Origin of the sequence: Histophilus somni 2336 (assembly GCF_000019405.1) — a bacterium.
Lineage (GTDB): Bacteria > Pseudomonadota > Gammaproteobacteria > Enterobacterales > Pasteurellaceae > Histophilus > Histophilus somni.
Window position 1 is genome coordinate 1,840,587 of record NC_010519.1, and the last position, 57,079, is coordinate 1,897,665.

A 57,079-nucleotide genomic window follows, 5' to 3' on the forward strand; every position below is an offset into this window, starting at 1 on the left:
ACTATGATCTCAGTGCCGAATTTTTAACTTTAATGGGTAATGCGGAATTAAAGCAACTGGATAGCAAAATTAACGGTGAAAAGATCACCTATGATGTCAAGAAACAACAACTCAAAGCAAATGGAGCCGGAACATCCAGAGTAAAAACAGTATTAATTCCGACTCAATTCAATAATCAACACAAGAAATAACCGGGTAAATTAGTATGTCTATACTGCATGCAGAACATCTCGCTAAAAGCTATAAAAACCGTCAAGTGGTTTCTGATGTAAGTTTAACAGTGAACTCTAATGAAATTGTAGGTTTACTGGGACCGAATGGTGCGGGAAAAACCACAACATTTTATATGATCGTCGGTTTAATACGCCATGATCAAGGAAAAATTCACATTGATAACGAAGATATCAGTTTGTTGCCTATGCACAAACGAGCACAGCGAGGAATGGGTTATCTGCCACAAGAAGCCTCTATTTTCCGACGATTGAGTGTTTATGAAAATTTAATGGCAGTCTTGGAAATTCGTAAAGATTTAAATATGCAACAACGCCGTACTCGAGCTGATGAGCTGATTGAAGAATTTAATATCGGTCATATCTGTGATAATTTGGGACAATCTTTATCGGGCGGTGAACGTCGTCGTGTAGAAATTGCACGTGCCTTAGCTGCAAACCCTAAATTTATTTTATTGGATGAACCTTTTGCCGGTGTTGATCCCATTTCCGTAATTGATATAAAGAAAATTATCCAAGATTTACGCAATCGTGGATTGGGTGTGTTAATCACTGATCATAATGTGCGAGAAACACTGGACGTTTGTGAACGAGCTTACATTGTCAGCTCAGGAAAAATGATAGCAACGGGTACGCCTGCTGAAGTCATGAATAACGAACAAGTTAAACAAGTTTATCTTGGTAAAGAATTTAAATTGTAATTATGCTTAAATTTACTGAATTACTCTCTCCTGAAAATATCCGTCAAGGGTTAACTTGTACAAGCAAAAAAAGAGCTTTTGAAATCATATCCAGCTTAATTGCTAAACAACTTTCAGAACAAATTGATGGCTTAGAAGCAGATGAAGTTAGTCTTCAGGAAAAAGAAACTCTTTGTACCGATTCTTTACTCAACCGAGAAAAATTAGGCAACTCCAGTTTGGGAAACGGTATGGCTATGCCTAAAGGAAGATTACCCCTAGGTAATACACCTATCGCAGTTTTCTTACAACTGAGTGCACCTTTAAAATATGATGCACTTGATCATCGTGAAGTCGATCTTATTTTTGCCTTATTATCCCCGACAGAACATTGTTCCAATCTCGTTCAAGAATTGCCCCATTTAGTAGAGCGTTTAAAAGACAAATCTCTAATTAAACAATTAAGAAACGCACAAAGTGCGGAGGAAATTTGGCAAATTTTTCAATTTTCAGATAGACAGGCGGAAACATTACCAACTACTGAACAACACCATACTGAAACAAAATATCCCGAGGAAGAATAAAAATGGAGATTATCATTATTAGTGGACGCTCAGGTGCAGGAAAGTCCGTAGCATTGCGAGCATTGGAAGATATTGGCTATTATTGTGTTGATAATCTCACGATGGATTTAGTTCCTCAACTTGTTGATATGTTGGAAAACAAACAGCATTTAGTAGCAATCAGTTTAGATATTCGTAACTTACCTCAAGAACCTGAAACATTGGATCACATCTTAAATTTGCTGCAAGAAAAATATCCGGTAAAAATTATTTTCTTGGATACGGATAGAAATACCTTAATTCGCCGTTATAGCGACTCTCGTCGTTTACATCCGTTATCGGTCCAAAATCTGTCTCTTGAAGCGGCAATTGCTGCAGAAAAAGAGCATCTTGAACCTTTAGTACAACATGCCAATGTAATTATTGATACCACACCGCTTTCTCCCCATGAACTTGCTGAACGTTTACGTGAATTTTTGCGTGGCAATACGGAAAAAGAATTACAAATTATTGTCGAATCTTTTGGATTTAAATATGGTATTCCTTTAGATGCTGATTATGTTTTTGATGTACGTTTTTTACCAAATCCACATTGGAATCAGGAATTACGCCCAATGACAGGATTAGAAAAACCAGTTATCGAATTTATGCAAAAACATATTGAAGTTGACAACTTTATTTATCAGACACGTAACTATATTGAAAACTGGTTGCCAATGTTAGAAAAAAATAACCGCAGTTATTTAACCATTGCAATTGGTTGTACAGGCGGTAAACATCGTTCTGTTTATATCGCTCAACAAATTGGTGAATATTTCCGAGCGAAGGGAAAGAAAGTGCAAATCCAACATAAATCATTGGAAAAACATACACAAAATAAATAACCCCAAACTTAAATTCGGGGTTATTTTGTCAGTAATTATTTAACTCGTTGTCCCGCTTTTGCACCTGCATCAACATCAAGTAAATATAAATCCGCACCACCGTTGCCTGCGCTTAAAATCATACCTTCAGACATTCCAAACTTCATTTTTCTTGGTGCTAAGTTTGCGACCATAATCACAAAACGCCCCTCCAAATCTTCCGGCTTACCATACGCCGCTTTAATTCCGGAAAATACTTGACGAGTTTCATTGCCTATATCCAGTATAAATTTCAGCAACTTATTACTTTCTGGCACGGCTTCACATTTCAAAACTTTCGCTACCCGTAAATCCACTTTGCAAAAATCATCGATAGTAATGCTTTCTTCAATTGGCTCAAACTCGGAAAATGCTTTATTTTCTACCGCACTTTTCCCTGCGGTTTGGTTAGCTTTCGCATTTTCTATTTTTGAAGCCTCGATCATTTCTTCAATTTTTTTCATATCTAAGCGTGAAAATAGAGGTTTAAACGGTGCAATTTGATGATCTAACAAAGGGCTTGCTACATTTTCCCAAGTCAATTGCGTATTTAAAAATGCTTCTGCACGTGCTGCTAGATTTGGTAGGACAGGTTTCAAGTAACCTATTAATACACGGAATAATTCAATCCCCATTGAACACACTTGTTGTAGTTCATCTGTGCGACTTTCGTCTTTGGCAATAACCCAAGGTGCTTTTTCATCAACATATTTATTGGCTTTATCAGTAAGTGCCATAATTTCACGAATCGCTTTTCCAAACTCACGATTTTCATAGTAGTCGGCAATTAACTCTGACTGTGCAATAAATTCATCGAACAACATTTTATCATCTAATTTATTCGCCAATTTCCCGTCAAAACGTTTTTGAATAAAACTTGCATTTCTTGAAGCTAGATTAACTAATTTATTCACCAAATCCGTATTTACACGCTGTACAAAATCGTCCAAATTTAAATCCAAATCATCGATACGGCTGCCTAATTTAGCAGCATAGTAATAACGTAAGCATTCAGGATCTAAATATTTCAAGTAAGTGGCGGCTTGAATAAACGTCCCTCGAGATTTTGACATTTTCTCACCGTTGACAGTAACGTAGCCATGTACGAAAATATTATTCGGTTTGCGTAAACTGGCTCCATCCAACATCGCCGGCCAAAATAAACTGTGGAAATACATAATGTCTTTACCAATAAAATGATAAAGCTCAGCATGGCTCTCTTTGCTCCAGAAACTATCAAAATCAATACCGCTCTTTTTACCACAGAGATTTTTAAACGATGCCATATAACCAATCGGTGCATCTAACCATACATAAAAATATTTATTGTCAGTATTAGGAATTTTAAAGCCAAAATAAGGTGCATCACGAGAAATATCCCATTGTTGTAATCCAGCCTCAAACCATTCCTGCATTTTATTTGCGACTTCTTGTTGTAAAGACCCTGAACGTATCCATTCTGTTAACATTGCCCCAAAAGCAGGTAAATCAAAGAAAAAATGTTCACTTTCTTTTAATACCGGCGTTGCACCTGATACTGTTGAACGTGGTGAAATAAGTTCTATCGGGCTATAAGTTGCAGAACAAACTTCACAGTTATCGCCATATTGATCTTCCGCCTTACATTTCGGGCAAGTTCCTTTCACAAAACGATCAGGCAAAAACATCGCTTTTTCAGGATCGAAAAGCTGAGAAATAGTACGAGTTTTAATAAAACCATTTTGCGTTAATTTGTGATAAATTGCTTCAACTAACTCTCTATTTTCATCACTGTGAGTGGAATGATAATTATCAAAACTAATGTTAAAACCATTAAAATCAGCCATATGTTTTTGTTGCACATCTGCAATTAATTGCTCAGGTTTTACGCCCATTTGATCTGCTTTAAGCATGATTGGTGTACCATGAGCATCATCTGCACAAACAAAATAAATTTCATTACCACGCATTCGTTGGAAGCGAACCCAAATATCCGCTTGAATATGTTCTAACATATGACCTAAATGAATAGGTCCGTTTGCATAGGGTAAGGCACAAGTAACTAAAATTTGACGTGAATTCGTTGACATTAATTTAACCTTTAAATATGAAAATTTTGTTGTTCATCTTACCTTATTAGTGGTATTTTTTCCAGCTCTCGATACTTTACAATCGTAGTTATGCTATGATGACCGTAGCAATTTAACTTGTTTCTTTAGGAAAAAAGAATATGACAATCCATTTTTCACATAACCTCTCTGAATCACAAAAACAACAGTTACAAGAATGTTTCCGACAATTTAGTCATACTACTTTACAAAAAGATTTAATTAGCTTAGGTGCGGTCAAAAAAATCGAACTTGGCGGCAATATGTTACGCATAGAGTTAGTGATGCCCTTTGCGTGGAACACCGGTTTTGCACAATTAAAGACCGCACTTAGCGATAAATTAGAAGCAATCACACGAGCAACAGAAATCAAATGGTTACTTAGCTATCAAATTGCCACTCTAAAACGAGCAAATAACCTGCCTGCTGTAAAAGGTATTAAAAATATTATTGCGGTAAGTTCCGGCAAAGGCGGGGTAGGAAAATCAACAATCTCCGTCAATCTTGCACTGGCATTACAAACTCAGGGAGCAAAAGTAGGTATCTTAGATGCAGATATTTACGGACCTTCCATACCGCATATGCTAGGCGTTAGTCAGAACCGCCCTACTTCTCCGGATAATCAACATATCGATCCAATTCAGGCACATGGCTTAGCTGCCAGTTCCATCGGTTTTTTAATGGAGCCGGACAGTGCCACAATTTGGCGTGGCCCAATGGCAAGTAGTGCTTTAAGCCAGTTATTACAAGAAACACTTTGGGCAAATCATGGTGAATTGGATTATTTGGTGATTGATATGCCTCCCGGAACCGGTGATATTCAATTAACGTTATCACAAAAAATTCCTGTTACCGGTGCTATCGTCGTAACTACTCCACAAGATATTGCATTACTTGATGCAATCAAAGGAATTTCAATGTTCCAAAGTGTACAAGTTCCCGTTCTTGGTATTGTTGAAAATATGTCTGTTCATATTTGTAGTCAATGTGGTCATCATGAAACGATTTTCGGAACAGGCGGGGCTAAAAAAATGGCACAAAAATATCAAATTAAACTCTTGGCTCAACTACCGTTACATATTCAATTACGTGAAGATATGGATAACGGTATACCAACTGTCATTTCTGCTCCAGAAAGCGAAATATCGCAATCTTTCTTACAATTAGCAGAAAAAGTAGCTTCTGAACTTTATTGGCAAGGTGAAATTATTCCCGGAGAAATTTTATTCAAAGAAGTAAATTAATATCCAAGAAATTTCTAGCGTCGGGTTTGTCCTCTCTTGTTCGGGCTATGATAGCATTTCTCTCTAATTCAGCAAGGACGCTTAATAGTTGAGTTAATGCTATAGAAAGAGGGGTATTCCGTGCTGTTGTATCGAACATTCCGTCTAGTGTTTTAAAGTCGATTTTTCTATCGTGAAATTCAGTTATAACACCTATAACTTGTAATGCACCCTGACCTATCTAGGCTAGCAACAACATCCCCCCTCTCGGATATAATTCAGTAATTCTAGCCTTTCTGCATTATTTTCCCTAGTTCCCTGAATTTTGCAGCCTGCTTTTTTAATTGGTTTATTTGGTCTTTTAAGTCCTGCTTATGAGTTGATACTCCAGCAAATCCAACAAGAGCTATTTTTACCTCTATTCAAAAGTTACATAATAAAAACAAATATATTGATTACTTCTATTTTGAAGCTGTTTGCGAGTAGGTATTTAAACGAGAAAATTTCAACGCATCAAATTCATCGTGTATAACGTATTGGTAAATCAGCACCAAATCCCCTTGAATATGGCAATCTCGATAACCTTTCCATTCTCCAACTAATGTGTGATCTTGATAGCTTTCAGGCAATGGCAAGCGGTTTAACAAGCAGTGCATTGCTGTAATATATTTCGTTCCTACTAGCACATTTGGGTAACGTTTTGCCAAATCAGTCAAATCTCTAGCAAATTGTTTAGAGTAACTGACCTTTAATTGTTTACCAGACATTAGTTACCCGTTAAGAATGCGTTTTGTAAACTCTTCGACAGAATAATTTTCTCCAGCTTCAATAAAAAAGCTCTCTGCATTACCGCTATCTAATTCGTCCATAGCTGCTAAGGTTTCTTTATTTGGGCGAAGATAATTCAAATCAACAGGGATAGAGCGAGTCTTGGCAATTTGAGCCAAAAACATATTAAATACTTGTGATGGTGTAAGACCATATTGTTCAATGACCTGATAGGCTTCGGATTTAGTTTGCTCAACTGTTCTAAAGCTGATAGACGCATTTGTAAGTGCCATAAGTTTTCTCCATAGTATTACATTGAAAGACTATTATAGTAAGAATGAAGTTAAAAATCTACATTTTTAATGAGATTAGGGATTTTCATTTTTAATTGCTATTCAAAAGTTTTCAATGTATATTTTTGAATATAGTCAAAAATAAAAACGGAGCGTTACGCCCCGTTTAATTTATTTTTCACTTTCTTCCAATTCGTCTGCCATCGCTGATAAAATTTCTCTAGAAAGCAAAACTAAAGCACGATAAAAGGGTAAATTTGCATGCTTTTCTACTTGGTTAAAAAACTGACTAGCACAAGGTAACAAAAAAATTTCAAATAGTTCTCGCTGGGCTTGAATGGAATTTAAATTATCTTCAATCCAAGAGGCAGTTAAAAAAACCAACGCAAAATGATCCGCACTTTCTACCACTGGGCATCCTCGCTCTTGTCTAAACGAAGAAAATTCATCCGGATTAATTCCATAATCAGAGATTTTCATTGAAATAAGTGGCGTATCAGTCATAAATAAACGCTGATATTCTATTTCCAGTGCGTTTAAATCCATTGGTATTTGCAAACTATCTAACGCCTCTTTACTTTGTTTATCTGTTTCCAAACACCAAACCTGTTCCAAACCTTTTTGTTGTAACCAAGAAAATACGTCTGTCATTATAGGATCTGTCGGTTGACGATAAAATAAATTACCGAACAATCGGCTTATTAAGGAAAAATTATTCATTTGAGCTACAATCACGCAATACCTTCCTTTTGTAACGCTAAAAGAGCGGTGAGATTTTTCACTGTTTTTTCTCTTACTTCTTGCAAGATATGTTGCTTAGCTTGTTCATCTAAAATGTGAATATCACCGAAAAAACTATGATCAATATCAGTAACTCCACAATAATTAAACAGACCATCAACTAAGCAATTTTGTAATGATTGTGCAAATCCACGTTCTTGATATTTCTGTAAATTATTACCCATAGTAATAAATTGTTGTATTTTTTTACCATGTAAAAGCCCCTCTGAAACACCATTTTCCGTTTTGTAGGCAACCCCATGGCTTAAAATACGATCTAAATAGCCTTTTAAGATTGCAGGAAATCCCATCCACCACAATGGATAAATAAGTGTAATAAGATCAGATTGATCGATTAATTCTTGTTCATAACGAATTTCTGCCGGTGTGATTTTTTGTTGTGCTGCCTGTAATTCTTCCCAAGATAAAATTGGATTGAAATCAAGAGCATACAAATCCCTAACTCGTGTTTCAACCCCCAGTTTTTGACCCGTCTTTACAGTTTGCTCTAATATTGCTTGGTTAAAACTCGTCTGATTATTAGGATGAGTAAAAATAATTAAGTGTTTCATTTCTTTCTCTTATTTTTTTTGAACGATCAACGTAATTCCATTCACAGCTTGAACTTCAATAATATCCCCTTGTTGCAACCCTTTACCTTGAATACGCCAAGTGGTATCGCCAAAAACACCTCGACCAATGCCATTTTCGGCTATCACTTCAACCTTACCTAGACATCCCAACATGGCGTGATCTCGCCGGTTTAAAGAAGAATTTGCCTGATCTTTTTCATCTTTAGTATGTTGATATTTCCACCATGCGACACTCAACACTATTGCTAAGATGCCATAAATAACGCACTGTATAGTCAGAGATAAATCAATAATGATGGTGATCATTGAAACAATAATAGCGGCTAAACCCCACCATAATAAAAAAACGCCTGGAACAATTATCTCTGCAATCAATAATAAAAAACCTAAAATCAGCCAATGCCAAAATGTCCAAGCGTCAAACCATTCCATTTTACATGTTTCCTCTCAATAGAGGACGCCTAAGCGTCCATTGATATTACTGTTTATTGCCTTTTAACAATTCAGCAATGCCTGCAACAGAACCAATTAAATTTCCGGCTTCAAGTGGCATAAGTACAATCTTACTATTATTTGCACTACCAATCTCTTTTAATGCTTCAGTGTATTTTTGAGCAATAAAGTAATTGATTGCTTTAGTATCTCCACTTGAAATTGCGTCTGACACCATTTGTGTTGCTTTCGCCTCGGCTTCAGCAGCCCGTTCACGAGCTTCAGCCTGTAAAAACGCTTCTTGACGTTCACCTTCAGCTTTTAAAATTCGAGACTGTTTTTCACCCTCGGCACGTAAAATTTCAGCTTGACGCACACCTTCAGCCTCTAAAATATCAGCACGTTTATTACGTTCAGCTTTCATTTGTGCATTCATCGCTGCAATCAGCTCTTGCGGTGGACGAACATCACGAATCTCAATACGTGTTACTTTAATTCCCCAAGGATTCGTTGCTTCATCTACAATAGCTAATAAACGGCTGTTGATATTATCACGTTGAGAAAGCATTTCGTCTAATTCCATAGAACCTAATACCGTACGAATATTTGTCATGGTTAAATTAATGATGGCTTGTTCAAGGTGATTGACTTCATAAGCTGCACAACGAGCATCAATAACTTGCACAAAACAAACCGCATCGATAGACACATTAGCATTATCTTTAGAAATAACTTCTTGCGATGGAATATCTAAGACTTGCTCCATCATATTAATACGACGACCGACACGATCCACGAAAGGTACGACAAAATTCAATCCCGGTGTTAAAGTGCGGATATAACGCCCGAAGCGTTCTATTGTCCAATGATAGCCTTGAGGAACGGTTTTTAAAGTTGAATATAAAATAAATACAATTAATAAAATAAAAATAATCGTAGCAATTGGTAACCCATCAAATAGTTCCATTTCATACTCCTTGCAAAATAAAACAAACACAATATAAAAATACTACCAGCATATAGTAGCTTATTTTAGTTTATTTATCTAACTAAAGTGCGGTCTGACCAAGAATATAAGATACTTATTTTTTAGTTAAATTCGTGACAATTTTAGTTAATTATTTCTTTATTTGACTTTTATTACCACTTAATCCGGTCTGTTTCATTGGTTTGACCACAACCATCACTACGTTTTTATAAAAAGCAGTATACGGTATAATAGTTTATCCATCATAAAAAGGTAAATACCATGTCTAGATATGCAAAAATTTTATTGTTAAACGGTCCTAACTTAAATATGTTAGGAAAACGTGAGCCTACACATTATGGCAATCTCTCTTTAGAAGATATTGAACAACGCATGCAAGAATTAGCTCAACAACATCAACTTGAGCTAAGTTGCTTTCAAGCAAATAGTGAAGAAAAATTAATAGATAAAATTCACCAAAGCTTTCATCTAATCGATTTTATTATTATCAATCCTGCGGCTTATACTCATACCAGTGTTGCATTACGTGATGCTTTGCTATCAGTATCTATTCCTTTTGTAGAAGTTCACTTATCCAATATCCATAGACGAGAACCTTTTCGTCACCACTCTTATCTTAGTGATATTGCCGAAGGTGTTATTTGCGGATTAGGTGCTCAAGGTTATGAATTTGCATTACAATATGCCTCGAACTATCTAAAGAAAATAAAATAATTTGCATAAATTTTACCGAATTTCACAGAAATTTATCGCAAAAATTTATTTTTTCAGGTAATCTCTCGGGCGAAATAATTCATTTTAAATTAACCGCACTTTTTTATCCTCAATTTTGTCTAAATTGGGGATTTTAATGGCGATTTATTTATGAACAGTATTAATTTTAGTTATTTTAGGAAATCATTATGGACGTTCGTAAAATTAAAAAACTTATCGAATTAGTTGAAGAATCAGGCATTATGGAGCTTGAAATTTCTGAAGGAGAAGAGACCATTCGCATTAATCGTGGCTCCCCTGTTTCCAATCCTATTCAATATAATGTTCCTGTTACAGCACCTACACCAGTAGTTGCTCCGCCTACAGTGTCGGAAGCAACCGGTACGCCAGTAACACAAGTAAATGAAGAACCGTCAGGTCATATTATTCGCTCACCAATGGTCGGTACTTTCTATCGTAGCCCAAGCCCAGAAGCCAAAGCTTTTATTGAAATAGGACAACATGTCAAAGTTGGTGATACACTTTGTATTGTCGAGGCTATGAAAATGATGAATAAAATTGAAGCTGATAAAGCGGGAATCATCAAAGCAATTTTAGTCAATGATGGCGAACCTGTTGAATTTGATGAATCTCTGATTGTAATCGAATAATTATTTTACTTTTATAGGACTTTTACCGTCCTACAACATTATTCCAAGAGATAGATTCTTATGTTAGAAAAAGTTGTTATTGCCAATCGTGGTGAAATTGCATTACGTATTCTGCGTGCTTGTAAAGAGCTTGGTATAAAAACTGTTGCAGTACATTCAACAGCCGATCGTGAGTTAAAACATGTTTTATTGGCTGATGAAACTGTTTGTATTGGTCCCGCACCTTCCGCCAAAAGCTATTTGAATATTCCTGCTATTATTGCGGCTGCTGAAGTTACTGGTACAGATGCGATTCACCCCGGCTATGGTTTCTTATCCGAAAATGCGGACTTTGCTGAACAAGTTGAACGCTCAGGTTTTATTTTTATCGGTCCAACAGCGGATGTTATTCGTTTAATGGGTGATAAAGTTTCTGCAATTAATGCTATGAAAAAAGCCGGTGTTCCTTGTGTACCCGGATCAGACGGTCCTTTAGGTGCCGATATTAATAAAAATAAAGAAATCGCCAAGCGTATCGGCTATCCAATTATTATTAAAGCCTCCGGTGGAGGTGGTGGTCGTGGAATGCGTGTTGTACGTGATGAAAAATCATTGGAAGAATCTATCGCTATGACTAAAGCTGAAGCGAAAGCGGCTTTTAATAATGATATGGTTTACATGGAAAAATATCTGGAAAATCCACGTCATATTGAAATCCAAGTTTTAGCGGATACACATGGAAATGCCATTTACTTAGCTGAACGTGATTGCTCGATGCAACGTCGCCACCAAAAAGTTGTTGAAGAAGCTCCGGCACCGGGTATTTCAGAAGAAACAAGACGTGATATTGGTACTCGTTGTGCTAATGCCTGTCTTGAAATTGGCTATCGTGGTGCCGGTACATTTGAGTTCTTATACGAAAATGGTGAATTTTACTTCATCGAAATGAATACTCGCATTCAAGTAGAACATCCTGTAACCGAGATGATTACCGGTGTTGACCTAGTTAAAGAGCAACTTCGAATCGCAGCAGGATTTCCGCTTTCAATTAAACAAGAAGACATAAAAGTTAAAGGTCATGCCATCGAATGCCGTATTAATGCAGAAGATCCTAAGACCTTTTTACCATCCCCCGGTAAAGTAACACACTTACATTCTCCGGGTGGTTTCGGTATTCGTTGGGATTCTCATGTTTATGGTGGATATACAGTGCCACCACATTATGATTCGATGATTGCTAAATTAATTACTTATGGTGATACTCGTGAAGTAGCGATTCGTCGTATGCAAAATGCATTATCCGAAACTATTATCAATGGTATAAAAACCAATATACCTTTGCATAATTTAATTCTTTCCGATGAAAATTTCCAAAAAGGTGGAACAAACATTCACTATCTTGAGAAAAAATTGGGTATGAGAGATTAATATCACTCTCATTGAGTTATAAAAATAAAAGCAAAAGTGGATAATAGTATCCACTTTTTTATGGATAAAAAATGAAAGTACATTACAAACAATCAGCTAAAGAATCTCGCTATGCCTTGTGCTTAACAGTGCTATATCTTATCGGCTGGTGCATTTTTGCCTATTTACCTGATGAGGCAAGAGGTCCGCTTGGTTTTCCTCTTTGGTTTGAATTGTCTTGCATATACTTTCCCATAGTGTTTATTATCATCGTGTATTTGTGTATTAAGTTCTTTTTTAAGAATCTATCATTAGGAGAGGAAAAATGAACATTAATATCATTTTACCTTTGGTTCTCTACTTGCTCTTTGTATTCGGCATTGCTTACTATTCCTATCGTCAAAGAAGTCAAGGCAATTTCTTAAGCGAATATTATATTGGTAACCGCTCTATGTCAGGCTTTGTATTAGCGATGACGACAGCCGCCACTTATGTTGGAGCAGGATCTTTTATAGGCGGACCGGGTGCCGCATATAAATTCGGTTTAGGTTGGGTATTGTTAGCCATGATCCAAGTTCCGGTAGTCTTGTTTACTTTAGGGGTACTGGGTAAAAAATTAGCCATGCTGGCACGAAAAAATCAAAGTTTAACTGTTAATGATATTTTATTCTCTCGTTATAAAAATCCCTATATTATCCTACTGGCAAGCCTTTCATTGCTGTTTTCGTTCTTTATAATGATGTCCGTGCAATTTATCGGCATAGGTCGTTTATTAGAAACTACATTACATATCGACTACCACATTTCAGTACTCATTTTTGCTACCACTGTTGGTATTTACACTTTTATAGGAGGCTTTAGAGCGGTAGTACTGACCGATACTATCCAAGGCCTCATCATGGTTTTGGGAACCTTTTTATTACTGGGCGGTGTCATTTATGCAGGAGGCGGGATTAGCCAACTTATTGATCACTTAGCTAAAATTGATCCGCACTTAATCACGCCTTATGGCACTGATGACAGACCGCTTGATTTTACATTTATGGCTTCGTTTTGGGTATTAGTCTGCTTTGGGTTACTAGGTTTACCTCATACAGTTGTGCGTGCTATTGCCTATAAGAATAGTAAGGCATTACATAGCGGTATTATTATCGGTACAATCGTCATCGCTGTACTAATGCTCGGAATACATTTAGCCGGTGCTTTAGGGCGTGCTGTAATTCCAACCTTAGATGTAAGTGATAAAATTATTCCTACTTTGATGATACAAGTATTACCACCTGTAGTTGCTGGTATTTTTCTTGCCGCACCAATGGCGGCAATTATGTCATCTGTTGACTCTACATTAATCCAGATGTCCTCTACTTTGATTAAAGATCTATATTTACGTTTTTACCCCGCTCAAATACACAATGAAACCGGAATAAAACGCCTATCAATATTAACAACTTTATTTCTAACCTTACTCGTTACCATAGCAACCTTAAATCCGCCTGATATGTTGATCTGGTTAAATTTATTTGCTTTAGGTGGACTGGAAACCACATTTCTATGGGTTATGTTATTTGGCCTATATTGGAAAAAAGCTAACGCTTATGGTGCTATTAGTTCAATGTTAGTCGGGCTAATAAGTTACATATTACTTACCGCTCTTGACATAAAATTATTTAATTTCCACGCTATTATTCCCGCTTTATTATTTGGCTTAATTGCATTCTTATTGGGAAATCAAGTAGGAAATAAATTGATTAAAAATGAGGAAAAATAAATGGCTTGGATACAACTTCGTTTAAACAGTACAAATGAAAAAGCAGAAAAAATCAGTGAATATTTAGAAGAAATCGGTGCAGTATCTGTCACTTTTATGGATAGTCAGGATACGCCGATTTTTGAACCGCTACCGGGGGAAACCCGTCTGTGGGGAAATACCGATGTGATTGCCTTGTTTGATGCAAAAACCAATATGCAACAAATTGTCCGCCTATTGCAACAAAAAAATCATCTTGATGAAAATACTGCTTATAAAATCGAACAAATTGAAGATAAAGATTGGGAAAGAGAATGGATGGATAATTTCCATCCAATGAAATTTGGAAAACGCCTATGGATTTGTCCTAGCTGGCGTGAAATACCTGATGAAAATGCGATAAATGTCATGCTTGATCCCGGTTTGGCTTTTGGTACAGGCACACATCCGACGACCGCACTTTGTTTAGAATGGTTAGACAGCTTAGATTTAACAGGAAAAACTGTGATTGATTTCGGTTGTGGTTCAGGTATTTTAGCCATTGCTGCCCTTAAATTAGGTGCAAAAAGTGCGGTCGGAATTGACATTGATCCACAAGCTATTCTCGCCAGTTATAACAATGCTGAACAAAATGGTGTAGCAGAGCGTTTACAATTATTTTTATCAGAAGAAAAACCAACCGATTTACAAGCAGATGTGGTGATTGCCAATATTCTTGCCGGTCCGTTGAAAGAGCTTTACCCGATAATCAGCAATTTAGTCAAACCACAAGGTGATTTGGGCTTATCCGGTATTCTATCTACACAAGCAGACTCCGTTTGTGAAGCCTATCAAGGGAAATTTACTCTTGATCCGATAACTGAACGAGAGGAATGGTGCCGAATTACCGGAAAATTAAACTCATTTGTCTAATTCATTTATATGATTTTATACAAAAAATAAAAGTAAATGATATAAAATTTAACCAATATCAAAAAAATGTAATTTGTATAAAAAATATTCTTTGCAAATGACTTAAAAGTGCGTATCATAACGCACCTTGTCGCCTTGACTAGCGAAAGCAATAAATCTGATATAGCATAATTTGGAGAAGCAGAAGTGCAAATTGGTTCTTATCAATTAAAAAGTAATGTACTTTTAGCTCCTATGGCAGGCATAACAGATCAGCCTTTTAGAAGGCTTTGTTCTTTTTATGGAGCAGGTTTGACTTGCTCTGAAATGATGTCAGCCAATCCACAAGTTTGGCATACAGAAAAATCAAGATTGCGTCTTGCCCATCATCAAGATGCGGGAATTAACGCTGTGCAAATTGCTGGTTCCGATCCGGTTGAGATGGCTCAAGCCGCACAAGTGAATGTAGAATATGGTGCACAGATTATTGACATTAATATGGGGTGCCCAGCTAAAAAAGTGAACCGTAAATTAGCAGGATCTGCTCTTTTACAATATCCTGACTTAGTTAAAAAAATTCTATATTCGGTAGTCAAAGCGGTAAATGTACCGGTAACATTGAAGATTAGAACAGGCTGGAATCAAGAGCATCGTAATTGTATCGACATTGCAAAAATTGCTGAACAAGCAGGAATTCAAGCATTAAGCATACATGGACGTACACGTGAATGTTTATTTAATGGAAATGCTGAATATGACAGCATTAAAAAAGTTAAAGAACAAATTTCGATTCCTGTTATTGCTAATGGTGATATAACAACCGCAAAACAAGCACAAGAAGTTCTCAGTTATACGGGAACAGATGGAATAATGATTGGACGTGGGGCATTAGGTAAACCTTGGCTATTTCAGTCAATAGTAAGCTTAATCGAAACAGGTATCACTATTCCGGAGCCAAGTTTAGATGAAAAGTGCAGCGTGATTTTGCAACATATTCGTGATCTGCATCAGTTTTATGGTGAAGATAAAGGATATCGCATAGCTCGTAAGCACGTATCTTGGTATTTAGAGGGAATTCAACCTAATTCCGATTTTAGACAGACTTTTAATGCAATTACGAATGCTAAAGCACAACTAATTGCACTAGAAGATTTTTTTAATTTTATTTTATTGGATAAAGAAACATGTTAGAACAACGTAATCCGGCTGAAGCATTAACTGTTTCAGTATTAAATTCACAATCTCAAGTAACAAATAAACCACTTCGTGATTCAGTTAAACAAGCATTAAGAAACTATTTATCACAATTAGACGGTCAAGATGTGAACGATCTTTATGAATTAGTTTTAGCAGAGGTTGAACACCCTATGTTAGATATGATCATGCAATATACACGTGGTAACCAAACACGTGCGGCAACAATGCTGGGCATTAACCGTGGCACTTTACGTAAAAAATTAAAAAAATATGGTATGGGTTAATTTCCCTTGCTGAAAAAATAAGGTCGCTAATTTGGCGACCTTTTTTAATTACTCTATTTCAATTTTTTTAATAAATTCCGAACTCAAATCTAACAACGGTAAATCCGAGCCTTGCCAAGAACGTAAAATTTGATAATCCATTAAACTTAATGTATCCAACCCTGGAGTAACATTTGGTGTATATTGTTTTGCGATACGAGCTAATTGGGTCAACCCTAAACTGCTTTCAATAGACGAGCTGATCACTGCTTTTAAGCCCAATTGATGTGCTTTTTCGATTAATTTAACACAATCTTGCAACGAACCAATCAAAGTAGGCTTAATTACAATTGCTGCTAAGTGCGGTTCTTTTTCTAATTTAAATCCTTGTTCTCGAATACTTTCGTCCCAAGCTAACGCTATACCTGTATCCTGTGCAAATTGACGACTATCGTCTTGCGTCTTACAAGGCTCTTCTAAGAACTGAATACGCTTGCGATGTTCAGGCTTTACATATTTGGCAAACAACTGTGCTTTCGACAACGTCCAACTGCGATTAGCATCAAGACGCAAATAAAGATCAGGAATTGCTTCTAACAACATATCAGCAATCATACCATCACGATTTGCTTCATACATGCCAACCTTAATTTTAGCTACCTTCTCCCCTGGAATTTGATTTAATACATCATAAAGCTCATCAGGATCGCCGTAACATAGCGGGGCGACTTGATAGTTTCCTTCTTGCACCAATTCTCCTTCCATTTCAGCCAAAGCACAACTTAAGCCAAAAGCAACAGACGGATATAGCCCTTGCAATGAAAATTTTTGATTTGCAGATCTTGCCTGCTCCCACTTTTTTAACCATTGAACAGTTTGCTCTTTCGCCTGTTCTAGAGTTTCTTGGCTAAATTCAGGCAACGGGGCAATTTCCCCCCAACCTTCATGCTCTCCACATTTTATTTGCACAAACAACCCTTCACGTTTCTTCAAAAAGCGATTACGCAAAATAAGCTGACTATCCACAGGAATAGCATATTGATATAAATGAAAAGTCCGATTTGTCATTATTGTTCACATTGTTGTGTGTTGTCATTATAACGACCACCATAATCTAAGCAGTGATCTTTTGCATCAAAAATAACGAAAGTGGCAAAAATACCTAGCACCACTAAAATCAGTAAAAGAAACAACCATTTTTTCAACATTATTTTTTCCTCAAACAAGATAAAAGTGCGGTCAAATTTTCCACTATTCTTACCGCACTTTTACTGATTAAATTTATGGATTTCGCTTAAATTTACTGAAGTCAGGTGCACGTTTTTCATTAAACGCATTGCGTCCTTCCTGCCCTTCTTCCGTCATATAAAATAACATAGTTGCATTACCTGCCAGCTCCTGTAAACCTGCTTGACCATCACAGTCCGCATTCAAAGCTGCTTTCAAACAACGCAAGGCAATCGGGCTGTTGCGTAACATTTCACGACACCAACGCACCGTTTCTTTTTCTAAATCAGCGTAAGGTACAACTGTATTGACCAATCCCATTTCCAATGCTTCTTGGGCATTATATTGACGACATAAAAACCAAATTTCACGTGCTTTTTTCTGCCCAACGATACGAGCCATATAGCTTGCCCCCCAACCACCATCGAATGAGCCGACTTTGGGACCTGTTTGCCCAAAAATCGCATTTTCCGCTGCAATAGTTAAGTCGCATAACATGTGTAAAACATGTCCACCTCCAATCGCATAACCGGCTACCATTGCCACCACAGGTTTTGGACAACTGCGAATATCACGTTGGAAATCCAACACATTTAAATGATGCACACCGCTTTCATCTTTATAGCCACCGTAATCACCCCGCACTTTTTGGTCTCCTCCGGAACAGAAAGCTTTTTCCCCTTGACCGGTAAGTACAATTACACCAATTTTTTCATCAAAACGTGCATCGGAAAAGGCTCGAATCATCTCTTTAACTGTTTGTGGGCGAAAGGCATTACGAACCTCAGGGCGATTAATAGTAATTTTTGCGATACCGTCAGTAGATTTATGATACAAAATATCTGTATAACCTGAACTGAAATCCTGCCATTCAACAGGCACATAAAGCACATCATCATTTGGATTTTGCATTATTTATTCCTTTTTTATTAAGTCAATTTGTGGTTGGTATTATAGCTTAAATACCAATAAAAAGTGCGGTCGTTTTTGTGGAATTTTTACTTGGAACAGCCCATTACTCCGTAGCATATTGAATAACCTTCGTGTATGCTCATACTGAGTTAATTAATCTATCTGAACAAAAAAATCGCATGAATAATTAGTCATCTAAAACCGAATACACCATCTTATTTATTCTGCATAATTAAAAAAACGCCACAGTTCTATCTGTGGCGTTTCCAAATTTGAGCAAAATAAATTATGCTTGACCTTTAACCGCTTTTAAGCCTAAAAACGGTGCTTTCTCACCTAATGCTTCTTCAATGCGAATTAATTGGTTATATTTTGCAATACGGTCAGAACGGCTCATAGAACCGGTTTTAATTTGACCAGCTGCTGTACCGACTGCCAAATCTGCAATTGTTGCATCTTCCGTTTCACCGGAACGATGTGAAATAACTGCAGTATAACCTGCATCTTTAGCCATTTTAATGGCGGCTAACGTTTCAGTTAATGAACCGATTTGGTTAAATTTGATCAAGATTGAATTTGCAATCCCTTTTTCGATACCTTCTTTTAAGATCTTCGTATTGGTTACAAATAGATCGTCTCCCACTAATTGAACCTTATCGCCTAATACTTTGGTTTGATATGCAAAACCGTCCCAATCAGATTCATCTTGACCATCTTCAATAGACACGATTGGATATTCTTTGCATAACCCTTCTAAGTAGTGAGTAAATTCTTGAGAAGTGAAAGATTTACCTTCGCCTTTCATTTCATACATACCGTTTTCTTTGTTATAGAATTCGGAAGAAGCACAGTCCATTGCCAATGTTACGTCTTTACCTAATACATAACCTGCTTTTTCTACCGCTTCTTTAATGCAAGCAAGTGCGGCGGCGTTAGACTCAAGATTAGGTGCGAAACCGCCCTCATCACCTACTGCGGTGCTTAATCCTTTTCCTTTTAACACTTTCGCAAGATTATGGAACACTTCAGCCCCAATACGTAAAGCTTCTTTTAATGTTTTCGCACCGACCGGTTGAATCATAAATTCCTGAATATCCACATTGTTGTCAGCATGTTCACCACCATTGATGATATTCATCATCGGCAACGGCATAGAATATACACCCGGTGTACCGTTCAACTCTGCAATCCAAGCATAAAGAGGCATACCTTTAGAGGCAGCTGCCGCTTTAGCATTTGCTAAAGAAACCGCTAAAATAGCATTTGCTCCAAATTTTGATTTATTTTCCGTACCGTCCAATTCAATCATGATTTGGTCGATTTCAGCTTGGTTGCTTGCCTCTTTTCCAACTAGTGCGGTAGCAATTTCGTTATTTACTGCTGAAACAGCTTTTAATACACCTTTACCTAAGAAACGAGCTTTGTCCCCATCACGCAATTCTAATGCTTCACGTGAGCCTGTTGACGCTCCTGATGGTGCTGCTGCCAATCCAACGAAACCACCCTCAAGATGAACTTCAGCTTCAACAGTTGGATTGCCACGAGAGTCGATGATTTCACGACCAATTACTTTAACGATTTTTGCCATTTTGTTTTCCTTCTATAGTTAATCTAAAATAAGTATAAAAACTGGCGATATAGTAAAGCTATTTCGTATGTTTGTCTTGTAAAAAAGCACTTTTTTTGATTTTAATCCATATAAATTGAAAGAAAAAATACTCTTATATATTTATTTTTGTAATTTTATAAAATTACAATTATTTATATTGCCAGTATGGAGAATATTTATTAAAATTCTGCTATGTCATTTAAATAAGGTATAGTTTTATGTTGTTAAGTAATATTGTGGAGATCAGTAGCGGACAGGCACAGTTTCGTATTTCCGAAGTCAGTGATCCGATTGCACCTGTTTATACTTATTATAGCCAGGCAAACTTAGAACAAGATCTCTATTTATCTGATGGTTCAGCAGTACTTCCTAAAGAAATAAAAACTTTTGATAAAATAACCAGTTTACTTTCCACTGGTGATGTGATTTTTAGTCTGATTTCAGGTAAGGCAACGATTGTCAGCAAACAACACCAAGGTTTTTTATATACTCAAAATTACGTTAAGTTAATACCTAAAAATCAGATAGATGCCAATTATTTAGTCTATTTATTAAACGAAAATGCGGTGGTTAAAAAGCAGTTAAGTCGTGGTTTGCAAGGATCTCAAGTATTGAAATATACAACTAATCAGCTGAAATCATTGAGATTACCCAAATTACCCCACTTATCGGAACAACGTTTAATGGGAGAGATTTACCTAAAACAACAAAAATTAGCTTATCTCAAACAACGCATAGCGAATTTAGAAAAATTACTTGTGTTACACCAATTGCAAAAGCGAGTACAGCATGACTAAGAATATACCCGAATTAAAATTTGAAAAAACCTTAATTGAATATCTTTGTACAGGAACGATTACGGCAACGGATAATATAATTGGCGAGCCGCCTGCGGATTATGTAGTGCGTACCAAATTGTGGCAATATGAGCCAAGCATTAAAACGACGGAAGATTTATGGGAAAATTTTAAAAGAATTTTAGAAAAGCTCAATCAAAAAACCTTAGATCGTCCTTTAAGTGCGGTGGAATTTGCACAAGTTAAACGTACTATTTCTAATTTATCCACGCCTTATGCCGCTGGGCAGTTTCTTTATGGCACAAACGGTGTATCACAAATTGAAATTGATTTAGATGATGATCGTCATGTGTTTTTAACCGTATTTGACCAAAAACAAATCGGAGCGGGCGATACGGTGTACCAAATTGTGAATCAAATTAAACGACCGGCGATTATTGCAGGAAAAGAAAATCGACAATTTGATACTACGTTGTTGATTAATGGCTTGCCCATTATTCAAATTGAAGAAAAGAAAGAAACGCATGATATTAACGAAGCCTTAAACCAAATGCACCAATATATCGCGGAAAATCAATACAGCGATATTTTTTCTACGTTACAACTTCTGATTGCGATTACGCCAAACAATGTGAAATATATGGCGAATACCACAGCGGATCGCTTTAATAAAGATTTTGCCTTCAACTGGCAACGTCAATCGGACAATAAACCGGTTTATCACTGGAAAGCCTTTGCCGATTCCATGTTGAGTATTCCCATGGCACATCAAATGGCGACTAACTATATGATTTTAGATGGTACGCCGAATAAGCAAACCCTAAAAGTAATGCGACCTTATCAAGTTTATGCTACGCGTTGTGTGATGGATAAACTCAAACGGGCGGATTTCGATCAAGCGTTGAATAAACTCGGTTATATTTGGCATACCACAGGTTCAGGAAAAACTATTACGAGCTTTAAAACCGCTTGGCTGGCAAGTCGTTCGCCGAAAGTGGATAAAGTGGTTTTTTTAGTGGATCGTATTGCACTGACTAACCAAACTACCGAAAACTATCGAGCTTATGATCCTGATGCCACGGAAGATAGTCTAGGTAGTGTACTGGATACCAACAACACCACAGATTTGAACCGCAAATTACACAGCAAAGGCAGTCAAATTATTATTACCTCTGTGCAAAAACTGGATACCTTGGTTAAACGCACTTCTTTCAAAGCACCCGAAAAAAACATTGTGTTTATTGTTGACGAAGCTCATCGTTCTACAGGCAGTGATAATTTTGCTGCGATTCAAAAAAAATTTAAACATTCTGCGTGGATTGGTTACACCGGCACGCCAATGTTTGATGACACTACCAAAGGCTTACGAACTGAAGATATTTTCGGTGAACTCTTGCACGCCTATACCATTCGAGAAGCAATTGCTGATCGTAATGTGTTGGGTTTTAAAGTGGATTTTGAAACCACGATTAGCGAAAAAAGTATGAAAGAAGCACATCTACCGAAATTCTATCGCCTTAAATATCCTCATTGGACGGAAGAACAAATTGCCTTGAAGATTGCCAATCTCACGCAACAAGATATGGACGACAGCATCGAACCGAGTTTTTATGACGAAAATGAAGAACACGTCAGATTAGTGGTGGAAGATATTTTCAAACATTGGAAAAATCGCTCCAATTGGGATAACAAACGTAATCGTGGACAATATAACGCCTTGCTGACTACGCACGTGGGCGGCGGCAAAGCCAGTACACCAATGGCAATGATGTATTTCCGTGAATTCCAACGCATCAATAAAGTGCGGTCAGAAAAGGGGGAGTTTTTGCTAAAAGTTGCTGTGACCTTTAGCCAAAATACCAGCAATAACGACACCATGCTTGAAACCAACCAAGGATTATTCGAGGCAATTCAACATTACAACAGCGAATTTGGCACTAACTTCACTATGTCTGATGTATCGGCTTATACTCAAGATGTCACCAGCCGTTTAAATCGCACCGCTGTGGACAAACAATATTTAGACCTCGTGATTGTCGTAGATCAGTTACTAACAGGATTTGACGCCCCTGAATTAAATACGCTTTATGTTGACCGCACTTTAAAAGGTGCAGGACTCATTCAAGCCTATTCCAGAACCAATCGTGTAGCGGATATGCGTGAAAAACCTTGGGGGCGAATTATCAATTACCGCTGGCCTGCCCATAATGAAAAGTTAATGAATGAGGCGTTGTCCGTTTACGCCAACAAAGATTCCGCCAAATTATCCGATGAAGAGCGAAAAGTGAATAATACCAAGTATAAGATTACTGCACCAAAATACGAAGAATTGCTCGATGACACCAAACAGATTGTGGAAAATCTGCGAGAAATAACGGATAACTTTAGCCAATTGCCACCGTCTGAAGCGAAAAAATGGGAAATGTTGGAACAATTACGCACCTATACCGCCAATATTGCCAAAATCAAGCAATATTCTGCGGAAGATGAAAATGGTGAAATTATCGGTTTTGATTATGAAAATCCGGATAAATTGATTCAAGAACTCGGCATGACCAGTGAAGAAGAAAGTATGCTCACCAACACATTGTCCAACGAACTCAAACTGCATTTAGCAAAAAGCCGAAATGTGCCAGTGATACAAATTGAGCTACAAATGACCCACATTAAAGACGTGGAAATTAATTACGATTACTTAACTGAATTAATTTCCAGCTTGTTGGCACAAGTAGAGGCAGGTGAAACGGAAAAAGCCAAAGAAACGGAAAAAGAATTGGAAAAATTTGCCAACGGCTTGGAAGATCGCAGTTTTGCACAACGCATTAACCGTGCGGCAAAAGCGATTATGAAAGGTGTGTTCAAATTAAAAGATGGGTTTAAAAAAGACGGTATTTCTATTGTGGAACAAGCGAATAACGCCAACCAAGATCAACAATTTTTGGATTTTCGTCTCCAATGGGGATTAACGGAGGTGATTACCAACGCCCAACTTCGACAGCTTTTTTCCAAACATCAATTTCAACAAAAAGATTTAGATGACAATAATCAGCTTACGGATTTAATCAAACAAGCAGGTCTCACTTATCTCGAACTTGCACAAAATGATGAAGTAAAAAAACTGACAAAAATGAAATACCGTAACCAGTTGCGTCATGCTATTTACGAACTTGCAGATGAGTTTGTGGGGGAATAAATAATATGGAAAGAAAAATCAAATCTTGGAAAGATTATGATGACTTACTTAAGTTATTGAGCATTCGAAAAATGGATGTTGAAAATCAACAACGTACATTACATTATTTAAAAAATATAGGATATTACCGATTAAGTGGATACTGGTATCCATTTAAGCAAAAAGATGAGCAAAATTCCCAAAAAGAACAAAAAACTATATTACTAGATGAGTTTAAAACAGGAACTTGCTTTTCAGATATTTTAGCCCTTTATATTTTTGATAAACAGTTACGTTTTTTAGCGTTAGATGCACTAGAACGTATTGAAATGGCAGTTAGAAATGATGTGGTACATTTATTGGGTAAATTACATCCACTGGCACATATTGAGCCTTATCAAATAGATCAGGATACAGGAAAAAAAGTTTGTTATTTACATCCTAATTTTATTGCAAAAGGGGATAAATATTCCAAATGGAAAGATAAGCATAATCAGCTTATTAAACGAGCTAGGAACCGAGATGCTATTAAGCATTACAATGAACAATATGCCGGCGTATTGCCTATTTGGGTTTCTGCGGAAGTTTGGGATTTTGGCTTGTTATCCCAGTTATTTTCAGGGTTACGGTATAACGATAAAAATACGATTGCCGCAAAATATGGCGTTAAAGACGGAAAAACATTTGAACAATGGCTAAAAAGTTTAAACTTTATTCGTAATGTTTGTGCTCACCATAGTCGTTTGTGGAATTTAAATATCATTAATACATCGGCACCACTAGAAGAACTGAGTTCAATAAATCAATATCGTATCTTCATGTACTTGTGTATGATGCAAAAGTTATTGACAATAATTAACCCTAAATCCACTTGGAATGAGCGGTTATATCAATTACTAAACACATTCCCTGAACCTAAAAATAAGGCGGTTTCAGTGCATGACATAGGATTACCAAAAGACTGGGAAGAATTAGAAATTTGGAAAAATATTAAAGACAAGAAATGAGAACTGACGCGTGCAAAAGCAGAGGCGTCAGTCATATTGGTGCTGATAGTATCACATCTTATATTTTTTGAAAAGGATAGAAAAACAAAATGAATAACGAAAAGAAACTTGTACCGAAATTACGATTCCCCGAATTTACTCACGCTTGGGAACAGAGGAAGTTGGGGGATTTGGCAAATTCTATAAAATCATACCCATTATCAAGAAATGTGGAAACTGAAGAGAAAACCAAAACTAAGTATATACATTATGGTGATATTCATCGGGGTATTGCTAATATTTTAAATGATATAAGTGTGTTGCCTAATATTACTGGAGAATATTCAGAACTTTTAAGTTTTGGTGATCTTGTTGTTGCAGATGCTTCTGAAGATTATTACGGTGTTGCAGCTCCGTGTGTAATTAATTGTATTTATGAACAAAATATTGTTGCTGGATTACATACAATAGCAATTCGCCCATATAAGTCCCATCATTTATTTTTATATTATTTATTACATTCTTCAGGCTTTAAAGAGTATTGCAAAAAAGTAGGGACAGGAACAAAAGTTTTTGCGATTACATCAAAAAATTTATTAGGCTTTGAAAGCTTTTTCCCACATTACGAAGAACAACAAAAAATCGGTGCATTTTTCACCGCACTTGATCGCTACATCACCATTCATCAGCGTAAGTTGGAAAATATACAAAAATTGAAAAAATCATTGTTGCAAAAAATGTTTCCGAAAAATGATCAAGAATTTCCGGAGATTCGTTTTCCCGAATTTACTTACGCTTGGGAACAGAGGAAGGCAAAAGAAATCTTTATTAGCGTTTCAGAAAAGGGGTTCCCTCACTTACCCGTATTATCAGCCTCCCAAGAATTTGGAATGATTAGACGTGATGATATTGGTATTGATATTAAATATGATCAAAAAAGTACACAAACTTATAAAAGAGTAAGCCCAGGACAATTTGTTATTCATTTGCGTTCTTTTCAAGGTGGGTTTGCATGGTCAGATATAGAAGGAATCACGTCTCCAGCTTATACCATCATTGATTTTAAGAAAAAAGAAAATCATTCTTCTAACTTCTGGAAACTTATCTTTACCAGTTCAAGTTTTATAAAAAAACTGGAAACAGTTACTTATGGGATTAGAGATGGAAGAAGTATCAGTTTTTCCGACTTTTCAGATTTGAGATTATTTTATTCTCAAATCCAAGAACAACAAAAAATCGGTGCATTTTTCACCGCACTTGATCGCTACATCACCATTCATCAGCGTAAGTTGGAAAATATGCAAAAATTGAAAAAATCGTTGTTGCAACAGATGTTTGTTTAATAAGGGGCAAAGATGAGCTATTCCATTGAATATACACAAGAAATTGATCGGTTAAGCAAAGAAAATGCCTATCGACTTTATGATTCAGGCGATATTCATCGCTTAGAAGTCGGGACGACGAAAGGCTTGCAAGATATTCATCGTTATTTATTTCAAGGGCTTTATGATTTTGCAGGCGAAATTCGTGAATTAAATATTTCTAAAGGACATTTTCGTTTTGCCAACGCACTTTATTTAAAACCGGCGTTAAGTGCGGTGGAAAAAATGCCTGAATCAACCTTTGAGCAAATTATTGAAAAATATATTGAAATGAATATTATCCATCCCTTTTTAGAAGGAAATGGTCGTTCTACACGTATTTGGTTGGATTTGATTTTTAAGAAAAACCTAAAAAAAGTGGTGAATTGGCAGAAAGTGGATAAAAAGTTGTATTTACAAGCGATGGAGCGTAGCCCCGTGAACGATTTGGAAATTCGCTTTTTATTACAAAATGCGTTAACGGATCGCATTGACGATCGTGAGATTTTCTTGAAAGGGATTGAACAATCTTATTATTACGAACAAGCCGAATAAACTAATTTAAAGTGCGGTCATAAATACAGAATTTTTTAATAAAGGAATTAAATATGAGCAATGTACAAACAATTACCGGTAAACTTTGGGCAATGGCAAATGAGCTGCGTGGCACGATGGACGCTTCAGAATATAAAAACTATATTCTTGCCTTTATGTTTTATCGTTATTTATCCAAACACCAAGAACTATATTTGGTCGATAATCATATTTTGGACATAGAGCCTTCGCAAAGTGTGAATGACGCTTATTTAACGCAAGCCACAGGTGAGGAATTACAAGATTATTTGCAAGATATTTCAGCCAGTCTTGGTTATGCCATTAATCCCGAAGATACTTGGGATTCATTAATGCGGAAAATTTACAATGCCGAAGTGATGCCAAGTGATTATCAAGCCTTATTTGATAACTTCAACCAAAACGCCAATTTAAATGAAGATGCGGTGCTAGATTTCCGTGGTGTGTTTAATGATTTGAACTTAGGAGCTTCTCATTTGGGCAATTCTACCAATGAACGTGCGAAATCTTTAGGCAATATTGTGAAATTGGTGGACGAGATTGAATACAAAGATGATGACGGTCGAGATATTCTTGGTGAAATTTATGAATATTTGATCGGGCAATTTGCCGCCAATGCAGGCAAAAAAGGCGGGGAATTTTATACACCGCACCAAGTTTCAAAAATTTTAGCGAAATTAGTAACGCTGGATGTGGCAGATAATCAAGAGACTTTCCTTGTTTACGACCCAACAATGGGATCGGGTTCGTTATTATTGACGGTAGGTAATGAATTGCCACAATCGAAACCCATTAAATATTATGGGCAAGAGCTGAACACCACAACGTATAACTTGGCACGCATGAATTTGATGATGCATGGCGTATCCTATAAAAATATGACGCTATCCAATGCTGATACCTTAGAAAGTGACTGGCCTGAAGGACTTGATGCACAAGGGATTGACCAACCTTTATGTCGTTTTGATGCTGTGGTGGCAAATCCGCCGTATTCCGCCAAGTGGGACAATCACGAGCGTAAATTAAAAGATGCCCGTTTTCAACCTTTTGGTGCTTTGGCACCTGCTTCAAAAGCCGATTATGCCTTTATTTTGCATAGTCTATATCACTTAGGCGAGCATGGCACGATGGCGATTGTATTGCCGCATGGTGTACTTTTCCGTGGTGCGGCAGAAGGTAAAATCCGTAAGGCATTGATTGGCGATAACACCAGCAATGCACAAGGAAACTATTTAGACGCTGTGATTGGTTTGCCGGCGAATTTATTCTACGGCACAAGTATCCCAACCACGATTTTGGTTTTTAAAAAGAATCGTAAAAATAAAGATATTTTGTTTATTGATGCCAGCCAAGATTTTGACAAGGGAAAAAATCAAAACCGCTTAACAGACGAGCATGTCCAAAAAATTATTGACACTTACCAAGCTCGTCAAAATGTGGATAAATACGCTTATGTCGCTTCTCTTGAAGAGATCATTGAGAATGACTATAACCTCAACATTCCTCGCTATGTAGACACTTTTGAAGCAGAGGAGGAAATCAATATTAACGAGGTGTTAAAACAACTTCAGCAAGATAATCAAGAAATTGCACAATTAGAAAAAGAAATCAACGAACAGTTAAAATTATTGGGAGTTGAACTTCCATAACAAGGAAAGAGATAAAAGAGGCAAAAGCCTCTTTTTTTATAAAATTTTGCATAATGTTACCGCACTTTTGAGAAAAAAACTCACGCTTGGGAACAGAGGAAGTTAAAAGAAATATCTAAAAAAGTAACTGAAAAAAATACTAACAATCAATATACCGAAACTTTCACAAACTCAGCAGAGTTCGGCATTATTAATCAACGAGATTTTTTTGATAAAGATATTTCAAATTCAGCTAATTTAGATAGTTATTACATTGTTCAAAATGATGATTTTGTATACAACCCACGTATTTCAAATTTAGCACCTGTGGGACCAATAAAACGTAATAAATTAGGAAGAACAGGCGTAATGTCGCCACTTTATTATATTTTTCGAGTAACAAATGTAGAGCAGAATTTTTTAGAAATTTTCTTTGAAACTTCAATTTGGCATAAGTTTATGAAAGAAAATGGAGATAATGGTGCAAGAGCAGATCGTGTTGCTATCAAAGATTCTCTTTTTGTTGAAATGCCAATTAGTATCCCCCAACCCCAAGAACAACAAAAAATCGGTACATTTTTCACCGCACTTGATCGCTACATCACCATTCATCAGCGTAAGTAATACATACAAAGGAGATATATTATGAACGAAGTAAATTCAAATAAAGAGCTGTTTTATCAATACTATTCACGCTGGATTCATATGTACAAAGAGGGGGCTATTAGAAAAGTCACTATGGCAAAGTATCTAATGACATTAGAGTGGCTAAAAAAACTGATTCCAAATCTCTTGTTGTGTGATCTTAATCGCATAAGTTATCAACAATTACTCAATGATTATGCCTGTTATCACGAAAGGCAGACCACGATGGATTTTCATCATCAACTGAAAGGTGCAATTCTTGATGCGGTAGATGAAGGGTTATTACCAAGAGATCCCACAAGAAAAGCCATTATCAAAGGTCGCCCACCTCGTTTGAAAAAAACAAAATACTTAAATCAATTTGAACTGCATACATTAATTACACAATTAAATTTAACCAAAGAAATTAACTGGGATTGGTTTATTTTATTAATTGCTAAAACAGGGATGCGGTTTTCAGAGGCTTTGGCATTAACACCAAAAGATTTTGATTTTTCACATCAAACACTGACAATTAATAAAACTTGGAATTATAAAGATGGTGGTGGTTTTCAGCCTACGAAAAATCGTTCATCAGTACGAAAAATTCCTTTGGATTGGCAAACTATTATTCAATTTGCTGAGTTAATTAAAAATAAGCCTGAAGAACAGCCTATTTTTGTTCGTAAAAAAATTTTTAATTCCACAGTGAATAATATCCTGATTAGGCGTTGTAAAAAAGCAAATATCCCAATTATTTCACTACATGGTTTGCGACATACTCATGCGTCATTGTTGCTATTCGCTGGGGTATCTATTGCAAGTGTTGCAAGGCGTTTAGGACATTCAAATATGACGACCACGCAAAAAACATATTTGCACATTATTCAAGAATTGGAAAATCGAGATATTGATATTGTAATGCGTTCTTTATCAAATTTAAGTTAATTTAGAGCTACGTCACTTACGCTGATGAATGGTGATGTAGCGATCAAGTGCGGTGAAAAATGCACCGATTTTTTGTTGTTCTTCGTAATGTGGGAAAAAGCTTTCAAAGCCTAATAAATTTTTTGATGTAATCGCAAAAACTTTTGTTCCTGTCCCTACTTTTTTGCAATACTCTTTAAAGCCTGAAGAATGTAATAAATAATATAAAAATAAATGATGGGACTTATATGGGCGAATTGCTATTGTATGTAATCCAGCAACAATATTTTGTTCATAAATACAATTAATTACACACGGAGCTGCAACACCGTAATAATCTTCAGAAGCATCTGCAACAACAAGATCACCAAAACTTAAAAGTTCTGAATATTCTCCAGTAATATTAGGCAACACACTTATATCATTTAAAATATTAGCAATACCCCGATGAATATCACCATAATGTATATACTTAGTTTTGGTTTTCTCTTCAGTTTCCACATTTCTTGATAATGGGTATGATTTTATAGAATTTGCCAAATCCCCCAACTTCCTCTGTTCCCAAGCGTAAGTTTACATAAAACAAAAAGGCTATCAAATGATTGTATGATAGCCTTAATGAGATAACTTAAATTTTTCTATTTTATACTATAATTATTTTCTCTGATTTTCCTTAGTCGCTTTTACACCACGATAGTCAAAGCTACTGGGAATTAAAATACCTATGCCTTTCGTTTCGACATCTTGCGAATCAATGTATTTAATATTAACTTCACCTATTGGATTTGCTTCTTGATAAAACACTTTTTCCCCATTCAGATAAATCCGCTTCTTGACAATCAAGAAAAAATTGCTATAAAGCACTCTATTTTTGTTCATGAAAAAAGGATATTATGTCAAAACTTTATTATCGACCTGAAATTGACGGACTGCGTGCTGTTGCTGTTTTATCCGTCATATTATTTCATCTAAATCCAACTTGGTTACCAGGCGGTTTTTTAGGCGTTGATATTTTCTTTGTTATTTCCGGCTATTTAATTACTTCAATTATTAGCCAAGAGATCCAAAATAATACTTTTTCCTACAAAGATTTTTATAATCGCCGTATTAAAAGAATTTACCCCGTTTTTATTTTAGTACTGGCTATTGCTTCTGTGCTTGCTTCGTTATTTTTTGTTCATTATGAATATTCGCAATTCCGAAGAATTATCAACTCAGCAGCACTATTTGTGTCTAATTTTTATTTAGCTCATCGACAAGGTTATTTTGACTTATCTGCCAATGAAAATCCCATTTTACATATTTGGTCATTAGCAGTTGAAGAGCAATATTATTTATTTTTCCCCCTTTTATTGGTTGTTGCCTATAAAAAATTTAAAACTCATCAAGTATTTAAACCTATAGTATTAGGTTTAACCTTACTTTTTATTTTAACGTCATTTATCCCTCAATCAATTTATATCAAAATCGGTTGGAGTAATACTTATTACATTTCTTTCATACGTTTTCCGGAGCTTTTAATCGGATCTTATCTTGCATTAAGTAAACCAAGAGTAAAGCCTGCTAATCATTTTGTTGGTTTCGGTATTTTTATTGCACTTATCTTAACGCTATTCTTTTACCATAAATCAATGCCGTTAATGCCAGGCATTGTTCTACTCCTACCTTGTATTTTAACCGCACTTCTTATTCATTTCTCCTCCCAAAACTCATGGGGGGGGGGGGTAAAAACTCTCTTATCATTAAAGCCCATCGTATGGGTAGGTAAGTTATCTTATTCTCTCTATCTGTTTCATTGGATTTTTATTGCTTTTACGTATTATATTTCAGGTGAAAAGGAACTTCCTCAAGGTGCAATTTTACCAGACAGTGCCGTAAAGCCCCGTCCTTTAGGTCGGGGATATAAGGCACAAACGGCGTAGCCGTTTCAAACCTAACTAATCAGGTGTTTGTTGTTGCTCAATGTATTGGCGAATAATAGATATAGGTGCACCACCGCAACTACTTGCAAAATAAGACGGAGACCAAAGCTGATTTCCCCATAATTTTTTGCGAATACTCGGATAGTTTTTCTTTCTAATCATTCTGCTTGAAACGCCTTTTAAACTGTTCACAAGATTTGATATAGCTACTTTCGGTGGATATTCAACAAGTAAATGAACGTGATCGTCTTCGCCATCAAATTCTACTAATTTTGCTTCAAAATCCGAACAGACGGATTCAAAAATCGCTTTTAAGTCATCAAGAATAAATTTAGTAAAAACTTCTCTGCGATATTTAGTCACGAAAACTAAATGAACGTGTAAGTTAAAAACAACGTGGCGACCACGTCTAATCTCTGTTTCTTTTTTCATAGACCAAGTGTAGAATAATAACAATCTTTGTATTCTAATTTGTGCAATGTTACTCCGTAAAGCCTTTAAGTTTGAAATTAGACCGAATGGTGAACAAATCCGTAAAATCAAGCAGTTTTGCGGTTGTTCCCGTTTTGTGTTTAATCGAGCGTTAGCTTGGCAGAACGAGCAATATGAACAAGACAATAATCAAAAATTCAGCTATTCAAAATTAACATCTCTACTTCCGCAATGGAAAAAAGAGCTAATTTGGCTCAAAGAATGCCATTCTCAAGTGTTGCAACAGTCGTTAAAAGACCTTGAAAGTGCGTTCAAAAATTTCTTTCAGAAACATTCAAGTTTCCCAACATTCAAGAAAAAAGGCATAAAAGAGAGCTTTCGTTTTCCGCAAGGCTGCAAAATTCAGCCACAAAACGACCGCTTGTATCTGCCGAAAATCGGTTGGGTTCGCTATCGTAATAGTCGTGAAATTGTGGGCGAAGTGAAAAATGTGACCGTCAGCCAAAAGTGCGGTCGCTTTTTTGTGAGCATTCAAACGGAATTTGAACACGAAATCCCGATGCATAAAGGCGGAGAAATCGGCATTGATATGGGCATTGCACGCTTTGCAACCCTTTCCAATGGCGAATTTTTTGAGCCGATAAATGCGTTTAAAACCTACAAAGGTAAGTTAGCCAAACTGCAAAAACAGCTTAAAAATAAAGTGAAGTTCAGTAAAAACTGGCAAAAACTGAAAGAAAAAATCAGCCGGTTGCATCATAAAATCGCCAACTGCCGAAAAGATTTTTTGCATAAAATCTCAACCCAAATCAGCAAAAACCACGCAATGATCTATGTTGAAGATTTGCAAGTTGCGAATATGTCCAAATCGGCAAAAGGCACAGCGGAAGAACACGGTAAAAACGTGAAACAGAAATCAGGTTTAAACCGTGCGATATTAGATCAGTCTTGGTTTGAGTTCAGACGACAACTGGGCTATAAAACGCAATGGCTTGGCGGATTTTTAGTTGCTGTTCCAGCACAGAATACTAGTCGAACTTGCCCTTGTTGTGGGCATATTGCAAAAGAAAACCGTGAAACTCAAGCTCATTTTAAATGTGTAGAATGTGGCTATACAGAAAATGCCGATGTAGTGGGAGCAATGAATGTTCTCACACGTGGGCAAGCAATAGTCCAAGCATAATAAATATCAGGGTAGGACATACCCGAAGCGTCTATGAAGTGAATCTCAATAGAGATCAGCAGTAGAAACCCACCGAGAGTAGCCCACAGCTTGCTGTGGGAGCTAGTAGGAATCCCCTGCCTTTAGGCGGGGGAGGATGTCAATATTTCCACGCACTTGAACAAAGCAAGTGCCAGCCGTGAGAAGCTGAAAAATACAAAGGCGAATAGCACGCCTCAAGCGTGTTTTTTTATTCGTAATTTACGCACACCTAAAATAAATCTAGCAATAGATCTATTCTCAATGGTAGAGCGTAAAGGGCAACCGCTTGCGGTTGGCTATGTTCCTTTGTACGTAGTTTCTCACCCCTTTACGCTTTACCGCCCGACCGTGAGAAGTCTAGCGGAAAGCCTTTTAAACATTACAAAGGACACCGCAAAAATGCTTTATAAATTCATTTTATTAGGAGAAAACCGCCTAAAACTTTCTATACGTGCTAAATCTGAAGCTGAAGCACGCCAACAACTCAACCTTTCTAAAAACCAAGCCTTATTTATTGGTCAAATCAATACAAGGGGGCGTTATGTCTAATCGCAACCTATCAAACGAAATCACCACGCTTAAAGCTACATTAAAAAGTTTACTTTCAACTTTTCAAACTAGCCGAGCAAAGCGACAAGTTAAAATCCAAATATTCAAGCTATAAAGGAGATTTAGATGATGAGTAATACAAATTATCAAGCAAACCAAGAAAACGCATTTAAGCCCGATTTAGAGGGCATTAAGAACACATTAGAAACCTCAAGAGATTTAATTATTCAGTTAAAAGAGAAAAAGCCCGTAATAGCTTTTAATGACGAGGGGCAAGAGGTTCAGTTATCTCAAGAAAAAATACTAGACATAGTACTAACGAAATTATTCTGTTCTATTGACGATATTGACGAAATACAGACCGCACTTTTAAGCCTTGTAGCGATTTGAGCCGATAGCAAAAACGATAGAAGAACCCTAACAAAAAAGCCCTCAACCAAATGGCAAGGGCACAAGTAATTTAACTTAACTCATAGGAAGTAATCAATATGGAGTTCTAAAAAGAACGTCATGGATTATAGCCTAAATGAGTTTGAAAAGGTACAGAAACATGACAAAAATCAAATTTTCAGTATTGCTAAAAAATCAAAGTGCGGTTAGTATTGGCGACACTACTACAATTGAGGGCAGGCACTACCCTTATTCAAGTGCATTTTTTATTTCTCAAAATCCTTTCAATAACATCGCTATTAATTGGCGTTGTCTATCTATCGATTTTGCGAAATGGTCTATATGTCGAGATAAGGCGGAGTTTATCCGCACGAATAAGGCAAGCCGATCAATTGCGGTAGTTGAAGCCATTTCGCACCCTATTAACAGGGGCGATACAAATCACTTACTAACTAAACAATTGAGAACAATCAAAATGCTATTCAAATTTATCCTATTCTTAGGCAAAAACCGTCTAAAACTGGCTATACGTGCTAATTCAGAACAACAGGCACGCAATCTATTAAACCTTAAATCTAACGCTTTATTTATCGCACGCATTAACGACAAAGGGGGTATTTATGCTTAATGAGATAGAACAAAATCACCGTTACGGCGTAATCCTAACCTATGAAGACGGGAGAACGTTTGAATGTGCTGAGGGCGTAACCCATGCTAGAGCCTTAGAGATTAAAGCTAATGCTAAAAAACAAATTCAAGCAAAAGAGTTAGCCTTTTTTGATGTATTGACATCCTCCCCCGCCTAAAGGCAGGGGATTCCTACTAGCTCCCACAGCAAGCTGTGGGCTACTCTCGGTGGGTTTCTACTGCTGATCTCTATTGAGATTCACTTCATAGACGCTTCGGGTATGTCCTACCCTGATATTTATTATGCTTGGACTATTGCTTGCCCACGTGTGAGAACATTCATTGCTCCCACTACATCGGCATTTTCTGTATAGCCACATTCTACACATTTAAAATGAGCTTGAGTTTCACGGTTTTCTTTTGCAATATGCCCACAACAAGGGCAAGTTCGACTAGTATTCTGTGCTGGAACAGCAACTAAAAATCCGCCAAGCCATTGCGTTTTATAGCCCAGTTGTCGTCTGAACTCAAACCAAGACTGATCTAATATCGCACGGTTTAAACCTGATTTCTGTTTCACGTTTTTACCGTGTTCTTCCGCTGTGCCTTTTGCCGATTTGGACATATTCGCAACTTGCAAATCTTCAACATAGATCATTGCGTGGTTTTTGCTGATTTGGGTTGAGATTTTATGCAAAAAATCTTTTCGGCAGTTGGCGATTTTATGATGCAACCGGCTGATTTTTTCTTTCAGTTTTTGCCAGTTTTTACTGAACTTCACTTTATTTTTAAGCTGTTTTTGCAGTTTGGCTAACTTACCTTTGTAGGTTTTAAACGCATTTATCGGCTCAAAAAATTCGCCATTGGAAAGGGTTGCAAAGCGTGCAATGCCCATATCAATGCCGATTTCTCCGCCTTTATGCATCGGGATTTCGTGTTCAAATTCCGTTTGAATGCTCACAAAAAAGCGACCGCACTTTTGGCTGACGGTCACATTTTTCACTTCGCCCACAATTTCACGACTATTACGATAGCGAACCCAACCGATTTTCGGCAGATACAAGCGGTCGTTTTGTGGCTGAATTTTGCAGCCTTGCGGAAAACGAAAGCTCTCTTTTATGCCTTTTTTCTTGAATGTTGGGAAACTTGAATGTTTCTGAAAGAAATTTTTGAACGCACTTTCAAGGTCTTTTAACGACTGTTGCAACACTTGAGAATGGCATTCTTTGAGCCAAATTAGCTCTTTTTTCCATTGCGGAAGTAGAGATGTTAATTTTGAATAGCTGAATTTTTGATTATTGTCTTGTTCATATTGCTCGTTCTGCCAAGCTAACGCTCGATTAAACACAAAACGGGAACAACCGCAAAACTGCTTGATTTTACGGATTTGTTCACCATTCGGTCTAATTTCAAACTTAAAGGCTTTACGGAGTAACATTGCACAAATTAGAATACAAAGATTGTTATTATTCTACACTTGGTCTATGAAAAAAGAAACAGAGATTAGACGTGGTCGCCACGTTGTTTTTAACTTACACGTTCATTTAGTTTTCGTGACTAAATATCGCAGAGAAGTTTTTACTAAATTTATTCTTGATGACTTAAAAGCGATTTTTGAATCCGTCTGTTCGGATTTTGAAGCAAAATTAGTAGAATTTGATGGCGAAGACGATCACGTTCATTTACTTGTTGAATATCCACCGAAAGTAGCTATATCAAATCTTGTGAACAGTTTAAAAGGCGTTTCAAGCAGAATGATTAGAAAGAAAAACTATCCGAGTATTCGCAAAAAATTATGGGGAAATCAGCTTTGGTCTCCGTCTTATTTTGCAAGTAGTTGCGGTGGTGCACCTATATCTATTATTCGCCAATACATTGAGCAACAACAAACACCTGATTAGTTAGGTTTGAAACGGCTACGCCGTTTGTGCCTTATATCCCCGACCTAAAGGACGGGGCTTTACGGCACTGTCTGGTAAAGAAACCTATATTTTCAAGGTTTTCAAAAAGGAAAATTTATAAACAATATACCTTGTAGAATACCTCTGGTATCTAACAAACTATAAAAATAAAACTTTTATAATAGCTAACAATATAGGTATAACAAACCAAATTCTATAATATAAAAAACGGATAAATCTTTTTATTATTGGTTCAGTTTGTTCTTGATATATAAGTTCACTTGCATATATATCAGATAAATTTTTATATATTTCACCATTATCTCCCATGACTATACTTTCATCATTAAATGATTCAGCAATTTCCATTAAGACTTTTAATGAAATTTCATCAGGATTAGAGAGCCATAAACTATTATCATCATAAGATATAAAGAATTCATACTCATCTTTATAAAAAATTCTTTTTTCATAATCTACGGAGAATCCTAAACTCGTCATCTTGTTTATAACCCGCTCAAAATCATATAATATCTTATCAGTACTAAGTTTATCTGACTTATTTACAATAGATACATGATAGCCCATATTATTTTTCCTGCTTATCTGTAACTGTTTTATAAAGTTCTATCTAACAAATCGGGTTATTACCACATTCCTCAAGCATAGCTTTACGGTTAGATTCGCTTATGCCTTTATATTTCTCAAAAATCGCTTTCGGCTCTTTACCTTCTTTCTCAGCTTGAGCCAGTTCTCTAATATCACAATAGTATTATATTTATTTTGCCATTCTTTATTTGTTTCAATTTTTCATTTCTTGCTTTGTATATATTTATTATTTTATAAACATATGATCCGATATTTTTTTCAGACATCAAAAAATCTTTCCATATAATAGTTTTACCATCAAAAATATCTATATAATCCCAAAGGGCATCCAAGTTATTTCCAAAATATTCTCCTAATTCTGGAACTTGCTTGGATAATTGCTTATAAAAATCATCTGGAGAAAAAATTTCCTTTCCTTCAATTATTATTTCCATCTTCCAACCTCTTTAAATGTTTTATAATGATCTGTAGTAATAAATAATAAACCGTCACTTGAATATAATAATCTCGTTCCTAGTTGTTTATTTCTACCTATATTGTTATTAATACCAATATCAGCCTCATACCAAACTCTTCCATCTTTACTAGGTAATAAGTTACTTTCGTTTCTAAAAATATCCCCACCAATTTGCCCTTGTTTTAAAGGTTTGCCACTTGACCAATTATATAATTTTTAGCTATATCCTTAGTTACATACTCATCAGGTAATTTTCCAGTTTTTTTCAAACTATCAATGACTAGAGCAGTATTTTGTTCTGCTTGTAAATCTAATTTTAATTTAGGATACAACGCTACATTCTCAGCCCCGCTTGATACCCTTAGCTTAGCATCCTGCTTCTCGTAACCTTTTGGTGGTGTAACAATAGGCTGTCTAGTCAGATATCCTTTTATTTCCCTTAAAGATAAAGAACCACCACCTACAGCCGCCCCAGCTTCAATAGCCATGCTGGCATAATGAACACTACTTGGCAAGGCTGCATAGCTGTTTGCATTCTCATCTCCTACAAAGGTCGCCATTTTACCTTTAAGGCTATTACTTAATCCATTTACATAAGATATCACTCTCAACGCAGAAAGGTTTTTATAAACTTCATCATTCCCTGTTCCCATTTGATAAATATGGGGAAGATAACAAATCGGGTTATTACCACATTCCTCAAGCATAGCTTTACGGTTAGATTCGCTTATGCTTTTATATTTCTCAAAAATCGCTTTCGGCTCTTTACCTTCTTTCTCAGCTTGAGCCAGCTCTCTAATCAGCTTTTCTACCTCATAGTTATTGAGATAGTTATTCTCCACCGCACTTTTCCCAATCTCTCCACTCAATGCTGCATTTTGTACGGTGTTCACCGTGCTATTTGATTGATTGTTTTATCGGGATTGTAAGAAAAAATATCCAAATCTATATTTTCATCTGTAAATATCTTAGAGATTATATATTTAAATCTCTCATATCTGTCATAGATGTCAGAATTATATTTAGTTAAAAGGGTAAAACTATCCCAATTTGGAATTATCAATAATTCAATTATTCGCATAATCCCAATTAAAATATCTTGTTTTATCAATTTTGTGTTTTTATAGGTTATTGCTATATTTATCAAATCTTTTTCTAGTTTCCAATATTCATCATCATTCCATTCTGAGTAATCCAACCATCTTCCTATAAATGAATTTTCATCATATAACCTTGAATAGGTTACATTTCTATAAAAATCTGCGTATTCTGCCATATTTAATCTCCAATTTTATTTAAGTTAATATCAAAAGTTCCGTTTCTTGTTTCTTTTTTATTTAATTTTTCAGGACTAGCCGCTTCTTTCCAAGCTCCTCCATTATGACCATCCACATCTCTAGTTATATAGCTATTACCTTTTTTAAACACAACTGCACCAGACTTATCATCAAATTTTGTTCACTGACTTTTTAAAGTTTGACGTTTTCCTTGGTTGTCAATTGTTTTCAACTCTAATCCCATCAGCTAATTCTAGGTCTAATTCCATATCTATGATCAAATTTATAATAATTTTTTTTGCATCATTCGTAATTGAAATTTCTCTCTCATATAACTGAGTACAGATCAACTCAAGAGCTATACCATACTCATCATAATTAATTAAATCCATTGCATTCTCACAATCCTCTTCAGGCAAATTTTTATAAAGCAAAGATAGTAGATTTTTCATTTTTTCTTTCATTATATTACTCCTGTTTAATAGGGAATGCGGTAATTACACCATTTCCCATTGGTTCTACAATAACCCTAATTCTAACGCCATCAACAACTCCCTCAACTTTAAATCTACTCGGAACACCCTTTTTAGTATACAAACTTCCTTTTGTTCCTGTTTGTTGTACCCATTCTAAATTAGGATCAGTAGCAATATTAGATATAACGTCGAGAATTTTTTTCTCAGACCAGTGTATTGGGAATTTAGATTTTCCATTCAGAATATTTGTAAAAGAAAATTTATGCCCACCACCTGTTTTATCTCCATATAATATATGTTCAGCTCTCTGAGAACTGACTAGAGATACCATATTTTCTCTAGCAGTTATTAGATTAGAGACATTTTTAGTAACAACTTTTTGAAATACATTTATAGCTTCACCCGTCAATAAAATACTCGGTGCTTCCAACGATTTACCCAGACTAAGCATATAGCCTTGCATTTCTGCGGCTAACATAGAGTCGTTTTCTAAAGCCCAATTTAACTGCTCATTCCATTGTTCCGCTGAAATCACCACTTTATCAAAGGTCTCTTTCGGGTTTTGGATTACATTCGCCAGTGTTGCAACGGTTTTATCAAGATTTACTATCCCATCAACTGTGCCTTGTACACCTTCTACAACCGCTTTAGCTTCCCCAATTTTCATTGCATCATAATAAGCTTCCGCTAATTCCTCCGCATTTTCTTTATCTTTGAAAAGCGTTTTGGCAAACATTTCTATCGATTGCTTACGTTCTTCTGATGGGTGAATGTCATCACCAAGAAAATTAAACTCCACCGCATTCTCAGCCACCCTCATTCCCGTACTCACTGTCGCCAATGTACCGGCTGCGGTATCACTGCCTGCAGCTACACCACCTGCCACACCTGCAATCCCTTTGATAACCTGAATAAGTTCTTGCTTTTCCATTTCCGTCAGTTCTGTTGGGGATTTGCCATAGACGGTTTCGCTTAAGATTTTCGCACCCACTTCACCCACGCCTGTAGCCACTGCACCTGCCGTCGCACTACTGCTTGATAACTGGGCTTCCATTACTCCCCATAAAATATGAGCAGGAATATTTAAGGCTTGTAACTCAGGGCTGTCTGTCACTTTCTTAATCGCTTCATTCACATAAGGCGATACGGCACCTGCTACAACCGCTTCTGTCGGTTTCCCTGCAACAATAAGGCTTAATGCCGCAGCGACTGCGGTTGCCGCCTGTTTCTTGTTACCACCCGTTTGCCATTCTTTTGCAGCTTGTTGGTAAGCGGTAGCTTCTTGGGCTTTTTGGGTTGCAGTAACAAGGTCGCCTTCTTCAGCCGCTTTCGTTGCCTCTTGCTCTGCTTGTTTTGCTTTTTCCTCCAGTTCCGCTGCTTGCCGGCTGGCATAGGTCATCACCGCACCTGCAACATTGCCTGCCTCTTGTGAAAGGATTTGTTGTTCTTTCAACACCTTATTAATGTCTTTCGGTGCTTCAACCTGTTTATTCGCCTTATCAAGTTCGGTATTAATCCCCAACGCTTTTGCTGTGGTTTGGATTGGATTTGTGTCTTTGTTTAAGGTGATTTCCCCCTCGGTGATAGTGGTTTTGGTGATTGAGCTGTCATTACTTTGACTATGCATCGGCAAGCTATGGGTTATGTTCGGAGCGGTTTTTCCTTCAACCAACACCGCATTTTCTGCTCCTTTACCGTAAGTGCCTGAGATTGAAACACTTGTTGCCTTATGACTTGATTTATTTCGAATGTCATTAAAAGTAAGGCGATTGGTTCGCAGTTCACTGTTGTTTGGGGTAGTTGAAGCAATGGTGCCGCCTTTCAAGTGGACGTTGTTTACCTCTATATGATAACCGCCTTTGCCTGCAATTAAACCTGCCTGTTCATTAACTTGTTTATAACTGCTTTTGCCTTTCTCACCTGAAGCAAAACCACTCACACTCCAAGCATTACCAAAACTCACATCTACACTAATCCCTGCCTGACTGCCTTTGCTGTTGTAATTGTTGCTGTCTTGCTTGCTTTCAATCCGAAGGTCGCCTTTAGCATTCACATCAATTCGCTCAGCAGTAGCGGTTGTGCCGTTGAGGGTAATGTTCCCTTGACTGTTAAACTTAATATGTTCTGCATCTAAATGACTGTTATGGTAAGTGGAACTTTCATACCTACTTCCACACCAATGTTCTGTCCTCAGATTTCCATTTACTCCCCTTTGGATTTATTTTTTATCCTTACTCTTTCCTCCCATATGTCTAGAGGAACGAAATATTCATTCTCAGCCTCTTCTTTTGTGAGATCACTTATTCCTTTCATATACAAACCAACCCAATAATCTTCCTTTGGTATAGCTGTGAAGCCATCTTCTGAAAAATCATTTATCACGATTTTTGCTAATATTGATTTTTCTCCCCATTCTGTCATTTGAGGAGAACTTTCAAAAGAAATATCAAATATAATCAATCCTTAATCTACTTAAATTCATTATCAAAAGTTACTTCATAATTAGAATGAAATTGATGAATTCTACTTTCAGAATCTAAAGCGTAATGACTTTTACCCTATTGTATAGAACGTCCTAATAGTAAGGTTGAACCACTATTATAATAATATTCACTATCATCAATTAGAATTGCTTCCATTTTTAAATACTTTCTCTTTAGATGAATAATTTCCACTTCCCCAAAAAAAACCATATATTACTATATGGTAGTCTTTTCTATTTGCAGAATAAAAGCACTCTCCAACCCCATCAATATCAAAGGAAAACATTTTACAATAAGATTCACTATTTGAAATAGGGGTAAAAACACTACTAATCTCATCTAATCTAGATGGGATATATCCATTTTCATATATATATAACTCGATCCTATTAACTATATCATTTAATCTTTTTTCCATAAGAAACCATTCAAACTTTAATAAAAATAAAAAAACAAACAATAATAAAATAAATTTGATAAACTTCACTATTTATCCTCCTTTGTAAAAAATGGTTTTGTTGTTTTATTCTTAATTCCAGAGTGACTGCCATTATCTATATTAGGTAAAGTATTATAATTAGGTGCATTCTTAGGATTAGTCGCACCTAATTTCTTTAAATAGTTAGAAACTTGCTTTCCTAGACTTAAATTTGATTTAGGATCGAAATATTTAGCTCCAAATTCGGCTCCATAACGATCTGATGGTAAATCTTCATATGAATAGGCAGAATGTTTTGCAGGAGGATATAAAGAATCTAATCTTTCTTGCCAATATCCATGCTTAATAGCATTAAGCATCGCTCTATTTTCTAAATTTCCATCTGAGCAATAACTATTTAAAATACAAGGAAAATGTCTATTTATACTCTCTGCTATCTTTATTAAATTAACTTTTTCTGAATAAGCATCACCGGCATAAAAAACAAAATGAACCATATCTATCCAACCTGCATTCTTTGTATAAATATATCTATCAGATATACTATTAAACGGTGCTGTCGTTGCAGGTTTCAGATTCCATGTAAGATCATTTAATCTAAAGAGAGCATCTTCTGCTTACTCATTTTTTAATAATCCCATTTTAGTAGATGTATTATTAAAAAATTCCTCGAATCCTTCTACTGTCCCGGCTTGAGCCTTATTAACCGCATTATTCTCCACCGCACTTTTTCCAATCTCTCCTCCCAATGTCGCATTTTGTATGGTTAGACAGTATGTATATTAATAGTATTTAGTAGTATAAAAATCAATTTTTCCCTTTAGTAAAGCTTCTTTTCTTCCAATCCAGCACAGAAAGCAATATTTTCATTATATAGCCTTTTTCATATTTAAAATTTAATTCATCTCCATCCTTCTCCAAAAATATATAATCGTTATCTTTGCTAAATAAAAAATAAACAAATATAGAATTATCCTCCATTTCAGGACTAGAAATAGATAATAACTTTCTCTGTTTAGATGAAATGTTATCGACAAGATTAATATTATCAGTTTGAGTCATGGAACCTAAAATATCATCAGTAATATTTGCCAATGTAAATCTAAGCTCTGATGTATATAACTCATTAATAACTGAATTACCTTCTATATATATATTGAAAATACCATTAATCCAAAAGTAGTCATCATTCCATTCAGATACAATGTCGCACTGTATTGCAAATTTATAAGGATCTCCAAAAAACATAATTACTCCTATTTAAACTTTAAATCTTTGGGTATAGGTAAAGGATTATCAGGATCTCCCGAACTACTAGACCAATGATATTCCCCATTCGTACCAAAGAATCTATGAATATTTCCCTGAGAGTCTTTCGCATATCTAATAGTTTTATTAGCTTCAATCTTATATTCTACTGAATTTTTAAATAAATCTAGTGAATCTCTCGGTTCTATTCCTGCATTTTTTCTATTTCCCATCATGCCTTTTGTATGTTTAGGATTAGATTTATATTTTACAGATATTCCATCTTCAAAATTTACATTGACAGGAACAGGAACTGGTATAGGGGAAGATGTCCTAGTAGTATTTTTCTTCGCAAAATTATTCTGCGTATTAGAATTACCTAAACTATTTTCTTTTCCAAAAAGACGAGAAGCATTTACTGCTAACTCAATACCTTTTTCTATCCCTGTCTGCTTCTCTTTTATCGCTTGAATAGTCTTCTGGTTTTCACTTTCAACCAACTGATAGAACTTACTCTGTTCTTCAAATGGCAATCCTTGAATCCAATTATTCAATGCTCCTGATAAATCATCGGCAAAACCAACCGCTCCCAATAATTCATTCGGTACTGTTGCTCTGCAATCAATCTCACAATTAGCCACTAATTCAGCACGTTGTTTTTCACTTAACTCTTTAAATCTCTGATGAACTTCCTCAACACTCTCACCATTTTGAATCGCCGCTTTTAATGCTTTTTGATATTGATAAACATCTTTAATAGAAAGGGCGTTAAACTCCACCGCACTTTTTCCAATCTCTCCACCTAATGCTGCATTTTGTACGGTATTTACCGTGTTGTTCGATTGATTGTCTGTCTGCGAAATAACACCGCCTGCAACCGCTCCTGCGATTGAAGCTAAAGCGATAATATGTTGCCGTTCTTCTGCCGTCAGTTGGCTAGCTTCGGTTTTATTGTATAGTAATTTCGCCAAGGTTGGTGCAGCAAGTTCTGCTGTTGCCGCCGAAACCGCACCTGCCGTAGCATTGCCTTTTAACGCTGTCGCTTCAATGGCTCCCCATAAAGCGTGGGCTAACGTGTTGCTCAGAACATCAACATTACCTTGTTCATCCATCGTTGCCTGTTTAATTAACTCATTCACTTTCGGGCTTAAACTTTGTGTCGCTATCGCCCCTGCACTTTGATTTGCTAATATCCCGGTTACTATAGTGGTCAATACGTTGGCTGTTCGGTTATATGTGCCATTGTTATCCCATTGTTTTTGGGATTGTGTCGCTTTAATAAGTGCGGTCAGTTTTGCTTCGATTTCTGATGAGCTTGCATTCGGATTCGCTTGCACTTGTTCTAAGGCTTTTTTCGCCTCTTTCACTTTCTGTGCAGCTTCCGCTTGTTTATTTGCCGTGTAGGTTTGCACTGCCGAACTAATATGCCCCACTGCCCGAGCAATCTCCTTTTGCTCCACAAGCAGTTTTTTCACCTCTTTCGGTTTTGCCACTTGGCTGTTTGCTTGGCTAAGGTCGGTGCTAATAGCCAACGCTTTTGCTGTGGTTTGGATTGGATTTGTGTCTTTGTTTAAGGTGATTTCCCCCTCGGTGATAGTGGTTTTGGTGATTGAGCTGTCATTACTTTGACTATGCATCGGCAAGCTATGGGTTATGTTCGGAGCGGTTTTTCCTTCAACCAACACCGCATTTTCTGCTCCTTTTTTGCTCAGTTTGCCGGTTTCACTATCTTGGTAGTAATCTGCTCCTTTACCGTAAGTGCCTGAGATTGAAACACTTATTGCCTTATGACTTGATTCATTTCGAATGTCATTAAAAGTGAGGCGATTGGTTTGCAGTTCACTGTTGTTTGGGGTAGTTGAAGCAATGGCACTGCCTTTCAAGTGGACGTTGTTTGCCTCTATATGATAACCGCCTTTGCCTGCAATTAAACCTGCCTGTTCATTAACTTGTTTATAACTGTTTTTGCCTTTCTCACCTGAAGCAAAACCGCTCACACTCCAAGCATTACCAAAACTCACATCTACACTAATCCCTGCCTGACTGCCTTTGCTGTTGTAATTGTTGCTGTCTTGCTTACTTTCAATCCGAAGGTCGCCTTTAGCATTCACATCAATTCGCTCAGCAGTAGCGGTTGTGCCGTTGAGGGTAATGTCCCCTGGGCTGTTAAACTTAATATGTTCTGCATCTAAATGACTGTTATGGTAAGTGGAACTTTCATACCTACTTCCACACCAACGTTCTGTCCTCAGATTTCCATTTACTCCCCTTTGGATTTATTTTTTATCCTTACTCTTTCCTCCCATATGTCTAGAGGAACGAAATATTCATTCTCAGCCTCTTCTTTTGTGAGATCACTTATTCCTTTCAAATATAACATTGGCCAACTGTCTGCTTCTTCTATATATGCAAATTTAACATCGAATGTACCATCATTATTTAAAACAAATCTACTTTGAGTCCAATCACTACCATTCACCTTCATTTCCGATTTTAAATTTTCATAAAGCTCTAATATATTTCTTTTTTCATGAGGAATACAACCTACAGAATAATTGCATTCATCCCCGGCATTATTTATCCAATACATTCTAAAGTTTGATATCGTTTCATGAAATTCACATTCAAATATATACTTATCAGCTTCTGTTGGCATTAGCTTCCATATTTCATTAGCTATTTTAAAAAATAAATTGTTACACTTTTTGCAATTCATACTATTCTCCAGTTGGAGTGTTTTTTATCTTAGGAAGTTCAATGACTTTTCCATTTATAGAGTAGTTAATATCAAAAGAATCAGGTCTTTTACTATTCCCTCTATATATTGGTTTAATATCAACCTCCACTTTCTTACCTTGCTCTAAAGCTTGCTTCCATTGCCTTTCCATCTGATACCATTTTCCTTTCGGTCCATTCAATATCTCATCCATTGCTACAAGATTTATTTTCTCTCCTGCACCTCTAAACATTGATGCCAGTAAATGTCCTCCGCAATCGCTTTCTAAACGACATTCCCCTCCGGTTATGGCTTGTTTAGATTTATTCTTTATTTTTAAAAAGTTTATTATTTATAAAAGTTTTTAAAATTAGTGCCAAATACAACCAAAAAGACCCCCAAAATATATCACTAAATGCATCATTAGCCCAATAAAAATCATCATATTTAAGATAAATATAAATCATGAAAAACACATGTTTTAACGAACAAAAAGAGACGATAAAAAAATACCAAATTAGCCAATAAAAAAAACTATTTTTTTTCATTAGGTATCTCCTTTTTCAAAAATAGAAACATCATCTAAGACGTCTTCTATAGTTCCCTTAAGAACATCTTTATGTTTCATAATTTTGATTTTTTCAATTAACTCTCCTTGATTAATATTACGAAAAACTCTAGCTATATGAGCTATAGATAACAATGATACCTTTTCAAGTTCAACATCTCCGGATGATAAAAAAGAAAATAATATTTCTTTTGTTTTAGAAGGTTCATCAGTATACATACCTAACGACAAGATTACTTTATGTTTAATATTATTCTCAACTTCAGAAGAATTTAATATTACCATTCCATCTTTAAAATTAATCTTGTCTAAAGATTCATATATTAATTTACTCATTTTATTTTCCTTTATCATGAGTATAATCAAAAATATTTATATGCATTCCTATTTCTGGATCATAATCTAATCGCTAACTTTTTTCATTTGATGATATGCGACCAATAACCTTTCCATACCCATCACTGATTTCTAAATTTCATATTATCTTCCTTCACTTAAAGATGTTTCACAGCATCATGAATATTTTTAGGTAATAATTGCATATTATTAGGGCTACTTTGAGCATTATGATGCCATGTATAACATTATTAGGATAATATTTGATAGCAAGCCACTTGATACTCAACATTACTAGTCTTATATTTTTCGATAAGATTTCTACCTCCCAAATTCAGAACTTGAGCTTCATTTAACACATATGAACAACAAGCAAATTCATCATCATCATCAGGATTAATATACAAAATCGTTATATTTTCAGGTAATTGAATGAATAGAGAATCCAACAGTTCATCCGTATCATTACTATATACCTCTATATATCTCTCTAATTTCGTCATGGTTCTATCCTTCTAGTAGGATCTGCACTCTTAGTTTGCTTTCCTGTTTTATAATTAAATTCACCAAGGTGTTTTCCTTTATGATTATATTTCTCTAATGTGCCATGCTGAGAATCCCATTCATAAATATATCCTTCTCTATCTTTCCATCTATTTCGTAGTTTTCCTCCACCTTGTATCGAAGTTTTACGCTTTACCTCAGTTAAACCTGTAATTCCTGTAATTTCATCTTTTCTAGGTGCAGGGATATATTTCCAATCATTAGGATTTTTTGCGTTTTTAGCAAAATTTGCTTGTGAACTAGACTGATTTAAAGCCTCTTCTTTAGCAAGCAAATGAGCTACACCAAGGGCTAATTCAGCCCCTTTTTCTAAAGCACTTTGTTGAGCTTTCAAGACTTCAATAGTTTTCGTATTTTCTTCTTCAACTAATTGATAGAATTTACTCTGTTCTTCAAAAGGCAATCCTTGAATCCAGCTATTCAATGCTCCCGATAATTCATCTGCAAGACCAACAGCTTTCAATAATTCATTTGGTACTGTTACTCTACATTCAATCTCACAATTAGCGAACAATTCCGCTCGTTGTTTTTCACTTAACTCCCTGAATTTCTTATGAACTTCATCAACACTTTCACCATTTTGAATAGCTGCTTTTAATGCTTTTTGATATTGATAAACATCTTTAAGAGAAAGGGCGTTAAACTCCACTGCACTTTCCCCAATCTCTCCACCCAATGCTGCATTTTGCAATGTATTTGCTGTAGTGTTCGATTGTTTGTTTGCCTGTGAAGTAACACCACCTGCAACCGCCCCTGCAATTGAACTTAAAGTGATAATATGTTGCCGTTCTTCTGCTGTCAATTGGCTCACTTCGGTTTTGTTGTACAGCAATTTAGCCAATCTTGGAGCTGCCAGCTCTGCTGTTGCTGCTGAAACTGCACCTGCTGCGGCATTGCCATCTGCAACTGTTGCTTCAATTGCTCCCCAAGTGGCGTGAGCCAAGATATTAAGTGGCAGATTAACATCACCATTTTCATCGGTTGTTGCCTGTTTTATCAGGTTATTAACCGTTGGACCGGCAAGTTTTGTCCCTATCGCCCCCGCACTTTGATTCGCTAATACACCGGTTAAAACAGTGGTCAATACCTTGGCTGTTTTGTTGTATGTGCCATTGTTATCCCATTGCTTTTGGGATTGTGTCGCTTTAATAAGTGCGGTCAGTTTTGCTTCAATTTCTGATGAACTTGCATTCGGATTCCCTTGCACTTGTTCTAAGGATTTTTCTGCCAAGTAAGAATAGGCTTTATTTAATATTAAATTTATTTGATATTATTTTTTTTATACATAATCCTATAAATAAAGGAATTGCAAAAGATAAAATATCACTTAAAGCATCTTCAGCCCAATAAAAATCACCAAATTTCCAATAGATATATATAAATATCCCTATATGCTTTAATGCCGCAGCAGAAAATACTGCCAAAAATAATGCAATTAAATAAATTATCGTCTTGATCATTTTGACAACTCCTTGTTATTAAGGTATTTCTTTACTTTTTCATAATCTTTTACTCTATTATCAAAATCTCCTCCATACTCTCCAAAAGCACCGCCAAGAATATTTCCAAAGGTAGAATCTTTAAGGCTAAATGGCTTATTTATTATAGGAGAAACTATTGCACTGAAATAATCGCTGCCTAAGGTATTTCCACTAGGATCTTTTGATAAGCTGGTTACTGTTGCAATACCTATATTAATCCTAATTTGATTACCCAATGATCGATTTCTGGTTAAAGCACCTCCTGAAAATGCACCTAACGCATCATAAGGATTAATATCTTGCCCTGTAACTGTTTTATATCCTACATGAGCTCCAAGCGAAATACCTCCATCAATCAACATTCCAGTGGTGTTAGGATATTTAGTCGAAAATTCTCCTATTACACTTGCAGTTGTTTTTGCCGCAGATGAAGCTCCTTTAGCTATTTTACCAACGTATTGGACACCTTTTACAGCCGCACTATGTGCTCCTGTTCCCACAAATGAAAGCCCTGTTGCAAGAGAGTTGCTCAAACGTCCTTCAAAACTTTCCGAATAGCTATATACTCTTTGAGCTCTTAATTTTAAATCAGAATAATCCGGTTTTATTTGTGGTGAATCTATTGGTGTATTCAATAATCTCATTTGAGCTGGTACATCGCTATATTCCTTTACCCACTTAAACAGGATTTCTCTATCTTTTTGAGTAAGGGTATCAGGACTGGTTTGGTAGGTATGTAATAACTTGTCTGAAACCTGATCTTTCTTTAATAAATATTGGATTAGTATTGCTTCTTCAGGAGTTAATATTTTTTTCTCTACTAATCTATTTAATTTAGCATATTCATGCTGTGATAAGAAATTATTTTTCACCGCACTTTTTGCTGTCTCTGCTCCTAATATCGTTGATGAAGTATTGCCACCCGTTACATTGCTGACAATCAAACCACTTAGCTGTGAAGCCACTTTGAGGAGTGTCCGTTCTTCATTGTTTAATTGCTCTGCCGATTTATTGAAAACCACATCCGAGAGGAACATTGCCGTAGTCTCACCTGCCACACCGGCAGTCGCTCCGACAAGGGCATTTGTACCTGATAGATGTGCTTCAGTAGCAGAAAGTAAAGCGTGAGCTAACAAATTAGCCATTTTATTGTCTTTTGTCATTGTGTGAATTTGTGCATTCAGCTCCGGAGAAATCGCAGCAGCGACAACTTGCCCAGCAGTGCCACCACTTAAAATTGCCCCTACCGTAGCAACGACAGCATCAAGTTTACGTCTTTTTGAACCGCCCTCTTGCCATTCCACATCTTGTGTTTCTTTTGCCTTGTTATTGGCATAAACATTGGCTGCTTGACTAATATACCCCACTGCCCGAGCAATCTCCTTTTGCTCCGCCAGTAGTTTTTTCACCTCTTTTGGTTTTGCCACTTGGCTGTTTGCTTGGCTAAGGTCGGTATTAATCCCCAACGCTTTTGCTGTGGTTTTGATTGGGTTTGTGTCTTTGTTTAAGGTGATTTTCCCTTCCGTAAGCGTCGCTTTGGTGATTGAGCTGTCATTACTTTGACTATGCATCGGTAAGCTCGGGGTTATGTTCGGAGCGGTTTTGCCGTAAGTGCCTGAGATTGAAACACTTGTTGCCTTATGACTTGATTCATTTCGAATGTCATTAAAAGTGAGGCGATTGGTTCGTAGTTCACTGTTGTTTGGGGTAGTTGAAGCAATGGTACCGCCTTTCAAGTGGATGTTGTTTGCTTCTATATGATAACCGCCTTTGCCTGCAATTAAACCTGCCTGTTCATTAACTTGTTTATAACTGCTTTTACCTTTCTCACCCGAAGCAAAACCGCTCACGCTCCAAGCATTACCAAAACTCACATCTACACTAATCCCTGCCTGACTGCCTCGGCTCCGATAACTGCGACTGTCTTGCAATCTTTCGCCGTTTTCTCCCCGTCCGGTAAAGTCCGTTTGTGTCGCCTGAATATCACCGCTTCTTGCCCTAATCTCAATCTGTTTGGCGTTGACGGTGTTGCTACTTGTATCTAATACAAGCGGTAAATTTACCGATAGAGTTTGCAAAAGTTTAATCAAAACAAACACTTTGCTGAATATATCCTATAAACCAAAATTTGAAATCAAATCAGAATCAAATATTAATTCTTTTGTATCGTATATGTATATTAAATTAGGAGGGTAGCGATCCCCAATAATTAACATATAACGATCTTCTATATAATCATATTCATGTATAAATGCTAAGCTATCATCTATATCTAAAGGAAAAACATACATTTCTTTTGCTGTTGGTTTTAAACCTGATAAACAACAATGTAAGCTCTCTGGTAATTTGCCGTTTTCTTTCTCATATTTTTCAATAATATCTTTAAGAACTAATGCTCTTCCGAGTAAAGCCTCATGATAATTATTGGAATTTATTTTGTAAAAAATAGCTATATTCAATAGTATCATTACTAAAAAAATAATTTTAAACCATCGTTTATTTATCATTATTTTTCTCCCTGTTTTTTTATGAAAATTGGCGACGTTGAATAGTTAAATGTTCCGGAATGTTTTCCTTGTTCTTGTTCTGGTAAAGTATTATAGTTAGGTGCGTTACTTGGCAAGGTTGCCTTTAATCTATTTGTTAGATAACTGTTAACCTGTTCACCTAAAGAATATCCATAATGATTTTCATATATATGAGCATAAAAACTAATACTTGATGCTTCTGTAGGAAAGAAACTCCATATTTTTTGACCTATAGCTTGATAGATTTTTTGAATTTCCATTATTTACTCTCTTGTTGGTGTATTTCTATAAATTTCATTTATTTTATTTCCTCCATTGACTTTATAGGAAATTTAGCATAAATCTCTTCTTTCCTATTCACTCTGTCCCTCCAAATTTCTAAAGGAATATAATATTCCTTAGTTTCTTCTTCAGTTAGATCACTTATTCCTTTCATATATAACATATTCCAACTATCTTCCTTTGGTATATAAGCAAATTGAATATTGAATTCTCCTGACTCAGTAAGTGTAAATTGACAATGAGACCAAAAATTTCCATCTAATTTCATTAAGTTATTTAAATCTCTAAATAAAAAAATTAATTTTGTAGCGATTTCATCTGGAAAATCATTCATACTATATTCTTTTTTTATAGACTTTGATGTAATCCAAAAAAGCTTACAACTTTCTGTATTAGGAAATATCTCACACTGAACAACATATTCTTTGGCTTCAATAGACATTATTGACCAAATAACCTTAGCTATTTCAATATATTTTCTCTCATATAAAGCAACATTCATTAAACTATTCTCCCGTAGCAGTATTTTTTAAATTTCTTCTATTTATACTATTATCAATAGAGAACTTAATTTCAAAACTATCAGGTCTTTTACTATTCCCTCTATATATTGGTTTAATATCAATCTCCACTTTCTTACCTTGCTCTAAAGCTTGCTTCCATTGCCTTTCCATCTGATACCATTTTCCTTTCGGTCCATTCAATATCTCATCCATTGCTACAAGATTTATTTTCTCTCCTGCACCTCCAAACATTGATGCCAGTAAATGTCCTCCGCAATCGCTTTCTAAACGACATTCCCCTCCGGTTATGGCTTGTTGATATCTATTTCTGTCATTTACCTCTAATTTTAAACGACCTTTTACCTCTTCTACCCTTCCTAATGCGTCCGTTTTATACTCATGCCCATTACTCAGCTTATAAATAGTATTCGGCTCCGGCTTATTTAAATGTTTATTCCATTGTCCTACTCTACCTACATCTATTTCTCTGACATCATAGCCATCTACTTTTTTAATGACTTTCTTATCAAGAAATTCACCTATTTTCTTAGCCGCATCTCCTCTATTCGCCGTATTAAATTCTGTACCAACAACCAAATCTATAGTAGCTAAAGCATCATCCCACGTCAGCTCTCCATCAGCTAAGGTTAAAAGATTATCTGCTATATCTAACCCTTCTTCTTTTAATGTCGCTTTTAAATCATCTACACTTAATCTGCCGTTTTTTACTCGCTTTTTCGCTGCTTTAATAATAACCTTTGTTCCTGCCACAAAGGCTTTGGCAAAATTATTTTCAACCGCACTTTGAGTAACTTCACTATCTACACTCAAATTGGATAATGCGGAAGATAATGTTTCACCTGACACCCCATTGCTTAAACCACTCGCTATCGCTGATGTGATTTCACTAATTTTAATTATCTCCTGTTTCTCATTTTCAGAAAGCTCTCTCGGGTCTTTGTGATAAAGTGCAGTCGCCAAATAATGTGCTGTCACCTCTCCAACACCAACCGCAATCGCCCCTGAAACTGCATTTCCCCCTTTAAGGTGAGATTCAATCGCACCCCAAAGTATATGCGTTGGAATATTTAATTCAGGTATGTCTTTTGTCGCTTCTTTAATCGCTTGATTGATATAAGGCGATAAACCTCCTGATACTATCGCTTCCGTAGGCTTGCCCGCAACAGCTAATGTGACAATTGCTGTAATGAAATCAGCAGCTTGTTTGTATTTGCCTCCTGTATCCCAATTTTCACTCTGTTCAACGGCTTCACGATATATTTTTCCGACTCGTTCAATTTCTTCCGCTTTCCCCTCTTTTTTTGCTTTTTCAAATACTGCCTTCGCTTTATTTTCTTCCCGTTTAGCCTCTTCTGCTAAATTTGATGTAAAAATATCAATGGCACTCACCATATACCCCACTGCCCGAGCAATCTCCTTTTGCTCCACAAGCAGTTTTTTCACCTCTTTTGGTTTTGCCACTTGGCTGTTTGCTTGGCTAAGGTCGGTATTAATCCCCAACGCTTTTGCTGTGGTTTGGATTGGGTTTGTGTCTTTGTTTAAGGTGATTTTCCCTTCCGTAAGCGTCGCTTTGGTAACGGAACTGTCACTGCCTTGGCTGTGCATCGGCAAGCTCGGCGTTATGTTCGGAGCGGTTTTTCCTTCAACCAACACCGCATTTTCTGCTCCTTTTTTGCTCAGTTTGCCGGTTTCACTATCTTGGTAGTAATCTGCTCCTTTACCGTAAGTGCCTGAGATTGAAACACTTGTTGCCTTATGACTTGATTCATTTCGAATGTCATTAAAAGTGAGGCGATTGGTTTGCAGTTCACTGTTGTTTGGGGTAGTTGAAGCAATGGCACTGCCTTTCAAGTGGACGTTGTTTGCCTCTATATGATAACCGCCTTTGCCTGCAATTAAACCTGCCTGTTCATTAACTTGTTTATAACTGTTTTTGCCCTTCTCACCCGAAGCAAAACCACTCACACTCCAAGCATTACCAAAACTCACATCTACACTAATCCCTGCCTGACTGCCTTTGCTGTTGTAATTGTTGCTGTCTTGCTTGCTTTCAATCCGAAGGTCGCCTTTAGCATTCACATCAATTCGCTCAGCAGTAGCGGTTGTGCCGTTGAGGGTAATGTCCCCTTGGCTGTTAAACTTAATATGTTCTGCATCTAAATGACTGTTATGGTAAGTGGAACTTTCTCCGTTGGCTTTTTGACTACCGCCACCGACAGTAGCATAAACCCCTACACCCGTTTGAGCTCCTGCTTGAGCAAACATACCTACTTCCACACCCACATTTTGCCCACGGGATTTTTCCTTGGTTCGACTTTCGCCTGCTTCTATTTCTATCTTGTTTGCATTTAGCTCAATCCGACTGTTTTCAAGGCGGTTGCCGTCTTTGTCTTTTGACACAATATCAGCATGCTCAAGGCGGATATTACCTGTACCGCTTTGGTTGTGATTTGCCATTGATTCAGTTGATAAAGTGCGGTCGGTTTTGTTACTGTTTTGTGCGTTGCTTTCTGTGTTATCACCTCGAGCTGTTAGCACCACTTCTTTGCCATTTAACACATTCCCTTGACTGAGATGAGCTTCACTTTCCTGTAATTGGCGACTGTGAGCGACACCTGTGCCACTTTCTACTCGTATCAAATAACCGGTATTCGGCGTTTTATTGGCAATTTTATAAATGCTGTCGGCTAATGTATAACCCTGAGCCGCCAAACCTAAGGCTTGTGCAGTCTGAAGCCTTGTAGAGGCCTCTTTGTTTTTTACCACCCGTTCAACTGTTTGGATAATATCAATAATCGGCGATTTGATGCGATTAAATTGTCCGATTTTCAAATCACTTTGACTTTGTTGTTGTGTTTGCTCATTATGAGCTGCCACCGCTTCAATATTCTCTGCGGTAATATGCAGTTTGTTTTTCGACAGTATTTGACTTGAGGTTTGATGATAATCCTTGCCTGCATTGATTTCCACATTACCATTAAGACTGACAACTTGACTGCCTTGATGACGGAGACTATCACCAGCTTGATTAAACCGCTCACGATGATAACCAAAGAAACGCTCTGTTTCTGATGTCGCCACCTCACCAATGGCGTGATTTTTTCTCGCTTGGCGTTGAGTTTGTGTGGTAGTCGCCGTCGTAAAAAGAATATCACCTGCCGCACTGAAGCTGTTATCGCCTTCACTTACCAACACTAAACCTTTACCTATGATGTCGCCCTGTTGAGCAGTGGTTTGGCTATTTCCGCCCACGGAAATCACCGTGCCTTTTTCCTCAATCAACGATTGCTTGCCGTTTTCACGCCCTTTGCCAACACCTGCTATATATTTATTTAACCCGTTAACCTCAAATCCCTTATTGGAACTGTTCGCCGATTGGCTATAACGGTTGATGGCTACATCAAAATGAACATCGCCGGTTGCCGTAAAGGTCGCATCTTTTTCCACAGATAAAGTTGCACCTTGGGTGATGATATCGCCACCGATAGCGACTACCGTTAAATTGCCTTGCGTGTCTATGTTTGCACTTTGAGCAATCACCTGTTCAGTTTGTTTGTTGGATTGATGACTTTGGTGCTTGATGTAAGGCTGAATACCTCGCATTATCATACCGCTAGTATCCGTAATAGCCTCTGCTCGTGAAAGCTCATCACCAACAAATCCATTTGCAACACCTTGCTCTTGACGTTGTTTGTATTTTTCTTTTCCTACTTCAATCGGGTTGTACACCATATTCACACCAACCCCACCGGATTTGCTGACATAGCGACTTTGCCCAAGGTGATGCTCATCCACCGCATTGATATTTACCTTACTACCTTGAAGATGCGTATCGCTACCACTATGGATTTCAGTAGCATTCA

The 57,079-nt window shown here is 36.5% G+C and carries 65 protein-coding genes and 5 pseudogenes (2 of these 70 only partly in view); 28 read left to right on the forward strand and 42 right to left on the reverse strand.

Annotated elements, in window-relative coordinates; all coding sequences use genetic code 11:
* The 4 genes in view from lptA to rapZ are tightly spaced (at most 14 nt apart) and all read left to right on the forward strand, a layout consistent with a single transcriptional unit that may run on beyond the window.
* On the forward strand, positions 1 to 191 hold the 3' portion of the coding sequence (lptA, locus tag HSM_RS08190; protein ID WP_012340727.1) for a lipopolysaccharide transport periplasmic protein LptA. The gene continues 328 nt to the left of window position 1, outside the view; 191 of the gene's 519 nt are visible here — the last part of the coding sequence; its start codon lies off the left edge, out of view; the stop codon is at positions 189 to 191.
* A gap of 14 nt (positions 192 to 205) precedes the next feature.
* Positions 206 to 931 (forward strand): LPS export ABC transporter ATP-binding protein, encoded by a 726-nt coding sequence (gene lptB / locus HSM_RS08195; protein ID WP_012340728.1) that lies wholly within the window; start codon positions 206 to 208, stop codon positions 929 to 931.
* Positions 932 to 933: 2 nt separating this feature from the next.
* Positions 934 to 1,494, forward strand: a complete 561-nt coding sequence (locus tag HSM_RS08200) for a PTS sugar transporter subunit IIA (RefSeq protein WP_012340729.1) — start codon at positions 934 to 936, stop codon at positions 1,492 to 1,494.
* A gap of 2 nt (positions 1,495 to 1,496) precedes the next feature.
* Positions 1,497 to 2,357, forward strand: a complete 861-nt coding sequence (gene rapZ, locus HSM_RS08205) for an RNase adapter RapZ (RefSeq protein ID WP_011609333.1) — start codon at positions 1,497 to 1,499, stop codon at positions 2,355 to 2,357.
* A gap of 35 nt (positions 2,358 to 2,392) precedes the next feature.
* Here rapZ and metG read toward each other — a convergent pair whose 3' ends face one another.
* Complete coding sequence (gene metG / locus HSM_RS08210; RefSeq protein ID WP_012340730.1) at positions 2,393 to 4,444, reverse strand: methionine--tRNA ligase; 2,052 nt, start codon at positions 4,442 to 4,444, stop codon at positions 2,393 to 2,395.
* A gap of 140 nt (positions 4,445 to 4,584) precedes the next feature.
* Between metG and apbC the strand changes: the two genes are divergently transcribed.
* A complete protein-coding gene (apbC, locus tag HSM_RS08215; RefSeq protein WP_012340731.1) occupies positions 4,585 to 5,706 on the forward strand; it encodes an iron-sulfur cluster carrier protein ApbC in 1,122 nt (373 codons plus the stop codon).
* Here the strand turns inward: apbC and HSM_RS11305 are convergent.
* The 7 genes from HSM_RS11305 to HSM_RS08245 form a co-directional block, all read right to left on the reverse strand.
* Entirely contained in the window at positions 5,690 to 5,926 is a 237-nt protein-coding gene (locus HSM_RS11305) for a recombinase family protein (protein WP_080514392.1), read from the reverse strand. The genes apbC and HSM_RS11305 overlap by 17 nt on opposite strands.
* 220 nt (positions 5,927 to 6,146) lie before the next feature.
* A complete protein-coding gene (locus HSM_RS08220; RefSeq protein WP_012340732.1) occupies positions 6,147 to 6,452 on the reverse strand; it encodes a YafQ family addiction module toxin in 306 nt (101 codons plus the stop codon).
* Between the two features lie 3 nt (positions 6,453 to 6,455).
* Positions 6,456 to 6,746 (reverse strand): type II toxin-antitoxin system RelB/DinJ family antitoxin, encoded by a 291-nt coding sequence (locus HSM_RS08225; protein ID WP_012340733.1) that lies wholly within the window; start codon positions 6,744 to 6,746, stop codon positions 6,456 to 6,458.
* A 171-nt stretch (positions 6,747 to 6,917) separates the two neighbouring features.
* Positions 6,918 to 7,466: a TorD/DmsD family molecular chaperone gene (locus HSM_RS08230; protein ID WP_011608732.1), complete on the reverse strand. Its 549-nt coding sequence runs from the start codon at positions 7,464 to 7,466 to the stop codon at positions 6,918 to 6,920.
* Positions 7,467 to 7,477: 11 nt separating this feature from the next.
* Complete coding sequence (locus tag HSM_RS08235) at positions 7,478 to 8,098, reverse strand: NAD(P)H-dependent oxidoreductase (protein ID WP_011608731.1); 621 nt, start codon at positions 8,096 to 8,098, stop codon at positions 7,478 to 7,480.
* 9 nt (positions 8,099 to 8,107) lie between these two features.
* On the reverse strand, positions 8,108 to 8,551 hold the full coding sequence (locus tag HSM_RS08240) for an NfeD family protein (protein ID WP_012340735.1): 444 nt from the start codon (positions 8,549 to 8,551) through the stop codon (positions 8,108 to 8,110).
* A gap of 46 nt (positions 8,552 to 8,597) precedes the next feature.
* Entirely contained in the window at positions 8,598 to 9,518 is a 921-nt protein-coding gene (locus HSM_RS08245; RefSeq protein WP_011608729.1) for an SPFH domain-containing protein, read from the reverse strand.
* Between the two features lie 282 nt (positions 9,519 to 9,800).
* Between HSM_RS08245 and aroQ the strand changes: the two genes are divergently transcribed.
* The 8 genes from aroQ (at position 9,801) to fis (ending at position 16,408) form a co-directional block, all read left to right on the forward strand.
* Positions 9,801 to 10,253: a type II 3-dehydroquinate dehydratase gene (aroQ, locus tag HSM_RS08250; RefSeq protein ID WP_011608728.1), complete on the forward strand. Its 453-nt coding sequence runs from the start codon at positions 9,801 to 9,803 to the stop codon at positions 10,251 to 10,253.
* A gap of 188 nt (positions 10,254 to 10,441) precedes the next feature.
* A complete protein-coding gene (gene accB / locus HSM_RS08255) occupies positions 10,442 to 10,903 on the forward strand; it encodes an acetyl-CoA carboxylase biotin carboxyl carrier protein (RefSeq protein WP_012340736.1) in 462 nt (153 codons plus the stop codon).
* Between the two features lie 60 nt (positions 10,904 to 10,963).
* The gene (gene accC, locus HSM_RS08260; protein WP_012340737.1) at positions 10,964 to 12,310 is read left to right on the forward strand and encodes an acetyl-CoA carboxylase biotin carboxylase subunit; all 1,347 of its coding nucleotides are present in this window, start codon (positions 10,964 to 10,966) and stop codon (positions 12,308 to 12,310) included.
* Positions 12,311 to 12,381: 71 nt separating this feature from the next.
* Complete coding sequence (locus HSM_RS08265; protein WP_041605123.1) at positions 12,382 to 12,618, forward strand: YhdT family protein; 237 nt, start codon at positions 12,382 to 12,384, stop codon at positions 12,616 to 12,618.
* Positions 12,615 to 14,057 carry a sodium/pantothenate symporter gene (gene panF / locus HSM_RS08270; RefSeq protein WP_011608724.1) on the forward strand — a complete coding sequence of 481 codons (1,443 nt, stop codon included), beginning with the start codon at positions 12,615 to 12,617 and terminating at the stop codon, positions 14,055 to 14,057. The genes HSM_RS08265 and panF overlap by 4 nt, the downstream gene beginning before the upstream one ends.
* Positions 14,058 to 14,948, forward strand: a complete 891-nt coding sequence (gene prmA / locus HSM_RS08275) for a 50S ribosomal protein L11 methyltransferase (protein WP_012340738.1) — start codon at positions 14,058 to 14,060, stop codon at positions 14,946 to 14,948.
* A gap of 186 nt (positions 14,949 to 15,134) precedes the next feature.
* A complete protein-coding gene (dusB, locus tag HSM_RS08280; RefSeq protein ID WP_012340739.1) occupies positions 15,135 to 16,118 on the forward strand; it encodes a tRNA dihydrouridine synthase DusB in 984 nt (327 codons plus the stop codon).
* On the forward strand, positions 16,112 to 16,408 hold the full coding sequence (gene fis / locus HSM_RS08285; RefSeq protein WP_011608721.1) for a DNA-binding transcriptional regulator Fis: 297 nt from the start codon (positions 16,112 to 16,114) through the stop codon (positions 16,406 to 16,408). The genes dusB and fis overlap by 7 nt, the downstream gene beginning before the upstream one ends.
* Positions 16,409 to 16,456: 48 nt before the next feature.
* On the opposite strand, the gene menC is transcribed toward fis, so the two are convergent.
* The 4 genes from menC to eno all read right to left on the reverse strand — a co-directional run bounded on the left by menC (position 16,457) and on the right by eno (position 20,114).
* Positions 16,457 to 17,455 carry an o-succinylbenzoate synthase gene (menC, locus tag HSM_RS08290; RefSeq protein ID WP_012340741.1) on the reverse strand — a complete coding sequence of 333 codons (999 nt, stop codon included), beginning with the start codon at positions 17,453 to 17,455 and terminating at the stop codon, positions 16,457 to 16,459.
* Positions 17,455 to 17,595: a hypothetical protein gene (locus HSM_RS10865; RefSeq protein WP_157856872.1), complete on the reverse strand. Its 141-nt coding sequence runs from the start codon at positions 17,593 to 17,595 to the stop codon at positions 17,455 to 17,457. The genes menC and HSM_RS10865 overlap by 1 nt, the downstream gene beginning before the upstream one ends.
* Positions 17,596 to 17,668: 73 nt before the next feature.
* Positions 17,669 to 18,526, reverse strand: coding sequence for a 1,4-dihydroxy-2-naphthoyl-CoA synthase (gene menB, locus HSM_RS08295; protein WP_012340742.1), 858 nt, complete (start codon positions 18,524 to 18,526; stop codon positions 17,669 to 17,671).
* A gap of 286 nt (positions 18,527 to 18,812) precedes the next feature.
* The gene (gene eno / locus HSM_RS08300) at positions 18,813 to 20,114 is read right to left on the reverse strand and encodes a phosphopyruvate hydratase (RefSeq protein ID WP_011608718.1); all 1,302 of its coding nucleotides are present in this window, start codon (positions 20,112 to 20,114) and stop codon (positions 18,813 to 18,815) included.
* Between the two features lie 239 nt (positions 20,115 to 20,353).
* On the opposite strand from eno, the gene HSM_RS08305 reads away from it, so the two are divergent.
* The 8 genes and pseudogenes from HSM_RS08305 (at position 20,354) to HSM_RS08340 (ending at position 30,224) form a co-directional block, all read left to right on the forward strand.
* Complete coding sequence (locus HSM_RS08305) at positions 20,354 to 20,932, forward strand: restriction endonuclease subunit S (RefSeq protein WP_011608717.1); 579 nt, start codon at positions 20,354 to 20,356, stop codon at positions 20,930 to 20,932.
* Entirely contained in the window at positions 20,925 to 24,125 is a 3,201-nt protein-coding gene (locus HSM_RS08310; protein ID WP_012340743.1) for a type I restriction endonuclease subunit R, read from the forward strand. Before HSM_RS08305 ends, HSM_RS08310 begins: the two co-directional genes overlap by 8 nt.
* A gap of 5 nt (positions 24,126 to 24,130) precedes the next feature.
* Positions 24,131 to 25,111 (forward strand): Abi family protein, encoded by a 981-nt coding sequence (locus HSM_RS08315; RefSeq protein ID WP_012340744.1) that lies wholly within the window; start codon positions 24,131 to 24,133, stop codon positions 25,109 to 25,111.
* An 89-nt stretch (positions 25,112 to 25,200) separates the two neighbouring features.
* A complete protein-coding gene (locus HSM_RS10870; protein WP_012340745.1) occupies positions 25,201 to 26,433 on the forward strand; it encodes a restriction endonuclease subunit S in 1,233 nt (410 codons plus the stop codon).
* Positions 26,434 to 26,445: 12 nt separating this feature from the next.
* Positions 26,446 to 27,006, forward strand: coding sequence for a protein adenylyltransferase Fic (gene fic, locus HSM_RS08325; protein WP_012340746.1), 561 nt, complete (start codon positions 26,446 to 26,448; stop codon positions 27,004 to 27,006).
* A gap of 53 nt (positions 27,007 to 27,059) precedes the next feature.
* Positions 27,060 to 28,673 (forward strand): type I restriction-modification system subunit M, encoded by a 1,614-nt coding sequence (locus HSM_RS08330; protein ID WP_012340747.1) that lies wholly within the window; start codon positions 27,060 to 27,062, stop codon positions 28,671 to 28,673.
* Between the two features lie 99 nt (positions 28,674 to 28,772).
* A pseudogene (locus HSM_RS08335) lies at positions 28,773 to 29,276 on the forward strand (restriction endonuclease subunit S); the annotation flags it as partial.
* A gap of 21 nt (positions 29,277 to 29,297) precedes the next feature.
* Complete coding sequence (locus HSM_RS08340; RefSeq protein ID WP_012340749.1) at positions 29,298 to 30,224, forward strand: site-specific integrase; 927 nt, start codon at positions 29,298 to 29,300, stop codon at positions 30,222 to 30,224.
* Between the two features lie 12 nt (positions 30,225 to 30,236).
* On the opposite strand, the pseudogene HSM_RS08345 reads toward HSM_RS08340, so the two are convergent.
* Positions 30,237 to 30,755, reverse strand: a pseudogene (locus tag HSM_RS08345) (restriction endonuclease subunit S); the annotation flags it as partial.
* Between the two features lie 129 nt (positions 30,756 to 30,884).
* Positions 30,885 to 31,056: pseudogene (pyrG, locus tag HSM_RS10875) on the reverse strand (CTP synthetase); the annotation flags it as partial.
* 40 nt (positions 31,057 to 31,096) lie between these two features.
* Here pyrG and HSM_RS08350 point away from each other — a divergent pair.
* On the forward strand, positions 31,097 to 32,125 hold the full coding sequence (locus HSM_RS08350) for an acyltransferase family protein (protein ID WP_012340752.1): 1,029 nt from the start codon (positions 31,097 to 31,099) through the stop codon (positions 32,123 to 32,125).
* Positions 32,126 to 32,140: 15 nt separating this feature from the next.
* Here HSM_RS08350 and tnpA (HSM_RS08355) read toward each other — a convergent pair whose 3' ends face one another.
* A complete protein-coding gene (tnpA, locus tag HSM_RS08355; protein ID WP_012340753.1) occupies positions 32,141 to 32,557 on the reverse strand; it encodes an IS200/IS605 family transposase in 417 nt (138 codons plus the stop codon).
* Positions 32,558 to 32,603: 46 nt separating this feature from the next.
* Here tnpA (HSM_RS08355) and HSM_RS08360 point away from each other — a divergent pair, with 46 nt between their 5' ends.
* From HSM_RS08360 to HSM_RS08380, 5 genes are all read left to right on the forward strand, one after another.
* Positions 32,604 to 33,740, forward strand: a complete 1,137-nt coding sequence (locus tag HSM_RS08360; RefSeq protein WP_012340754.1) for an RNA-guided endonuclease InsQ/TnpB family protein — start codon at positions 32,604 to 32,606, stop codon at positions 33,738 to 33,740.
* A gap of 156 nt (positions 33,741 to 33,896) precedes the next feature.
* A complete protein-coding gene (locus HSM_RS08365) occupies positions 33,897 to 34,310 on the forward strand; it encodes an ash family protein (RefSeq protein ID WP_052292876.1) in 414 nt (137 codons plus the stop codon).
* A 129-nt stretch (positions 34,311 to 34,439) separates the two neighbouring features.
* Positions 34,440 to 34,700: a hypothetical protein gene (locus HSM_RS08370; protein ID WP_011608684.1), complete on the forward strand. Its 261-nt coding sequence runs from the start codon at positions 34,440 to 34,442 to the stop codon at positions 34,698 to 34,700.
* Positions 34,701 to 34,860: 160 nt separating this feature from the next.
* Positions 34,861 to 35,328 carry a hypothetical protein gene (locus tag HSM_RS08375; RefSeq protein WP_256692738.1) on the forward strand — a complete coding sequence of 156 codons (468 nt, stop codon included), beginning with the start codon at positions 34,861 to 34,863 and terminating at the stop codon, positions 35,326 to 35,328.
* Positions 35,321 to 35,506 carry a hypothetical protein gene (locus HSM_RS08380; RefSeq protein ID WP_012340759.1) on the forward strand — a complete coding sequence of 62 codons (186 nt, stop codon included), beginning with the start codon at positions 35,321 to 35,323 and terminating at the stop codon, positions 35,504 to 35,506. Before HSM_RS08375 ends, HSM_RS08380 begins: the two co-directional genes overlap by 8 nt.
* Before the next feature lie 122 nt (positions 35,507 to 35,628).
* Here the strand turns inward: HSM_RS08380 and HSM_RS08385 are convergent, their stop codons facing one another.
* Positions 35,629 to 36,765, reverse strand: coding sequence for an RNA-guided endonuclease InsQ/TnpB family protein (locus HSM_RS08385; RefSeq protein WP_012340754.1), 1,137 nt, complete (start codon positions 36,763 to 36,765; stop codon positions 35,629 to 35,631).
* 46 nt (positions 36,766 to 36,811) lie between these two features.
* On the opposite strand from HSM_RS08385, the gene tnpA (HSM_RS08390) reads away from it, so the two are divergent.
* On the forward strand, positions 36,812 to 37,228 hold the full coding sequence (tnpA, locus tag HSM_RS08390; protein ID WP_012340753.1) for an IS200/IS605 family transposase: 417 nt from the start codon (positions 36,812 to 36,814) through the stop codon (positions 37,226 to 37,228).
* A 159-nt stretch (positions 37,229 to 37,387) separates the two neighbouring features.
* Here the strand turns inward: tnpA (HSM_RS08390) and HSM_RS08395 are convergent, their stop codons facing one another.
* From HSM_RS08395 to HSM_RS08510, 26 genes and pseudogenes are all read right to left on the reverse strand, one after another.
* Positions 37,388 to 37,816, reverse strand: coding sequence for a hypothetical protein (locus tag HSM_RS08395; RefSeq protein WP_012340760.1), 429 nt, complete (start codon positions 37,814 to 37,816; stop codon positions 37,388 to 37,390).
* A 173-nt stretch (positions 37,817 to 37,989) separates the two neighbouring features.
* Complete coding sequence (locus tag HSM_RS08400) at positions 37,990 to 38,271, reverse strand: barstar family protein (RefSeq protein ID WP_041605126.1); 282 nt, start codon at positions 38,269 to 38,271, stop codon at positions 37,990 to 37,992.
* The gene (locus HSM_RS11310; RefSeq protein ID WP_198974239.1) at positions 38,262 to 38,465 is read right to left on the reverse strand and encodes a ribonuclease domain-containing protein; all 204 of its coding nucleotides are present in this window, start codon (positions 38,463 to 38,465) and stop codon (positions 38,262 to 38,264) included. Before HSM_RS11310 ends, HSM_RS08400 begins: the two co-directional genes overlap by 10 nt.
* Positions 38,466 to 38,476: 11 nt before the next feature.
* A complete protein-coding gene (locus HSM_RS11045) occupies positions 38,477 to 39,136 on the reverse strand; it encodes a hypothetical protein (RefSeq protein ID WP_233145335.1) in 660 nt (219 codons plus the stop codon).
* A gap of 47 nt (positions 39,137 to 39,183) precedes the next feature.
* A complete protein-coding gene (locus HSM_RS08410) occupies positions 39,184 to 39,570 on the reverse strand; it encodes an immunity 41 family protein (RefSeq protein WP_012340762.1) in 387 nt (128 codons plus the stop codon).
* 2 nt (positions 39,571 to 39,572) lie between these two features.
* Positions 39,573 to 39,737 (reverse strand): annotated as a pseudogene (locus HSM_RS10670) (toxin C-terminal domain-containing protein); the annotation flags it as partial.
* Positions 39,738 to 39,789: 52 nt separating this feature from the next.
* On the reverse strand, positions 39,790 to 40,035 hold the full coding sequence (locus tag HSM_RS08420; protein WP_012340764.1) for a MafI family immunity protein: 246 nt from the start codon (positions 40,033 to 40,035) through the stop codon (positions 39,790 to 39,792).
* Positions 40,036 to 40,039: 4 nt separating this feature from the next.
* Positions 40,040 to 42,265 (reverse strand): hemagglutinin repeat-containing protein, encoded by a 2,226-nt coding sequence (locus HSM_RS08425; RefSeq protein WP_322597393.1) that lies wholly within the window; start codon positions 42,263 to 42,265, stop codon positions 40,040 to 40,042.
* Positions 42,250 to 42,468: a hypothetical protein gene (locus tag HSM_RS08430; protein ID WP_041605130.1), complete on the reverse strand. Its 219-nt coding sequence runs from the start codon at positions 42,466 to 42,468 to the stop codon at positions 42,250 to 42,252. The genes HSM_RS08425 and HSM_RS08430 overlap by 16 nt, the downstream gene beginning before the upstream one ends.
* 198 nt (positions 42,469 to 42,666) lie before the next feature.
* A complete protein-coding gene (locus tag HSM_RS08435; protein ID WP_041605132.1) occupies positions 42,667 to 43,017 on the reverse strand; it encodes a hypothetical protein in 351 nt (116 codons plus the stop codon).
* Positions 43,017 to 43,466, reverse strand: coding sequence for a hypothetical protein (locus tag HSM_RS08440; protein ID WP_012340766.1), 450 nt, complete (start codon positions 43,464 to 43,466; stop codon positions 43,017 to 43,019). Before HSM_RS08440 ends, HSM_RS08435 begins: the two co-directional genes overlap by 1 nt.
* A gap of 310 nt (positions 43,467 to 43,776) precedes the next feature.
* Complete coding sequence (locus tag HSM_RS08445) at positions 43,777 to 44,217, reverse strand: Imm42 family immunity protein (protein WP_012340768.1); 441 nt, start codon at positions 44,215 to 44,217, stop codon at positions 43,777 to 43,779.
* Between the two features lie 8 nt (positions 44,218 to 44,225).
* Positions 44,226 to 46,493, reverse strand: coding sequence for a hemagglutinin repeat-containing protein (locus HSM_RS11185; protein ID WP_322597394.1), 2,268 nt, complete (start codon positions 46,491 to 46,493; stop codon positions 44,226 to 44,228).
* A complete protein-coding gene (locus tag HSM_RS11190) occupies positions 46,478 to 46,933 on the reverse strand; it encodes an immunity protein YezG family protein (RefSeq protein WP_012340770.1) in 456 nt (151 codons plus the stop codon). The genes HSM_RS11185 and HSM_RS11190 overlap by 16 nt, the downstream gene beginning before the upstream one ends.
* A 1-nt stretch (position 46,934) precedes the next feature.
* The gene (locus tag HSM_RS08460) at positions 46,935 to 47,285 is read right to left on the reverse strand and encodes a DNA/RNA non-specific endonuclease (protein WP_305953797.1); all 351 of its coding nucleotides are present in this window, start codon (positions 47,283 to 47,285) and stop codon (positions 46,935 to 46,937) included.
* A complete protein-coding gene (locus tag HSM_RS08465) occupies positions 47,257 to 47,481 on the reverse strand; it encodes a hypothetical protein (protein WP_041605134.1) in 225 nt (74 codons plus the stop codon). Before HSM_RS08465 ends, HSM_RS08460 begins: the two co-directional genes overlap by 29 nt.
* Positions 47,481 to 47,837 carry a hypothetical protein gene (locus tag HSM_RS08470; RefSeq protein WP_012340772.1) on the reverse strand — a complete coding sequence of 119 codons (357 nt, stop codon included), beginning with the start codon at positions 47,835 to 47,837 and terminating at the stop codon, positions 47,481 to 47,483. Before HSM_RS08470 ends, HSM_RS08465 begins: the two co-directional genes overlap by 1 nt.
* Positions 47,838 to 47,995: 158 nt before the next feature.
* Positions 47,996 to 48,073: pseudogene (locus HSM_RS10895) on the reverse strand (HNH endonuclease); the annotation flags it as partial.
* A 15-nt stretch (positions 48,074 to 48,088) separates the two neighbouring features.
* A complete protein-coding gene (locus HSM_RS08475; protein ID WP_012340773.1) occupies positions 48,089 to 48,340 on the reverse strand; it encodes a DUF7683 domain-containing protein in 252 nt (83 codons plus the stop codon).
* Positions 48,337 to 49,632 (reverse strand): colicin E3/pyocin S6 family cytotoxin, encoded by a 1,296-nt coding sequence (locus HSM_RS11050; protein WP_012340774.1) that lies wholly within the window; start codon positions 49,630 to 49,632, stop codon positions 48,337 to 48,339. The genes HSM_RS08475 and HSM_RS11050 overlap by 4 nt, the downstream gene beginning before the upstream one ends.
* A gap of 13 nt (positions 49,633 to 49,645) precedes the next feature.
* Complete coding sequence (locus tag HSM_RS08485) at positions 49,646 to 49,861, reverse strand: hypothetical protein (RefSeq protein WP_041605136.1); 216 nt, start codon at positions 49,859 to 49,861, stop codon at positions 49,646 to 49,648.
* The gene (locus HSM_RS08490; RefSeq protein WP_157857770.1) at positions 49,858 to 51,972 is read right to left on the reverse strand and encodes a VENN motif pre-toxin domain-containing protein; all 2,115 of its coding nucleotides are present in this window, start codon (positions 51,970 to 51,972) and stop codon (positions 49,858 to 49,860) included. The genes HSM_RS08485 and HSM_RS08490 overlap by 4 nt, the downstream gene beginning before the upstream one ends.
* A gap of 24 nt (positions 51,973 to 51,996) precedes the next feature.
* Complete coding sequence (locus HSM_RS08495) at positions 51,997 to 52,389, reverse strand: hypothetical protein (RefSeq protein WP_012340776.1); 393 nt, start codon at positions 52,387 to 52,389, stop codon at positions 51,997 to 51,999.
* On the reverse strand, positions 52,389 to 52,670 hold the full coding sequence (locus HSM_RS08500; RefSeq protein WP_012340777.1) for a hypothetical protein: 282 nt from the start codon (positions 52,668 to 52,670) through the stop codon (positions 52,389 to 52,391). Before HSM_RS08500 ends, HSM_RS08495 begins: the two co-directional genes overlap by 1 nt.
* A 38-nt stretch (positions 52,671 to 52,708) precedes the next feature.
* On the reverse strand, positions 52,709 to 53,194 hold the full coding sequence (locus HSM_RS11195) for an immunity protein YezG family protein (RefSeq protein WP_012340779.1): 486 nt from the start codon (positions 53,192 to 53,194) through the stop codon (positions 52,709 to 52,711).
* Between the two features lie 4 nt (positions 53,195 to 53,198).
* Positions 53,199 to 57,079 carry the 3' end of a two-partner secretion domain-containing protein gene (locus tag HSM_RS08510; protein ID WP_012340780.1) on the reverse strand. Its footprint extends 4,354 nt past the window's final position, so the window shows 3,881 of its 8,235 coding nt (coding positions 4,355-8,235); its start codon lies beyond the right edge, outside the window; its stop codon occupies positions 53,199 to 53,201.

What these genes read in the sequence shown, in the direction of transcription:
- HSM_RS08350 (WP_012340752.1), top strand. Translation starts at nt 31,097, where the DNA reads ATGTCAAAACTTTATTATCGACCTGAAATTGACGGACTGCGTGCTGTT.
- HSM_RS08430 (WP_041605130.1), bottom strand. Translation starts at nt 42,468, where the DNA reads ATGACAGAATGGGGAGAAAAATCAATATTAGCAAAAATCGTGATAAAT.
- HSM_RS08440 (WP_012340766.1), bottom strand. Translation starts at nt 43,466, where the DNA reads ATGGTTCATTTTGTTTTTTATGCCGGTGATGCTTATTCAGAAAAAGTT.
- tnpA (WP_012340753.1), top strand. Translation starts at nt 36,812, where the DNA reads ATGAAAAAAGAAACAGAGATTAGACGTGGTCGCCACGTTGTTTTTAAC.
- lptB (WP_012340728.1), top strand. Translation starts at nt 206, where the DNA reads ATGTCTATACTGCATGCAGAACATCTCGCTAAAAGCTATAAAAACCGT.
- HSM_RS08305 (WP_011608717.1), top strand. Translation starts at nt 20,354, where the DNA reads ATGTTGTTAAGTAATATTGTGGAGATCAGTAGCGGACAGGCACAGTTT.
- HSM_RS08330 (WP_012340747.1), top strand. Translation starts at nt 27,060, where the DNA reads ATGAGCAATGTACAAACAATTACCGGTAAACTTTGGGCAATGGCAAAT.
- accB (WP_012340736.1), top strand. Translation starts at nt 10,442, where the DNA reads ATGGACGTTCGTAAAATTAAAAAACTTATCGAATTAGTTGAAGAATCA.
- menC (WP_012340741.1), bottom strand. Translation starts at nt 17,455, where the DNA reads ATGACAAATCGGACTTTTCATTTATATCAATATGCTATTCCTGTGGAT.
- HSM_RS08360 (WP_012340754.1), top strand. Translation starts at nt 32,604, where the DNA reads ATGTTACTCCGTAAAGCCTTTAAGTTTGAAATTAGACCGAATGGTGAA.
- prmA (WP_012340738.1), top strand. Translation starts at nt 14,058, where the DNA reads ATGGCTTGGATACAACTTCGTTTAAACAGTACAAATGAAAAAGCAGAA.
- HSM_RS08420 (WP_012340764.1), bottom strand. Translation starts at nt 40,035, where the DNA reads ATGAAAGAAAAAATGAAAAATCTACTATCTTTGCTTTATAAAAATTTG.
- HSM_RS08385 (WP_012340754.1), bottom strand. Translation starts at nt 36,765, where the DNA reads ATGTTACTCCGTAAAGCCTTTAAGTTTGAAATTAGACCGAATGGTGAA.
- menB (WP_012340742.1), bottom strand. Translation starts at nt 18,526, where the DNA reads ATGCAAAATCCAAATGATGATGTGCTTTATGTGCCTGTTGAATGGCAG.
- HSM_RS08400 (WP_041605126.1), bottom strand. Translation starts at nt 38,271, where the DNA reads ATGGAAATAATAATTGAAGGAAAGGAAATTTTTTCTCCAGATGATTTT.
- HSM_RS08470 (WP_012340772.1), bottom strand. Translation starts at nt 47,837, where the DNA reads ATGAGTAAATTAATATATGAATCTTTAGACAAGATTAATTTTAAAGAT.
- HSM_RS10870 (WP_012340745.1), top strand. Translation starts at nt 25,201, where the DNA reads ATGAATAACGAAAAGAAACTTGTACCGAAATTACGATTCCCCGAATTT.
- HSM_RS08310 (WP_012340743.1), top strand. Translation starts at nt 20,925, where the DNA reads ATGACTAAGAATATACCCGAATTAAAATTTGAAAAAACCTTAATTGAA.
- tnpA (WP_012340753.1), bottom strand. Translation starts at nt 32,557, where the DNA reads ATGAAAAAAGAAACAGAGATTAGACGTGGTCGCCACGTTGTTTTTAAC.
- HSM_RS08240 (WP_012340735.1), bottom strand. Translation starts at nt 8,551, where the DNA reads ATGGAATGGTTTGACGCTTGGACATTTTGGCATTGGCTGATTTTAGGT.
- HSM_RS08225 (WP_012340733.1), bottom strand. Translation starts at nt 6,746, where the DNA reads ATGGCACTTACAAATGCGTCTATCAGCTTTAGAACAGTTGAGCAAACT.
- metG (WP_012340730.1), bottom strand. Translation starts at nt 4,444, where the DNA reads ATGTCAACGAATTCACGTCAAATTTTAGTTACTTGTGCCTTACCCTAT.
- fic (WP_012340746.1), top strand. Translation starts at nt 26,446, where the DNA reads ATGAGCTATTCCATTGAATATACACAAGAAATTGATCGGTTAAGCAAA.
- HSM_RS11195 (WP_012340779.1), bottom strand. Translation starts at nt 53,194, where the DNA reads ATGAATGTTGCTTTATATGAGAGAAAATATATTGAAATAGCTAAGGTT.
- HSM_RS08485 (WP_041605136.1), bottom strand. Translation starts at nt 49,861, where the DNA reads ATGATCAAGACGATAATTTATTTAATTGCATTATTTTTGGCAGTATTT.
- HSM_RS08340 (WP_012340749.1), top strand. Translation starts at nt 29,298, where the DNA reads ATGAACGAAGTAAATTCAAATAAAGAGCTGTTTTATCAATACTATTCA.
- HSM_RS08380 (WP_012340759.1), top strand. Translation starts at nt 35,321, where the DNA reads ATGCTTAATGAGATAGAACAAAATCACCGTTACGGCGTAATCCTAACC.
- HSM_RS08235 (WP_011608731.1), bottom strand. Translation starts at nt 8,098, where the DNA reads ATGAAACACTTAATTATTTTTACTCATCCTAATAATCAGACGAGTTTT.
- HSM_RS11190 (WP_012340770.1), bottom strand. Translation starts at nt 46,933, where the DNA reads ATGAATTGCAAAAAGTGTAACAATTTATTTTTTAAAATAGCTAATGAA.
- HSM_RS08315 (WP_012340744.1), top strand. Translation starts at nt 24,131, where the DNA reads ATGGAAAGAAAAATCAAATCTTGGAAAGATTATGATGACTTACTTAAG.
- HSM_RS08475 (WP_012340773.1), bottom strand. Translation starts at nt 48,340, where the DNA reads ATGACGAAATTAGAGAGATATATAGAGGTATATAGTAATGATACGGAT.
- HSM_RS08445 (WP_012340768.1), bottom strand. Translation starts at nt 44,217, where the DNA reads ATGTTTTTTGGAGATCCTTATAAATTTGCAATACAGTGCGACATTGTA.
- HSM_RS10865 (WP_157856872.1), bottom strand. Translation starts at nt 17,595, where the DNA reads ATGTTGAAAAAATGGTTGTTTCTTTTACTGATTTTAGTGGTGCTAGGT.
- HSM_RS08465 (WP_041605134.1), bottom strand. Translation starts at nt 47,481, where the DNA reads ATGAAAAAAAATAGTTTTTTTTATTGGCTAATTTGGTATTTTTTTATC.
- HSM_RS08395 (WP_012340760.1), bottom strand. Translation starts at nt 37,816, where the DNA reads ATGGGCTATCATGTATCTATTGTAAATAAGTCAGATAAACTTAGTACT.
- HSM_RS08230 (WP_011608732.1), bottom strand. Translation starts at nt 7,466, where the DNA reads ATGAATAATTTTTCCTTAATAAGCCGATTGTTCGGTAATTTATTTTAT.
- HSM_RS08410 (WP_012340762.1), bottom strand. Translation starts at nt 39,570, where the DNA reads ATGGCAGAATACGCAGATTTTTATAGAAATGTAACCTATTCAAGGTTA.
- apbC (WP_012340731.1), top strand. Translation starts at nt 4,585, where the DNA reads ATGACAATCCATTTTTCACATAACCTCTCTGAATCACAAAAACAACAG.
- HSM_RS08375 (WP_256692738.1), top strand. Translation starts at nt 34,861, where the DNA reads ATGACAAAAATCAAATTTTCAGTATTGCTAAAAAATCAAAGTGCGGTT.
- HSM_RS08370 (WP_011608684.1), top strand. Translation starts at nt 34,440, where the DNA reads ATGAGTAATACAAATTATCAAGCAAACCAAGAAAACGCATTTAAGCCC.
- HSM_RS08500 (WP_012340777.1), bottom strand. Translation starts at nt 52,670, where the DNA reads ATGGAAATTCAAAAAATCTATCAAGCTATAGGTCAAAAAATATGGAGT.
- HSM_RS08220 (WP_012340732.1), bottom strand. Translation starts at nt 6,452, where the DNA reads ATGTCTGGTAAACAATTAAAGGTCAGTTACTCTAAACAATTTGCTAGA.
- panF (WP_011608724.1), top strand. Translation starts at nt 12,615, where the DNA reads ATGAACATTAATATCATTTTACCTTTGGTTCTCTACTTGCTCTTTGTA.
- HSM_RS08245 (WP_011608729.1), bottom strand. Translation starts at nt 9,518, where the DNA reads ATGGAACTATTTGATGGGTTACCAATTGCTACGATTATTTTTATTTTA.
- HSM_RS08200 (WP_012340729.1), top strand. Translation starts at nt 934, where the DNA reads ATGCTTAAATTTACTGAATTACTCTCTCCTGAAAATATCCGTCAAGGG.
- eno (WP_011608718.1), bottom strand. Translation starts at nt 20,114, where the DNA reads ATGGCAAAAATCGTTAAAGTAATTGGTCGTGAAATCATCGACTCTCGT.
- HSM_RS08265 (WP_041605123.1), top strand. Translation starts at nt 12,382, where the DNA reads ATGAAAGTACATTACAAACAATCAGCTAAAGAATCTCGCTATGCCTTG.
- HSM_RS08495 (WP_012340776.1), bottom strand. Translation starts at nt 52,389, where the DNA reads ATGATAAATAAACGATGGTTTAAAATTATTTTTTTAGTAATGATACTA.
- fis (WP_011608721.1), top strand. Translation starts at nt 16,112, where the DNA reads ATGTTAGAACAACGTAATCCGGCTGAAGCATTAACTGTTTCAGTATTA.
- accC (WP_012340737.1), top strand. Translation starts at nt 10,964, where the DNA reads ATGTTAGAAAAAGTTGTTATTGCCAATCGTGGTGAAATTGCATTACGT.
- aroQ (WP_011608728.1), top strand. Translation starts at nt 9,801, where the DNA reads ATGTCTAGATATGCAAAAATTTTATTGTTAAACGGTCCTAACTTAAAT.
- rapZ (WP_011609333.1), top strand. Translation starts at nt 1,497, where the DNA reads ATGGAGATTATCATTATTAGTGGACGCTCAGGTGCAGGAAAGTCCGTA.